This is a genomic window from Chitiniphilus eburneus, from assembly GCF_005048205.1.
GTDB classification, from domain to species: Bacteria; Pseudomonadota; Gammaproteobacteria; order Burkholderiales; family Chitinibacteraceae; genus Chitiniphilus; species Chitiniphilus eburneus.
The window spans coordinates 1-55,257 of the sequence record NZ_SUMF01000019.1; the positions used below are offsets into that span (position 1 = coordinate 1).

The window sequence follows — 55,257 nt, forward strand, 5'->3', positions numbered from 1 at the left end:
GGCAAACAGATTGCCTTGCGAATGCGGCACCAGCAGCACCTTGTCGGCCTCGGCGGTGGCGCGGCGGATATCGCGCAGGATTTCACTTTCCTCATCCAGCGTCAGTTGCGCCAAGGCGGCCTGCTCGGCCTTGGCCTGGTAATAGCGGATTGCCGCTTCGGCCACGCGCGCATCCATGCCTTCGGGGGCATTGCCGTAAAGCAGCGCCTCGGCGATTTTTTCGGGGGCGGTGTCGGGGTTTTGCTGGCTGAGCTGGTAGAAGGTCTGGGCGATGTCGGCGAAGAAGCCGTGGGTTTGGTTGTAGGCGAGGTCGGTGGGGACGGGGTGACCGAGATTTTCCTGGATAACCTGTTGCAGCATATCTTTGCTTTTTCTTGCATCCAGAATTGGCGTAGTAATTCCATTAATGTGCATCACATGCGGAACTTGATCGCACTTTGTCAGTGCTGCCCATGTGTTTGTTGTAAAAATCAAACCTGCCAGTATCCAGGAGAATTTCATGGTGATCTCCTTAATCGCACTGATAAACAACTGGAGAGCCAAAAACCATGCCACTCAATAGCTCTGAATAGCGATGGTAAGCGCTTAAACGGTCCGCAGTGTTATATTGGAGTGAGTTTTGCTTTTTAAAAAACATTAATCTCCAATCATAGTCTTCAGTGGAGTCTTTGTAGGATCGCTCAAAGCAATCGGACGCAATACCCCATTCATTCAATAAAGCCCTTGCGTGTTCACGGTCATTTCCATTGACCGTCAATATTTGTTGCTGGGCAAGCCGCGCCATCTCCATCGCGTACTTGAACCGCGCCGGGTGCTGACCCACTTCCTGCGCCAGAAAGCGCTGTACGTCATCGCGCACGCCGTCTTGGTCGGCGTCGATGCCGGCCAGCGTCTTGCGGCCGGCCGCGCCGGGATTGGGCGGGACTTTGATGCCGTTGATGGTGTCGGTGTTGCCCGGTGGGATCGGGGTGACGGCTTCGCATTGTTGGATTGGTTGCCACAGTGCTGGCACGCGGGGCGGTTGCCATTCGGTGCCTTTGTGGGCGGTATGCGCCTGGCGGGCGCGGTAGTAATCGCCTTCGAAACGAATCTGGTCGCCCAGGGCGTAGCTGTAGCCAGCTTGCCAGGGGGCGCAGCGTTGTACCGGGCCATGGTGCAGTTGCCACAGCGCGGGGGTGGACGCGGGGTTCCAGTTGGCGCCTTTTTGCGCGGTGTGCGATTGCAGTGCGCGGTAGGTCTGGCCTTGGTATTGCACGACCACGCCGATCAGGTAGCCGTCGCTTTCGCGCCATTCGGGCAGCGGTGGGGTGGCCCAGGCGGGGACCAGGGTGGCGGCGGCGAGCAATCCAGCCAGGACAGGTTTACGCATTCGATTGAAGCTCCTGCGGCGTGTAATACGCCGCATCATGAGGGGATGGATACGTAGGTCCAGTGGGGTACGCCGAGCCTGTAGTGGTCGGTCGAGTTATGTAGGGGATGTCTTGGTGGCGATGCGTTATGGCGCGACTTCGGTGGCGGCAAGTTCGGGGGTGGGTTGCCAGTCGATTTTGTAGCGGCCAGTGGTTTCGTTCTGGGTGACGATGATTTTTCCCAAGACCAAGCTGAAATACCCAAAAGCATTCCGGGAGCCGTCGTCCAGCCCGATGATTTGATCATCAAATGCCCGCCGTTGGGTGGCCTGCCCGAATAGATAATTGCGGCGGGTCCCTTGGTAGGTCAATGCGAAGTTGTTTTGCTCATTGAGGAGCACGTCGGGCTTTCCTTCCCAGGGTTGATAAACATAGTCGCCCAATATTTCGTATGTGCCCGGTTCCAGCCTGGAGCCGAGCGTTTCGGGATACATGTCGCACGTCAGCCCATAAACATAGTGATAACGGTCGTCTTGATCCCTGAATCCGGTCGCAATCCCGACTACGGTCGTTATCATGAAACCTCTCGGGATATCATCCCCCCGATAAAGCAGCGGGGAATAAACGCCACGTGGCCCTTTCAGGTAGAGCCATGCAATATTGTTGCCATAAAAATCCGGGTCACTGAATCCTTGGGGTCGATCCCAACCTGCGGCTTGCCAAAGCTGTTGATTGAAGGGTGGTCCGTAAAAATCAAAGATCAGCGGCGCTCGCGATAGCATCGAATCGGCAATGTCCGCTGGATAAGGAGTGGTATTCATCGCCACCATCGCCGCAAGCAAACCAGCAGTGGCGGCCTCCCGCCCATTCAAGCTGGGATTGAGATACACCTCCTTGAATCCATGCCCCAGGACATCCGCTTTGGTAAAGGGAATCTCGATATTGTGCGGCAGCACCTTGCGCAGGATATCCAGACTGCTGATCACCACGTCGTGGCGCGAAGTGAGATAGCTGCCGTTACCGAGCACCCGGTCGGCCGGCGAAGCAAAACCGTGGATGCGCAAGTCCTGAGGACGTAACTCACCGCTATCGGTGAGCAGGGTATACATGCGATTGGCAAACAGATTGCCTTGCGAATGCGGCACCAGCAGCACCTTATCGGCCTCGGCGGTGGCACGGCGGATATCGCGCAGGATTTCACTTTCCTCATCCAGCGTCAGTTGCGCCAGGGCAGCCTGCTCGGCCTTGGCCTGGTAATAGCGGATCGCCGCTTCGGCCACGCGGGCATCCATGCCTTCGGGCGCATTGCCGTAGAGCAGCGCCTCGGCGATTTTTTCGGGGGCGGTATCGGGGTTTTGCTGGCTGAGTTGGTAGAAGGTCTGAGCGATGTCGGCGAAGAAGCCGTGGGTTTGGTTGTAGGCGAGGTCGGTTTTGACGGGGTGGCCGAACTTCTCTGCCAACATTCTTCCCAGCATCTTCTGGCTATTGATAGCATTTTCTTTTGGTGTAGTAATTCCGTTGATATGAACTACAGCAGGAATTTGATCACACGGAGTCAACTCTGCCCACGCATTAGTTGCCAGGAAAATACTGGCAATCGCCAATTTTATTTTCATCTTTTCCCCCTCAGTCGCATTGATAACGAACTGGGGAGTGAAACATCATTCCGCCAGCCATGGCATCACTGTGCTTAATAGCTGCCATGCGATCAGGCGTATTTGCATGCAGCGCGGACACCTTTTTAGAAAAATTCAGTCGCCAATCATAATCTTCCGTAGAGTCCTTGTAGGTTTCATAAAAACAATCCAATGCAAGGCTCCATTGGTTTGTTAGCGCTCGAACCTTCTCCCTATCATTCCCACTTGCACTTAAAATCTCCAACTGCGTAATCCGCGCCATCTCCATCGCGTACTTGAACCGCGCCGGGTGCTGGCCCACTTCCTGCGCCAAAAAGCGCTGTACGTCATCGCGCACGCCGTCCTGGTCGGCGTCGATGCCGGCCAGGGTTTTGCGGCCGGCCGCGCCGGGATCGGGCGGGACTTTGATGCCGTTGATGGTGTCGGTGTTGCCCGGTGGGATCGGGGTGACGGCTTCGCATTGTTGGATTGGTTGCCACAGTGCTGGCACGCGGGGCGGCTGCCATTCGGTGCCTTTGTGGGCGGTATGCGCCTGGCGGGCGCGGTAGTAGTCGCCTTCGAAACGAATCTGGTCGCCCAGGGCGTAGCTGTAGCCAGCTTGCCAGGGGGTGCAGCGTTGTACCGGGCCGTGGTGCAGTTGCCATAGCGCGGGGGTGGACGCGGGGTTCCAGTTGGCGCCTTTTTGCGCGGTGTGCGATTGCAGTGCGCGGTAGGTCTGGCCTTGGTATTGCACGATCACGCCGATCAGGTAACCGTCGCTTTCGCGCCATTCGGGGAGCGGTGGGGTGGCCCACGCCAGGGGGGCGAGCAGGCAGGCGGTGAGCAGGGGGATGGCGGTACGGTGCATCGGTCGATCTCCAGGGTCGATGCCGAGGCATCGCGACATGTACGGTCGTGTTCCCAGTGGTGCCGCTGTCCTGTGCCGGTCAGTCGGAAGCGCCGACTATACCCGTGCTTTCTTTCGCACCCAATAAAATATTTCTTGCTTGCAAGTCATATTTCTTACGAAATGTATGTGCTGTAGGTAGGGAAGGCTGAAGGTCCTGACGGAAAAAAGCGCTGCATTCGAGTAATGCTCTCGCGGTGCGCGTGTAGAAGAAAATTGATTTGAAAGATTTTTGAAAGAAAAAAATTTGCGCTGGACGATCTCACGCGTCGGGGAAGAATGCCCGTCAGGCGGGGGCGATCAGTTGTCCGTCGCTGCCACCGGAGTGGGGTCGAGGGATCGTGCTTCGCGCCGTGCTGCTTGTTTGTCCGCCGCGCGCGTGCCGGTGCGGAAAATCGTCACCTGCCTTGCAAGCTCTGCACCGAAGAGAAAAATTTGCGCGGCATAGAAGATCCAGACCAGTACCAGCACCAGCGCGCCGGCCGCGCCGTAGGAGGAGCCCACCGCTGTGGTGCCCAGGTAGAGCGCGATCAGGCTCTTGCCGCCCATGTACAGCGCGGCGGTGATGATCGAGCTGAACCACACGTCGCGCCATGGAATGAAGCGGTCGGGCAGCAGTTTGTAGATCGCCGCGAACAGAAGCGTGACCACGGCCATTGTCACCGCCGCGTTGACGATCGCCATGATCGCCAGTTGATTGCCGAACCAGCCGGCATAGCGGCTCTGCACCAGGGTCAGCCCGGTGGAAACCAGCAGGGAAACCAGCAGTACGAAGCCGGCGCTGACCACGATGCCGAATGACAGCAACCGGGTTTTTACCAGCAGGTAAACGCTGCTGTGCTTGTGTTTGCGCGTACCCCAGATCACGTCCAGGCTGCCCTTCAGTTCGCTGAACACCGTGGTGGCGGCGAATATGCTCGTGCCCAGTGCCAGCAACGTGTGCCATGTGGGTTGGTTGTCGATCTGCGCGCTTTCGATCACCGCGCCCACGGCGGTGGCGGCGTTCGGCCCCATCAGCGCCTGGATTTCGGTCATCAGCTCCACCTGAGCCGCATCCCGGCCGTAGAAATAGCCGGCGATGGCAATGGCGATGATCAGCACCGGCCCCATCGAGAACAGCGTGTAGAACGCAATCGCCGCGCCCATGGTGGCGCCGCGATGCGCCGACCAGCACGACACCGCATTGCCGATCAGCTTGATGGCGGTACCGGCCTGGCGCCCGGCTGCGTGCCAGGGTGTTTCTGCTTGTTGCGGTGTTTCGGCCATGTCCGTGCTCCGTTCGGTTCCTGCTTGTCCATGCACGATGCGTGCCTGCCCGGTGGCAACCGGGTCGGGCGGGTGTAGTCCCTGTCCGACAACGCTTTGCGGCAGCACTGACGCCAGCTTCGGAATGCGCAGTGTGCTCATCGCGCGGGCCGGTGCGTACGCTGCTAGGCATGGTTCACGCGACCTAGAGGCGGTTCGACCGCTTCGCCCAAGGGGCAAACCCGCCCTGTCTTTCCGGTAACACAGCGAGGGGTTCCCATGTTCGATTCACACTACGATTACGCCAGCGACGCCCGGCGCGACAATGTGGTCGCAATGCCGATGCGCGGCGCTGTGCCCCGTGAGCCTTCGGAGCTCACCCGGTTCGGCATGATGTACGGCGCATCGCCGGCCATGCGTGAAGTCTTTGCCATGGTGGAGCGCGTGGCGCCCACCGAGGCGGCGGTGCTGGTGGTCGGCGAAAGCGGCTGCGGTAAGGAGCTGGTGGCGCAGACAGTGCATCAGCTCAGCGCGCGGGCCGATGCGCCGTTCGTGGCCGTCAACTGCGGCGCCTTGCCCGGTTCTCTGATCGAAGCCGAGCTGTTCGGCTACGAAAAGGGCGCGTTCACCGGCGCCAACCGCACCCATCCGGGCGTGTTCGAGCGCGCCGAGGGCGGCACGTTGTTCCTCGACGAAATCACCGAAATGCCGCTGGACATGCAGGTGCGTCTGCTGCGCGTGCTGGAAACGCGCTGCTTCACCCGCGTGGGTGGCGAGCGCGAAATGCGCTGCAATGTGCGGGTGGTGGCCGCGACCAACCGCGATCCGCATCAGGCCGTGGCGGAAGGCGCGTTGCGCGAAGACCTGCTCTATCGCCTGGCGGTGTTCCCCATTGCGCTGCCGCCGCTGCGCGAACGCGCCGCCGACGTGCTGTTGCTGGCGCGCCATTTTCTCGGCGAGCTGAACCGAGAGCACGGTACGCAGAAAAAGCTCACCGAAGCCAGCGAGGCCGCGATCCTGCGCCATGCCTGGCCCGGCAATGTCCGCGAGCTGAAGAACTGCCTGCAACGTGCCTACATCATGAGCGAGAACTGGGTGGAGGTAGACCCGGAAAACGCCATGCCCGGCATGGGCTCCCGCCCCGCCACGCGGCCCGGCATGCTTGAGTTCGAGGTCGGCACCTCGCTGCCCGACATGGAGCGCCGCATGATCATCGCCACGCTGGACAAGTTCGCCGGCAACAAACGCAAGACAGCGGAAGTGCTCGGGGTGAGCCTGAAGACGCTCTACAACCGCCTCAACGAATACGCGCGCCGCGAAGCGCGGTATGCCACCGCCTGAGGGCCGGATCATGCGCATCGATTTCGACCTCGACCCGGATCGCCTCGACGAGCTGGACGTACGCCTGAGCGCGCCTGCCGCGCGTACCGTGCGCGCCCGTCACGTGGACCCGGACAGTATCCACCGCAAGACCCAGCGGCCCGCGCGCCGCGCCGACCGCTGGCAGGCGGATGGCGCGACCCGCACCGTCAGGGGCTGGTAACGGCCTCGGGAGATCGTCATGTCCACCTGGAATCTCAGCAGCGGCATCGTCTACGACACCGACGAGCACGTCGAGGCGCCGCCCGCCCGCACCATCCCGCCCGCGGACAAGCTGGCGGCGGTTGAATCGTCGCCCGGTTCGCCGGCCACACCGGAAGGCCATAGCGGCCCCGGTGCCTGCCTCGCCGCCATGGACGAACTACAGGTCTACACGCTCACCGACACCGATAGCCAGGTGCTGGGCGAAGTGCGCAGTTTCATCGTCGATCTGCATCAGGGGCGGCTCGCCTATGTGGTGGTTGCGCTGAGCGGTGCCAAGGGCGCCGCGCAACTCACCGCCGTGCCCTGGCATGCGCTGGCGCATGCCCCGCACGAGCGTCGCTTCGTGCTCAATACCACGCAGGCCGATCCGGCCAAGGCCCCCGCGTTCGACGCTGCCGCGTGGCCGGACATGAGCAACTGCGACTGGGCGCAATCCCTGCACGATTTTTATCAGGCGCGACCGTACTGGCTGTAGCTGCGCCGTTTCGAGGCCTTGCGCCATCCATACCAAAGGAGATACCGATGAATCACCGTACCGTCACCCTGGCGCTCGCGCCGCTGCTGCTGGCTGGCCTGCTTACCGCTTGCGGCAAGAAGGAAGAGCCGGTTGCCGACAACACCAACTACGCGGCCAGCGCCCCGGCCGTGGCCGACCCGACTCCGGTCGAGGCCAGCCCGAGCATGGCCGAGAGCGCCGCCGCCGCCACCGCGTCGGCCGCCGACAGTGCCGGCAATGCAGTGAGCAATGCCGCGCTGACCGCCAAGGTGAAGGCCGCCCTCGCCGCCGATGTCAGCCTGAAGACGCTGACGGTGAATGTGGACAGCAACGGCAACCACGTGTCGCTCACCGGCGAAGTGGAAAACGAAGCGCAACGTACCCAGGCCGAGCAAGTGGCGCGCGGCGTGGAGGGCGTGAGCGAGGTGACCAACAATCTGACGCTGAAGGCGAAGGGTTGATCCGGCGCCATCGCCGCCTGCCCACCGGGAGCACACCATGACACGCAAGAGCTGGATTCTGCTGGGCCTGGGGCTTGCCGCCCTGGCCTGCTGCTGCAAGCACGATCGCCAACGTCGGCCGGCACAGCCGGAGGACAAGGATCTGCATCGTTGGGAAGGCGAGGGCGGGTCGCCGCCGGATGCCACCAGCGCGATCTGAAGCGAACGCGCCGTATCAGGTTTTTCTCTGGGAGAGTGATTCGCGGGCCTTCGGGCCCGTTTTTTTTGGGGGGGGAGACCCCGCCGCCGATGCTGCGGTGCAACAGCTTTTGGTTATATGGTATGGCACTCCTTTACTGCCTGGAAACCCGCTCTTACCGCTGGCTAGTCTCTAAATAGAAAAGTCCGATTTACCGGACACGCCAGGCCCTTCATCGTTGTGAAGAGGCCACGGCGCCCACAAGGCGCCTCCATTTGAGACCGAGATGTAAGGAGATTAGTCCCATGCCACCAGCGCACGCTGTTACGTCCTACCCGCTGCATATCCAGAGTTTTCACCCTAACCTCAGAGCCGTCGAGAAGGAATGGGATACCGAACAACTGGACGGCCCGTATCTGGATTTTGTCCTGGCTTGCCTCACCGATGCGTTCGACAAGGTGGTGTTGGCGCATGATGCGGCCTTGAAGCCCGCTTTCGTGATCGTGCGGCCCCTGGGTCTGATCTGGGATCCCCGGCACAATCCGGAGCAGGCGAAGCTGGCGGTGAAGTGCATCGCCGGTTGCGAGTGCGAGGAACACGATCTGGACATCAAGGCGCTGAGAAACCTGGTGCGCAGCAGGATGGGCCCGGTTTGCAGCATTCCCGCCTACGAACACTGAAGTAAACCCTGGGGGCGAATCGACCTTCAATGCGGTTGCGAAGGAAGATTGGCTCCCCGGGCGCAATGCCCCTTTCTCTCATGCCCGCTGTTCGCATCGATGCTTCGTCGATGCGGAAGCGGGCATGCTGCTGTCGGGCGTTGGATTGACGCGTGGGTTCGTCAGTGGGGGGCGGAGCGATGCCGGGGGCATTCGGCGCAGCGGCTGGCGCCGAGTTTATCCAGCGAGAGCGCCAGCGCGCAGGTGGAGCGGCGGCACGCAACGAAACGCACGTTCTGCTTTTGGGCGGCGTCGCGGTAGTTGCGCATCACGTTGTGGCCGAGAAAGTCGGTGAACAGGATGACCAGGTCCATGCCCTTGATGCCACTGGGCGTGCGCTGATGCGACGGATTGCGTCCGGTGACGTGGTGGCCGATACGGATGCCGTACTCGGCCAGCAGTTGCGGGATATTGCCGAGGGTATCGGCGCCGACGACGTAGGCTTGCATGCTCGCTCCTTGCCCGGCGATCGGCCGGGACGGTTGCCGCATGGCGGCTCAACCGCGGCCATCGGATGCGAGGGCCGCGTCTGAGAGCAGACTATCAGCGCTTCTATATTCCAGTTAATACTTAATTTTGTTTTTGATATGTCTTTTTGTTGGGTTTGAGGTTTGAGGTTTGAGGTTTGAGGTTTGAGGTTTGAGGTTTGAGGTTGTTGAGGTTTGAGGAGTGAGGTGTGAGGTGTGAGGGGTAATGTCAAAAGCCAAAACCATACGGTTCTGTTTTTACGCTTACACCTCACACCTCACACCTCACCCTGCGCCGTAATGGGGCGTAGTCCCCCTTACGGCGCAGGATTCGGATGCCGGCCGTGGATGGCGTCGAGCTGGCGCAGCGCTTCCTCGCCCAGCGTGACGTCGATGCTGTCGATGTTTTCCTGCAATTGCGCCAGGGTGGTGGCGCCGATCAGGTTGCTGGTGACGAAGGGGCGGCTGTTGACGTAGGAGAGCGCCAGTGTGGCGGGCGACAGGCCCAGCGACTGCGCCAGTTGTACGTATTCGCGCGTTGCGGCCTCGGCGGTGGCGCCGGAGTAGCGGACAAAGCGGTCGTACAGCGCCAGGCGGCTGCCGGCGGGGCGTGCGCCGTTCAGGTATTTGCCCGACAGCACGCCGAAGGCCAGCGGTGAGTAGGCCAGCAGGCCCACCTGTTCGCGGTGGCTGAATTCGGCTAGGCCGATCTCGAACGTGCGGTTGAGCAGGCTGTAGGGATTCTGGATCGATACGATGCGCGGCAGGCCCACACTGTCGGCTGCCTTGAGGAACCGCGACAGGCCCCAGGGCGTTTCGTTGGAAACGCCGATATGCCGCACCTTGCCCTGCTGGACGAAATCCTGGAGGACGGCCAGCGTCTCTTCGATCGGTACGCTGTCCTCATCCTCGATCCAGGGATAACCCAGCCGGCCGAAGGTGTTGGTGCTGCGGTCGGGCCAGTGCAACTGGTAGAGGTCGATGTAGTCGGTTTGCAAGCGCGCCAGGCTGTCGTGCAAGGCCTGGGTGAGATTGGCGCGATCGTGCCGCGCATTGCCGCCGCGCAGGTAGCGCGGCTGGTGTGGCTGGCGCTGCGGGCCGGCGGCCTTGGTGGCCAGCACGATATCCTGGCGCCGGCCGCTGCGCGCCAGCCAGGTTCCGATGTGGCTTTCGGTGCGGCCCTGCGTTTCGGCGGTGGGCGGCACCGGGTACATCTCGGCGGTATCGACCAGTGTCACGCCGCGCGACAGGGCGTAGTCGAGCTGTGCGTGGGCATCGGCCTCGCTGTTCTGCTCGCCCCAGGTCATGGTACCCAGGCCGATCACGCTGACTTCCAGGTCGGTGCGACCCAGTTTGCGGTATTCCATTCCATTCTCCTGGCCCGCGGGCCATTGCTGTGGTTGAGGTGGCGACCGTGGGGGCGATTGCCGGGTAAAGCGTGGACGATAAAGCCCCGCGCCGCAGGCGAAATGCCCTGAATGGCGATGAGCCGGGCCTTGGGTGGCGCGGGAACCCAGACGCATGGCCAGCGGGCGCGCGGTGTACGCCGTGGCCGAGCGGGCGCCGCGTCCAGTGGGGGCCAGGAGCGGCGCCTGACGTTACTTGCCGGCGGATTCCAGCTCGGGTAGCAGGCCGTGGCGTTTGAGCAGGGTACGCAATACGTTGCGCGTCACGCCCAGCAGTTCGGCGCTGCGCACCTGATTGTGCCGGGCATGGCGATACGCTTCGCGCACGATCAGGTCTTCCAGATCGTCGAACAGGTGCTCGCCTGGCGCGGAGAACAGGCGGCGCAGTTCGCCGGCGATCACTTCCAGTGGCGGGCCCGACGGCGCGCCGCTGGTGGCGATGCCGCCATTCAGCTTGAGGTGGCGCGGTTCGATGGTCTTGCCGCTGGAAACCAGCAGTGCAAAGTGGATGACGTTTTCCAGCTCGCGGATATTGCCGGGCCAGGGGTAATGCAGCAGCGCGTGCACGGCGGCTTCGCCCACTTGCGGCACGGTCAGGCCCAGGCGCTGCGCGTATACGCCGAGGAAGTACTCGGCCAGCGGCAGGATGTCGCCCCGGCGCGCCCGGAGCGGCGGCAGGGTCAGGCTGACCACGTTCAGGCGGTAGTACAGATCCTGGCGAAAGTGCCCGGCGCTCACCGCCTGCGCCAGATCGACGTTGGTGGCGGCCACCAGCCGCACGTCGATGGCCGTGGCCTTGCGCGCGCCGACGCGTACCACTTCGTGTTCCTGCAGGACGCGCAACAGCTTGACCTGGAGCGCCAGCGGCAGATCGCCGATCTCGTCCAGGAACAGCGTGCCGCCGTGCGCGGATTCGAACCAGCCGGCGCGGCTACCGACGGCGCCGGTATAGGCACCCGCCTCGTGGCCGAACAGTTCGGCTTCGGCCAGGTTTTCGGTGATCGCGCCGCAATTGACGGCGAGGAACGGCCCGCGCCGGCCGCTGATGCGGTGCACGTGGCGCGCCACCAGCTCCTTGCCGGTGCCGGTTTCGCCGTGGATCAGTACCGGCGCCTCGGAGGGCGCCACGCGCTCCACATCCTCCAGCACCCGGCGCGATTGCGGGTCGGCGAATACCAGCGCCTTGGCGCGGATCGAGAGCGGGCTGTTCTCGGTATCGGAAAAGGTCAGTAGCGGGGGATTCGATTCGTTCTGGGGCATGGGGGCGGCTCCGTCCTGTTACCAACGATTCGACCCGGCAATGCCGGGCCGATGGTGGGCCGACGACGTTTGGGCGAATCGTCCTTCGCGCCATGTTTGAAGGTCGATTCGTCCTGGGTGTCGCCGAAAGCCGCTCACAGCGTGGCGATCGATACCTCGGTCGATTTGACGAAGGCGATCACTTCGCTGCCCGGCTTCAGGTTCAGTTCCTTGACCGAGCGGGTGGTGATGACCGAGGTGACGATGCCCGACGGCGTGGTGACGTCCACTTCGGAGAGCACCGGGCCTTCGATGATTTCCTTGATGGTGCCGCGGAACTGGTTGCGAACGTTGATGGACTTGATGCTCATGCTTGTTCTCCTGGGGGCCGCCGGGGGCAGCGCTCGCTTCGGGCAATGGGCGCCTGAAAACGGACACTGGGCGTTTGGTTAATCTCTCTGCGATCTATCGATCTTTTTCGAAAGAACGTGATGGAATTTACGATGCGAGTGTTATTCCATCAAATACTTTTGAGAGTTGTTGATATTTCGCAAAGAAATAACACGCCGTGTCAGGGTTACCGCCAGAGGCTGTAGCCAACGCGGAACTGCGCCGAGCTGCGTTTGTTGTAATCCAGCAGCGTTTCGCCCCAGCCCTCGAAATAGCTCAGGTAGAGGTAACCCATCATGCTGGGGAAAAGGCGCGCCAGCGGGTAGGTGGCCTCGACCTTGCCGCTGGTGTAGCCGGCGGTGCCGGTGCGCAGTGTGGCGGCCAGTTCCAGCGATTGCGGGTGGCCGAAGGTGAACAGGTAGTCGCCATAACCCCGGTATTTGGCGATGTCCTGGTTGTAGTCGCCCTTGTTGGCGTAGTAGTAGACCTTGGGTGAGAAGGTCCAGTGCCAGTCGGCCGGGTCGCCCAGGTAGAAGGTGGGCTTCACGAACAGCATGTCCACCGCGCGCGAATCCAGTTCGTCCTCGCCATTCGATTCATGCTCGTAGCCCGCCGCGAATGCCACGCGCTTGAGCCAGCCGGCCGAGAGGCCGGTGTCCGGCAGGTAGTAGTAGAGGCTGGGGCGGTAGAGCGAGTCGTGTATGGGGTAGGAATCGGCGGCGATGTCCATCAGCGCCGATTGCGTATAGCCAATGTAAAGGTTGTCGGTCAGCGCGCGCGAGGTGGGGGTGTCTGGCTCGAACACGCGGAACTTGAAGCTGAACTGGAACTGGGTGTACTCGTTGCCGTTCACGCCGGCTGCAATGTAGATCGGTTCGTTGAACGAAAACCGCGACAGCGCGGCGGGGTTTTCCTCGGGCGCCTGGGTGGCGGCCACCGGTTGATCCAGCACGGCGGTGGTGGCGGTGCTGACTTCGGTCACCGGCGGCACCGGCTCGGGGTTGGCGTCGGTGCGGCGCGCCACGGTGACCAGCATCGGCGCGACATCCAGATCCAGCAGTTCGAGCCGCACCTGCCCGCGTACGGTGGGGGGGATCGCGGCCGAATAGCGTGCCTTGCGCGGCTGGCCCTGGATGGTGGGTGGGTCGGGCAGGCGTTGCAGGGTGACGGCCACTGGCGGTTGCGGGTAGGCGGTCAGGCTGGCGCGTAGTTCGGTGGGCGGCTCGCCCGGCTGGCCGTCGTCGAACACCAGCAGGGTGATGTCCAGTGCGTCGGTCACGTCGACCTGCCGGGGCAGCGGCGCCACGGCGATCGAGGCATGGGCGGCGTGGGCGCCGAACAGCAGTGCGAGCAGCAGAGTGATGCGCAAGGCGCGGAGAGGGTGTTTGGGGTCGTTCATCGGTTGCTCGCAGGAGGGCGCGCCCGTCGGGCGCTGTCTCTTGCTAGCAAAGCACGCCGTTTGTCCGATGAGGCTGTGAAAAGTGGTCAGCGCGACGCGGGAACGCTTCGGGTCGCGCCTGGGCTGTGCCGCTCAGTAGGCGATGGTACGAACACCGTGCCGCGCCTTGTCGAGCCCGGCGCGGATGAGCGTGGGCGCGGCTTCCAGCGAAGCGACCGATTCACCGTCGCGGGTGCGCGGCGAGCGCGGGCGTGGCTGGTGCAGCCGGCCGCGCCGCGCGCTTTGCAGTACCTGGCGCAGGAAGCGAATGCCCTGCGGCCAGGTGCCGTGGCCGGAATCCACGTTGATATGGCCCGCGCCGGCCAGCGTGACCTGCCGCGCGCCCCACGCCTCGGCAAAGGCGGTGGCGCGGTCGAGGTGGCAGGTGGGGTCGTCGTCGCTGGCGATCAGCAGCGTGGGGAACGGCAGCGGTCGTTGCGGTAGCGGTACGAAGCCGGTGAACTGGTGCGGAACCGTGGGGCGTCGCACGTCGGCCGGCGCCACCAGCAGGGCGCCGGCGATGCGCCCGCCGCGTCCGTGCAGCGCGCACCAGTGGGCAACGGTGATGCAACCCAGGCTGTGCGCCACCAGGATCACTGGCGCATCGCTGTCGCCCAGTTGGGCATCCAGCGCGCGTACCCATGGGCCGGCCACCGGGTGTTCCCAGTCGGCCTGTTCGACGCGTTCGATGCCGGGGTAGCGCGCCTGCCAGACGCTCTGCCAATGCTCGGGGCCGGAGCTGCGCCAGCCGGGCAGCATGATGATGCGGCCGCCTGCGGCCAGCCATTGTTGGATGGGGTCGTTCATACGCGGTATCCGGGTTCGCCCAACAGGTAGCCTTGCAGGCCATCGACGCCAGCTTCCAGTGCCAGTTCGCGCTGGGCGGGCGTTTCCACGCCTTTGGCCAGCACCAGTGCGCCGGTGTCGCGCAGCAGTGTGGCCAGTTGCTTGTAACCACGGCGTGCCGTGGCATCGCTGCTGGCGAGCTTGAGCAACTGGCGGTCCAGCTTCACGTAGTCCGGCGCCACGGCCCACAGCCGGTCGAAGTTGGCGTGTGCATGGCCGAAATCGTCCAGCGCGATGCGATAGCCCCGCGCTCGGAAGTTGCCCACCGCGCGTTGCAGTGCTTGCGGATCGGCGGCGACGGCATCGCTTTCCAGCAGTTCCAGCACCACGTCATGCGGGCGGAAACCCTGGCTGTCGAGAATGCGTTCGAAGTAGACGCCATGCGCATCCACCGCCGGCAGCAGTTCCGGGTGTACGTTCAGGAACAGCGAGCGCTGGGGGCGGGCGTAGGCGGCAAAGTTGATGAGGTGCAAGGTGCGGCACAGCCGGTCGAACGCCACCAGCAGATCGCTGGCACGTGCGGCGGCAAAGGCCGAAGGAGGTGCCAGCGGCTTGCGGCGCAGACTGGCGCGCAACAGCGCCTCCTCGCCCAGCACGGTGATGCCATCCGGCGCGTAGATCGGCTGGAACGCCGAAGCCAGCCGCATGCCCAGCGCCTCGGTCACCGCACCCTGGATCGGGTCGATGCCAAACTCGGCGCGCGGCCAGTCCCGCCGGATTTCGGCCGGGACTGGATAGGCTGGGATCTTGAACGTGTCGTTCATGGGGTTCCGGAAACGCGGGCGGTAATAGGATTGAGGATCGGTTTTCGGCCGGCCGCGACGATGCCCAGTGTTTGCAAAACCACCCCAGGCACCCAGCAACCAGCCACAAGCATTGGCAAAACACCCCCGAGCAAAGCGAGGCCCCTCGCGGCGGCGAGGGCGGGGGGAGTGGAATCGATCAAGAAGAACCGGTGCCTTTGCACACCCCGGGCGACCAGCCCCCGGCTTCGCCGGGGACATGCTGCAACTGGCATGCACCACCGGTTCGCCAGGAAGCACCCAGCAACCAGCCACAAGCATTGGCAAAACACCCCCGAGCAAAGCGAGGCCCCCTCGCGGCGGCGAGGGCGGGGGGAGTGGAATCGATCAGGAAGAACCGGTGCCTTTGGCGCACCTCGGGCGACCAGCCCCCGGCTTTGCCGGGGGCGTGCTGCAATTGGCATATAAGCTGTAGTTCGCCAGAAAGGACTTACCGGTTCACCGGTTCGGTTGGGCGGTCAGCCGCAAGTACGGCCGCACCGCGTTGTAGCCGCGTGGGAAGCGCTCGGCGATCTCGGCTTCGTCGGTGAGCGAGGGCACGATCACCACGTCGTCGCCATCACGCCAGTTGGCGGGCGTGGCCACCTTGTAGCGGTCGGTCAGTTGCAGCGAATCGATCACGCGCAGGATTTCGTCGAAGTTGCGCCCGGTGGACGCCGGATAGGTCAGCGTCAGGCGAATCTTCTTCAACGGATCGATCACGAACACGGTGCGCACGGTGAGGTTGGCCAGCGAATCGGGATGGATCATGTCGTACAGCGTTGCCACCTTGCGGTCGGCGTCGGCCAGGATGGGAAAGTCCACCTTGGCGTTCTGCGTTTCGTTGATGTCGGCGATCCAGCGGTGATGCGATTCCACCGGGTCGACGCTTACCGCCAGTACCTTGGTGTTGCGCTGGGCGAACTGCTCGCCCAGCTTGGCGGTGTAGCCCAGTTCGGTGGTGCACACCGGCGTGAAGTCGGCCGGGTGCGAGAACAGCACTACCCAGTGCTCGCCCGCCCATTCGTGGAAGCGGATTTCGCCTTGCGACGATTGCTGGGTGAAATCGGGGGCGATGTCGCCGAGACGCAGACTCATGATCGGATTCCTTGAATAAAGGGGGGCGGATTCGGAATGCCCGCCAGCTGGGCTGGCGGGGCGTGATGCGCGCTGGGTTACTTGGCGTTCGCGGCCTGGATCTGGTCGAACACGCCGCCGTCGGCGAAGTGGGTCTTCTGTGCCTTGGCCCAGCCGCCGAATTCTTCGTCGATGTCGAACAGCTTCACGTTGGGGAACTGCTTGGCGTATTTGGCGTAGACGCCCTTGTCGATCGGGCGGTAGTAATTGCGCGCGGCAATTTCCTGGCCTTCGGGCGAATACAGGTACTTGAGGTATTCCTCGGCCACCTTGCGGGTGCCCTTCTTGTCGACGACCTTGTCCACCACGGCAACCGGCGGCTCGGCCTTGATCGACAGGCTGGGTGCGACGATTTCGTATTTGTCGGCGCCGAATTCGCGGATCGACAGCACCGCTTCGTTTTCCCACGCCAGCAGTACGTCGCCCTGGCCGCGCTCGGTGAAGGTCACCGTGGAACCGCGCGCACCGCTGTCGAGGATCGGCACGTTCTTGAACAGGCGTTGCAGGAAGTCGCGCGCCTTGTCATCGTTGCCATATTGTTTCTTGGCCCAGCCCCAGGCGGCCAGGTAGTTCCAGCGGGCGCCGCCGGAGGTCTTGGGGTTCGGTGTGATGACCTTCACGTCGCTGCGCACCAGATCGCCCCAATCCTTGATGTTCTTGGGGTTGCCCTTACGCACCAGGAAGACGATGGTGGAGGTGTACGGAGAGGAGTTGTCGGGGTAGGCCTTTTGCCAGTTGGGCTTGAGCAACTTGCCCTTCTCGGCGATTTCGTCGATGTCGTAGGCCAGGGCCAGCGTCACTATGTCGGCTTGCAGGCCGTCGAGCACGGAGCGGCCCTGCTTGCCCGAGCCGCCATGCGACTGGCGGATGGTCACATCGTCGCCGGTCTTTTTCTTCCAGTAGGCGCTGAAGGCTTTGTTGTAGTCCTGGTACAGCTCACGGGTGGGGTCGTACGAAACGTTCAGCAACTCGATCGAAGCGGCAAAGCTGCCGGCGGATACGAAGGCAAGCGCGACGGCTGCGATCAACTGGCGATAAGACATGGTTGGCTCCCTGGCTCTTTGGAATAAGGACAGGGGCAGTGTGGCAAAACTTCTTTATTCCATGAAATATCGTTTCATTTGGATATTAGTCATTTTTGATATAAACGACCAAATCGCACGACACGCGAACATGACAAGCCAGACGAAGCCGATCCGGGTCAGCCACCCCGTCGGACTCTTCCGTTTCGCCCAGGCCATGGCGGGCCAGCACATTGCGCTCCATCCGGGTGAGCGGCGGCGGTTCGATACCGTTGGGAAACTGCACGCGAACCACGCACGCGCCGCATGTACCCTGGCCGCAACGCCATGCCAGCAAGGGTGGGCCGACCTGGGCATGGCGCAGTGCATCGACCAGCCGGGCACCGTCCGGAATGGCATCGTAGATTGTTACTTCTGCCTTGGTGACAACTTTGAGTTTGTGCATGCTGGGAAAGTCAACATTCGAAAGGTCATGAACCGGCATTCAGCCATTGGCCACCCATCGATATGATCAAAAAGATACCTGTCTCCACTTTACGCCCCGGGATGTATGTCCATGACCTGAACGCAGGCTGGCTTGCGCATCCCTTCCTTTTTTCCAGCTTCAAGGTACACAAACAGGAGGAGATCGAGCGCATCGTCACCGCGGGGATTCGCGAGCTGTATATCGACACCGAGCGCGGCCTGGACGTGGCGGATGCGCCGACGCGCGAGGCGGTGGAGGCGCGGCTGACGCAGGAACTCGAAGCGGTGATGCGCCAGCCGCCCGCCAAGCTGGCCCGGGTGGAGGTATCGGCCGAACTGTCGCGCGCCCAGCAGATCAAGCGGCAGGCGCACAGCGTGGTGCGTTCGATCATGTCCGACGTGCGCCTCGGCAAGGCGGTGGAGCTGGCGCAGGCGGAAACCGTGGTCGAGACCATCACCGAATCCGTGCTGCGCAACAATGGCGCGCTGATCGGGCTGATGGGCATCAAGAACAAGGACGACTACACCTTCCTGCATTCGGTCAGCGTCTGTGCCTTGATGGTGGCCTTCGCCCAGGCGCGTGGCTGCGCCGACGAAACGGTGCGCATCGCCGGGCTGGGCGCCTTGCTGCACGATACCGGCAAGATGCTGGTGCCCGACGCGGTGCTGAACAAGCCGGGGCGCTACACCGAGGAGGAGTTCGCGGTGATGAAGAAGCATCCCGAGGATGGCTGGCGCTTGCTGAAGGAGATTCCGGATATCGACGAGATCGCGCTGGATATCGTGCTGCATCATCACGAGCGCCTGGACGGCACCGGCTATCCGCATGGCCTGGCCGGTGACCAGATCGCCCCGCTGACGCAGATGAGCGCCATCGTCGATGTCTACGACGCGATCACCGCCGACCGGGTGTACCACCAGGGCGTGACCGCGCCGGAGGGGCTGCGCAAGCTGTGGGAATGGAGCAACCACCACTTCCAGCCGGAGCTGGTGCAGTCGTTCATCCGCATGGTGGGCATCTATCCGGTGGGCTCGCTGGTGCGGCTGGAATCCGGAAGGCTGGCGGTGGTGATGCAGCAACACGACAGCCACCTGATGACGCCCCAGGTGAAAGTGGTCTTTTCCACGCGCTCCAATGCCTATGTGCCACCGGAAGAGGTGGATCTTTCGCTGGGGGTGGGGCACGGGGGGGCGGATCGCATCATCGGCCATGAAGACGCCCGCAAGTGGCGCATCGATACCACGCGCTATCTACAGGCGTGAAACACCGCGTATGAAGCGGGCCGGACGGGCGGATATCGCAGGCCGCCACCCGAAATGCACAACGCCGCACAAGGCGGCGTCGTGGGTGGGGCCGACGCGGATCAGGCCGCGACGCGGGGCTGGCTGAAGTCGGTGTTCAAGGTGGTGTACACCGCGCGCAACCGGCTTTCGAGTTCCGCCGCCTGGTGTTCCAGTTGGCGATCCATGTCTTCCAGTTCCACGATGCGGCTTTCCAGCGTGTCGGTCGCCTTGTGGATGCGCTTGATGCTCTCCAGGCGGCGGCGCAACTGCAACTGGTGTTCGCGCACTTGGGTTTCCATCGGCGCCATCACGGCCTTGAGCCAGTTGTCCACGTCGCGGTTGGCCACTTCGAACACATACACCACGCGGCTGGCGACTGTTTCGAAGAACTTGGCGGTCAGCCGGCCCTGGCTGGTGGTCAGCAGGTTGCTGATGGTGTTGAAGTGCTCACGGAAGGATTTTTCCAGGCGCGCCAGTTCCTTGTGGTACTTCAACGTGGAGAACGGCGGCGGTGTGACCTGCCCCAGGCCGTGTTCCTCGCTGAACTTGCGATACATTGCGGCCATCATCGCCTGGATTTCCGCCACCTGTTCGGCGGACTTGCTGATGTTGCCGTTCACGTCCTTGAAGAAGCGATCCATGATCGCGCGCAGGCCGCCTTCGCCGAAGGAGAACAGTGAGCGTTCCATTTCGCCGCGAATGCGCGCGATCTCGGCCTTCAGGGCATCCATGCCCAGCAGCGTGAGCAACTGGTTGGTCTGCTGGCTGAACACGCTGCGCAGTGCCTGGAAGCGCACCAGCCCCTGCTCGAAGTGGCGTTTGTCCGACTGCACCTTTTCCATCATCTGCGCGACCACGTCGTGGTTCTTGCCGCGCAGCGTGGTCAGTTCACCGAGCTGTTCGCCCAGGCCGTCGCGCCGCACCGACAGGATGGCGCGGGTGGAGCCGACGATATCTTCGACCTCGGTAATGGTGCTGTCGCGCACGATATCCTGCTTGGCCGGCAGCAGCTCCTGCGACAGTGCGGTTTCCAGGCGGGTGAGCTGCGAGCGCACCAGTAGATCGTCGTCGTCGTGCACCTTCGCCACCAGCGCCTTCTGCGCCGATACCGGGTAGACCTGCGAGGTGGGTACGCCCAGCAGATGCGCGGTGGTATCCACCTGGCGATTGATTTCGCCGGCGATTTCGTCGGTGGTCTTCAGGTCATCCCACAGGCCGTCGATCTTGTTGAGCACCACCAGCCGGCCGCGCGTACCGCCCTGCACCCGGCCAATATGGTTGCGCCACACGTCGATGTCGCTCTTGGTGACGCCGGTGTCGGCGGCCAGGATGAACAGGATGGCGTGGGCGTTGGGCAGCAGGTTGAGCGTCAGTTCCGGCTCGGTACCGATGGCGTTCAGCCCCGGGGTGTCGAGGATGACGAGACCTTGCTCCAGCAACGGGTGCGGGAAGTTGATCAACGCGTGGCGCCAGGCCGGAATCTCGACCATGCCATCGGCGCCGATGGTCATTTTCTGATCCGGGTCTTCATCGTTGAACAGCCCGTACTCGCGGGCTTCGTCGATGGGTACGCGCTTGGTGTAGCCCACCTGGCGGAACGCGGCGAGCAGGGCTTCGGCGTTGGCCAGTTCCAGCGGGATGGTGGTCCATTCCTCGGGATAGCGGCGGTACTCGCTGGTGGTGACGTTCTGCTTGCGGGTTTCGATCGGCAGCAACTGGATCGATGCGGGCTGCTGCGGATCGTAGAACAGTTCGGTCGGGCACATCGTGGTGCGCCCGGCGGACGACGGCAGCACGCGCTGGCCGTAGTGTGCGAAGAAGATGGCGTTGATCAGCTCGGATTTGCCGCGCGAGAACTCGGCGACGAAGGCGATGTTGAGTTTGTCGTCCTTGAGCTTGTCCAGCAGGATCTGCACGCGGTGCTGGGTCTGGGCGTCGTCCAGATCCTGCTCGTTCAGCCAGCGTGCAAGTTGCGATACCGACTGCGAGAGCTGGCCGCGCCATGCGCTGTAGGCCTGGAAGTCGCCGACCAGGCGGTCACTGCCGGACGGGTCGTTCACCGCCAGCGAGTCGAGGTGCAGATAATCCATCATGGACAGCTCCCTGAATGCGGGCGCGCTGGGCGGCCCGTCGATATCGTTATGTCGTTGTCGTACAACTGTGTCAATGCTGGCACGCCGGGCAATGGAACGTGGCCCGCTGGCCCTGGCGCATTTGCTGGATCGGCGTTCCACACACCCGGCAGGGCTCTCCTGTCCGACCATAAGCAAAGCACTGAAGCAGAAAGTATCCGGAGCGGCCGTCGCTGTCGACGAAATCCCGAAGGGTGGTGCCACCGGCATTGATTGCATCGGTCAATGTTTCGCGAATCGCGACGACCAGCCGGGCAACTTCCTCCCCGCTCAGCCCGGCCGCTGCGCGAGCCGGATCGATGCGCGCGCGAAACAATGATTCCGAAGCATAAATATTACCCACTCCCACCACGACATGGTTGTCCATGATCACTTGTTTGATCGCGGCCTGCCGACGGGCGAGCGCTTGAGCGAGATGGTCGGTATTGAAGCTTTCGGAAAGCGGTTCCGGCCCCAGTTCGGCCAGCAGAGGATGTGCTTCCGGCGCGCCGACATGCCATAGCATCGCGCCGAAACGGCGGGGGTCGCGAAACCTCAGGCGGCGGCCGTTGTCCAGCACGATATCCACGTGGTCGTGCTTCTCGGGCGGGAACGGTTCGGTCAGTACGCGCAGTGTGCCGCTCATGCCCAGGTGCACGATCAGCGTGCCGTGTTCGAAGCGGAACAGCAGGTATTTGGCGCGCCGGCTCAGCCCCAGCAGGCGGTGGCCGACGATGACGTCGGGTAGCTCGGCGGGGATCGGCCAGCGCAGGCGGCGTTCGCGCACGATCATCTGCGCAACATGGGCGCCCTCCAGGTGCGGCGATATACCGCGGCGCGTGGTTTCGACTTCGGGCAGTTCAGGCATGACGGAACGGACTCTCTCGCGTTTGGACGGCCGGACGGGAATTCACTTAATATGGCTGCGGCCTGTTTGGCCGGGCCGCCGCGCTGCGATGCGCGCCACAGCGCAAGGCATGAACAGGTGGCCGGTTTCTGTTCGGTCGCATACCGTTGAAATCGGGCCCGGAACGCCTATTTAAAACTCCACATAGACTGCCCTTTGCCCGGGAGCGTTTGTCCAGCCTTTACAGGCGGATCATCCCTGGGTTGCGGCAGCATCGATACCCGAAGGCATCGCGCGCGTGCGCGTTGTTTTCCAACCCGCGGATTGTGCCATGCCCACCACCCCTCGCGTGCGCCTGCCAGCGCTTCTTGTCCTGGTTCTGTCCCTTGCCCTCGGTGCTTGTGCCACCGGCCGGCCGCTCGCTTCTGCCGAGCCGGTGGCCGATGCCGCCAGCGAACCGGATGCCATCGACGCCAGCGCCGCCGCCGCACGCCGTGCGGAAGAAGCTCGTTATCCCAAGCAGGAGCTGAGCGAGGACATGCTGTTGCGCTTTCTGGTGGGCGACATCGCCTTGCAGCGCGGCAATACCGGCCTGGCCTCGCAGGCTTGGGTCGAACTGGCACAGCAGAGCGCTGATCCCCGTGTGGCCCGTCGCGCGACCGAGGTGGCCATCGCCGCTGGCCAGCTCAACCAGGCGCTGGACGCTGCTTCGCGCTGGGTGGCCGAATCGCCGCAGTCACCCGAGGCCCATCAGGTGATGGTCAGCCTGCTGATCCGCGCCAACCGGCTGGAAGAAGCGCGTCCGCACCTGGAGGCGCTGTTTGCTGCGCAACCAAAGGAAATCGCGCCCTTCCTGCTCCAGATTCACCGCCTGTGGGACAAACAGACCGACCGCAAGGCGGCGCTGAAGCTGACCCAGGAACTGACCGCGCCCTACCCGGACATGCCGGAGGCGCATTTTTCGCTTGCCGTGGCCTACGCCAATACCGAGCGCCCGAGCGATGCGCTGGCGGAGCTGGACAAGGTGGATGCGCTGCGTCCGGGCTGGGAGGCCTCGCTGCTCTACCGCGCCCAGTTGCTGGAAGATCAACCGGCGGCGGTGCGCATCGCCCAACTGGAACAGGCCGCCAAGGTGCTGCCCAAATCCGCCGGGATACAGAACGCGCTGGCCCGGCTGTATGCCGAGAACAAGCGTTATCCCGAAGCCGCCGCCGCCTACCAGAAGGTGCTGGAACTCAAGCCGGACGATCTGGAGGCATTGGTCGGCTCCGGGCTGGTGGCGCTGGAATCGGGCGATCTGGACACGGCCAACGCCCGCCTGAGCGCGGCCGAGGCGCGCGCCCAGGCGCATAGCGGCAGCCTGCGTTTCTACCTGGGCCAGATCGCCGAGCAACAACAGCGCTTTGCCGATGCCGCCACCTGGTACGAACGTACCGACGGCGAACTCAAGTCCGCCGCGCAACTTCGCCTGGTGCGGGTGTACGCCAAGCTCGACCGGGTGGACGATGCCCAGGCGCTGGTGGCCGCGCTGCCGGCCGATACGCCGGAAAAGCAGGTGGAAAAGGCGCAGATCGAAGCGCAACTTTGGCGCGAAATGCGTAATTATCCGCGCGCGTACACCACGCTGTCCGAGGCGCTGAAGCGGCACCCCGACAACACCGATCTGCTCTACGATCGTTCGCTGGTGTCCGATCTCAACGGTAACCTGCCGGCCGCCGAGGCCGATCTGCGCCGCTACCTGGAACTGAAACCCGATAGCGCCACCGGGCTGAATGCGCTGGGCTATACGCTGGTCAACCGTACCGACCGCGTGGATGAAGCCGCCGGATATATCGAACGCGCGATTGCGCTGGAGCCGGATAACGCCGTCATCCTGGACAGCCTGGGCTGGCTGCGTTTCAAGCAGGGGCGGCTGAACGAGGCGCAGGAGGCGCTCGCTCGCGCCCACAAGCTGATGGACGACCCCGAAATCGCGGCGCATCTGGCGGAAGCGCTGTGGCAACTGGGCCGCAAGGGCGAGGCGCGCGAAATCTATCGCGCCGCGCTGGCCAAGACGCCGGATAACGAGGTGTTGCAGGAAACCGGCAAGCGGCTGGGGATACAGCCGTGAGGCGATGGCTGGGGCGTGGCGCGGCCATGGGCGCCGCGCTGTGGCTGGCTGCCTGTGCGTCGGTGGCGCCACCCGATGGCGCGCCCGTCCATAGTGACTTTGCCGCGGATGGGCGCCTGGTCGCGCGTGGCGAGGTCGATGGCCGGCACGTCAACGAGAATGCCAACTTCCGGTGGCGGCGCAGCGGCGAAACGGTGACCGTCGAGCTGGGCAGCCCGCTGGGCGAAACACGGGCCCGGTTGATCGCAACGCCGCAGGAAGCCTCGATCCGGATGTCCGATGGTCGCGAAGCGCACGCGGACGACGCGGATCAATTGCTGACGGAGCTGACCGGGCTGACGCTGCCAGTCGCCCAGTTGCGCTGGTGGATCGAAGGGCGTGAAGCCCCCTCGCTGCCGGTGAAGGAGTTGTCCGCCGAGCCGGCCGCCAGCCGCAGCATCGAGCAGGCCGGCTGGCAGGTGTCGTTCTACGATGCCGCGCCGTTTCCCAAGCGGCTGGTGCTCAAGCGCGAGGCACTGGAAGTTCGTGTCGCGGTATCCACCTGGCCATGAGCAATTCGCGCCTTCCGGCCTGGCAGGCCTTTCCCGCGCCGGCCAAGCTCAATCTTTTCCTGCATATCGTCGGCCGGCGTACCGATGGCTACCACCTGCTGCAATCGGTGTTCCAGTTGATCGATATTGCCGACACCATCGAATTGCGCGTGCGGGCCGACGGTGAAGTGGTCCTGCACAACCCCATCCCGGGGGTGCCGGCGGACAGCGACCTGACCGTACGCGCGGCGCGATTGTTGCAAGCCGAAGCCGGCTGCGGCCTGGGTGTGGACATCCGGGTGGAGAAGCGCCTGCCCATGGGCGGCGGCCTGGGCGGCGGCAGTTCGGATGCCGCCACGGTGCTGCTGGCGCTGAACCGGCTGTGGCATCTGGATCTGGCGCGCACGCGATTGATGGAGATCGGCCTGAAGCTGGGGGCGGATGTGCCGTTCTTCGTGTTTGGCCGCAATGCCTTTGTCGAAGGCATCGGCGAGATCATGACGCCGGTGACGACGCCGGAAGGCTGGTTCGTGGTGCTGCACCCGGGTGTGCACGTGCCGACGCCGGCCATTTTCGGTGCCGCCGATCTGGTGCGCGATACGCCGCTCATCTCGCCCGATGGCATCGATTACGCCGCCACGCATAATGATATGGAGCCGGTGGCGTGCAGGCTGTTTCCCGAAGTGGCCGCCGCGCGGGACTGGCTGGCGCAGTTCGCGCCGGCGCGCATGACCGGTTCCGGCGCCTGTGTTTTTGCATTTACCGCTTCACAAACCGAAAGTGCCTGTGTATTATCTCGGCTTCCTGACGCGACGGCCGGATTCCAGGCCGCAACAATCGCTCAGCACCCGTTATACGGATTTGCAAGCGATTAGCGAGCAGGTTCGTTAGGGGAGTCGCCAAGTTGGTTAAGGCATCGGATTTTGATTCCGACATTCGAGGGTTCGAATCCTTCCTCCCCTGCCAGATCGAAGACAGAAAAGCGTGTACACCCGTTACACGCTTTTCGTTTTTTCAGGGTTCGGAAATGGCTTACGACAGCCTCATGGTGTTCACTGGCAATGCTAATCCCAAGCTTGCCGACAGTGTCGTCAATCATCTCGACATCTCGCTGGGCCGTGCCACGGTCGGGCGGTTTTCCGATGGTGAAGTGACGGTCGAGTTGCTGGAAAATGTGCGTGGCCGCGATGTATTCGTGTTGCAGTCCACCTGTGTTCCCACCAACGACAACATCATGGAAGTGATGCTGATGGTCGATGCGCTCAAGCGCGCATCCGCCGGCCGGATCACCGCCGCCATTCCCTATTTCGGTTATGCCCGGCAGGATCGGCGCCCGCGTTCGGCGCGCGTGCCGATTTCGGCCAAGGTGATCGCCAACATGTTGCAGGTGGCCGGCGTCGATCGCGTGTTGACCGTCGATGTCCACGCCGACCAGATCCAGGGCTTCTTCGACATCCCGGTGGATAACATCTATTCCACGCCGGTACTGCTGTCGGATATCCGTGCCCAACAGCACGAAGACCTGATGGTCGTCAGCCCGGACGTCGGCGGCGTGCTGCGCGCCCGCGCCATGGCCAAGCAACTGAACGTGGACATGGCCATCATCGACAAGCGTCGCCCCAAGGCCAATGTAGCCGAGGTGATGCACATCATCGGCGATGTGTCCGGCCGCACCTGTGTGATCATCGATGACATGATCGATACGGCCAATACGCTGTGCAAGGCTGCGGCCGCGCTCAAGCAGCATGGCGCCAAGCGCGTCCTGGCCTATGCCACGCATCCGGTGTTCTCCGGCGCGGCCGTCGAGCGTATCCTGCAATCGGATCTGGACGAAGTGGTGGTGACCGATACCATTCCGCTGTCGGAGGCCGCCCAGGTGTCCGACCGGATTCGCGTGGTGTCGATTGCCGGCCTGCTGGCCGAAACGATGCGGCGCATCAACAACGAGGAATCGGTTTCCTCACTGTTCGTCGATTAAGAATTTACGGCGTGGCCCACGGGCCACGCTTTTGCCATTTGGGGGAATCATCCTCCAAATCATGTGCCATCTGGTCGCGGTTGGCGCGTGTTCATTCAGACTGGAATCAATATCATGACTTACGAAATTTCTGCTCAAGCGCGCGAATTGCAGGGCACTGGTGCGAGCCGCCGCCTGCGCAAAGCGGGCCAGCTGCCGGGTATCGTCTACGGCGGCAACAAGGATCCCAAGGCCATCGCCCTGGATCACAACAGCATGTACTACCAGTTGCAGGACGAAGCGTTCCACACCGCGCTGGTCAAGCTGACCGTGGGCGGCGAAACCGAACAGGTACTGGTGCGCAATGTGCAATACCACCCGTTCCGCCAACTGGTGCTGCACGTGGATTTCCAGCGCGTCGATGATTCCACCAAGGTGGAACTGAAGGTGCCGCTGCACTTCGTGAACGGCGATACCTCCGTCGGCGTGAAGCTGCAAGGCGGTTCGATCAGCCACATCCTGAACGAAGTGCTGGTACGTTGCGTTGCCACCAAGCTGCCGGACTTCATCGAAGTCGACCTGGGCCACCTGGACGCCACTCACGGCTCCGTGCACTTGTCCGATCTGAAGCTGCCGGAAGGTGTTGAGCTGATGTCCCTGGTTCGCGGTGCGAACCTGGCCGTGGCCAACCTGAACGGTGCCAAGGCTGTCGCCGAGTAATCGGGATCGCCAATAAAAAAGCCGACGCTTGCGTCGGCTTTTTTATTGCTGGAAACGACCGGATCAACCGGCCAGGATGGCTGTGACGGCGCGTTGTCCACTATCGGCTGCGCCACGGTGGCCCGAACGGCGCAGGGCGGTCAGCCATTCCTCGATCAGTGCTTCCAGCTCCGGGCCTTCGCTCAGCGCGGCGAAACGCTCGGTCAGGCGCGACTCCCACCCTTCACCCAGGTACTCGCGCGCTATCTGGAGTACCGCCCGCTTGACCAGGTGCATGCGCTCCAGCGTCGGCAGCTTGTCGTACATGCCGTGTACCACCGGGGTATCGACGGTGCGTGCGGCCCCTGCGGGGGCGATCAGCTTCAGTTGTTCCAGCAGGCGGACCACTTCCACCGCGCCCGGCATCAGCGCGGTGAGATCGTCGAAGCTGCGTCGACCATCGACCATGATCAGTAACTGTCGCGCCTTGGGCGGTACCTGACCGCTGCGCGAGACCAGTTCCTGCTGGCCCAGTTCTGTTTTGTGATAGATCGTGGCCATGTTGTTCCTCCTTTTCCCGATACGACAGGAATGCCCTTGTACTGTATGAGGAATGGGACGAGCTTCCCAGCTTTTTCTTACGAAAAAAGGCGTTTCACCTGCATGCTCGCCGATAAACGGTAGATTCGGGTGGCATGAGAGCTATTGCTGCGATGCGATCTTAAAGGTTTCCGTAAGAGTGTAGTCCGGAAAGGAACATGTTGACCCCGATGAACGCGAAGGTGGTGACCAGTAGTCCGACCACCGACCACCACGACAGCACCTCGCCACGCCAGCCCTTCACCAGCCGCACATGCAGCCAGGCGGCATAGTTCAGCCAGACGATCAGCGCCCAGGTTTCCTTCGGGTCCCAGCTCCAGTAGCCGCCCCAGGCTTCCGCTGCCCACAGCGCGCCCAGAATGGTGGCGATGGTGAAGAACAGGAAGCCGACGGCGATGGCCTTGTAGGCCACTTCATCCAGCGTGGCGGGGCGGGGCAGATAACTGGCCAGGGCGCCGCGGTTGAGCGCCAGCAGGATCATGCCGCCGGCGGACCAGACGAACAGCGTCACCAGCCCTACGCCCGAGCCCAGGTCCGGAAACCATTCCGCAGCCTTGAGGAAGAACAGCGTACCAGCGGCCACCAGCAGTGCCGCCACGGGATAGAGGGCCAGCTTGCGCGAGCGGGATGCCGGAATCGTCGCAGGCACTGCCAGCAGCCATGCCACGCCCAGCATCGCGGCCAGGGCAAAGGCCCCGTAGCCGACGAAGTTGGCGGGGACGTGAATCTTCATCCACCACGATTGCAATGCCGGGATCAGCGGCTGGATTTCGTGCGCCTGCCGGTCGAGGCTGTACCACAGGATGAAGCCGACGGCGGCGCTGATCACCAGCAGCACGAACGCACCCATGGTGCGTGCCTGGAACCGTGCTTCGTAATAGAGATACATCAGCGCCGTGATCAGGCAGAACAGCACGAAGACTTCATACAGGTTCGAGACGGGGATATGGCCCACATCCGCGCCGACCAGGTAGCTCTCGTACCAGCGCACCAGCTTGGACACGAGCGCGGCGCCCGCCGCCGCCCAGGTCAGCCCGGATGCGATCGACAGCGCGGTGCCCGAGCGCCGCAGCAGGCCCAGCCAGTACAGTGCGGTGGCCAGGAAGAACAGCACGCACATCCACATTACGGCCGACTGGCTCGATAGCAGGTAGCGCAGCCCGAACACGGTGGCGCCACGTTCGAGATCGCCCTGATACAGTGCGATGCCGCCCAGCGCCACCAGCCCGCAGGCCGGCAGGAACCAGCGCATCGCCGGCCAGAACCAGCCGAACCAGATCAGCCCGGCGATCGATGCCAGCAGGATGCCCTGCTCGTAGACATCCATGAACTCGCGATAGCGCGACAGTGCAAACAGCCCCGTCGCCGCGATCAGCGTGGCGAATATGAAGTCGAACGGGGTTTTCCGGCTAAGTGCGTGCATCGGGGGAGTCCTCGGTGGTGCCGCCATGGGGCAGCAGCAGCGTGCGGTAGCGATCGAACGCCTGGTCCAGCTCGCTGTCGTGTCGGTTGGCCGCCATGGCCAGCAGGGTGCGGCCATTGGCGCTGCGCAGCCAGATTCGTTCTTCGCGCAGATAGAACATGCAATAGATGCCGATTACCAGCAGCAGGCAGCCCAGGTAGACGATGGTCTGGCCGGGCGCGCGCGCGAGCTGGAAGCCGCTGGCCTGTACCTCCTCGAAGCCGGTGGGCTGAAGGTAAACCGGCGCGCCATATTCGAACATCGCGCTGGCGGCCACCAGGCTGTCCATCAGGAAGCGATAGTGCTCGGCATCCATGGTGATGGCAGGCTGCCCTGCGCGTTCCTGCGCCACTTCAAGCGCATCGATGGCCGCGCCTTGCAGAATCTTCAGGTAGGTCTGCGCCACGGTGGCGCGCTGCGCCTCCGGCACCTTGGCCTGGAGGAAGCGATCGAGCGCCGGAAAACCTCCGTTGCCGAACTGGGTCAGCACGCTTTCCGTGACTTCCTGGAACTGCTCGCGCTTGGTGGCCGAGAAGCCGCCGCTCTGGAACGCCTTCTGCGTGGTGCGGCGCGCGATCTCGGGGTACAGGCTGGCGTCGAGCAGCGTGGCGCGCAGGTGCATGAAGGTGACCGGCGTGACCGCGTCGTCCAGCGGGATGCGCACATAGGCAAAGGGTGCCGACACCTCGCGGCGCATGCCGGACAGCAGGTAGAGCGCATTGTCGGCGGAGAAGGGCGCCAGATAGTTGAGGTATTCCACTGCTTGCCCGGCGGCGTCGCGCAGCTTGAACTGCACCGACGGCCCCAGGTTACGCAGATTGTGGTCGGCCTTGACCGACTGCGCATCCGCCAGCGCCTGCTCGAAACGGTTGACGGCGACGGTGGAGGTCTCGGCTTCGGTGCGCCCCATGTTCTCGATATTGAATACGCGCAGATCGCCCAGCTCCAGCGTGTATTCGTTGCCGCCCGCCGTGAGCGCCTGGCTGGCCTGCGAGCGCGCCTGCAACGGCTGTGGCTGCGCCGCCCCGCCCAGGTCCCACCGGGCGAACGTCAACGGCGAACCGCCGTCGCCGAAGCTGGACTGGTAAATGGCGATACCGTCGTACACCAGCGGTTTGTTGACTTCGACCGTGGCGCTTTTCAATACCGCGCCACTGTTGCGGTCCAGCACATCCACCTCCGAGGCGAAACGCTTGGGCTGGCCAGTGCTGTAATGCTCGACATGGAACTGCTTCAGACGCAGCGCGAAGGGCAGGTCCTGCACGAAGTAGCCTTGGCCGGCATTCAGGAAGATCACGTCAGCGGTGCCGCCTTCCGGGATGGTGACGTTGCCGCGAAAGGCCGGATTATCGGTGCCGAGCCGACTTTGCGGCGGAACCTGGCTTTGCGGCACATCGCGCAGCTCCGGGGTCTTGCTGCCCGTCAGTTCGCGTAACTTGAGTGGCAGGTTGCCGTCGAGCAGGCCGCCGATACAGATCACCACGATGGCCGCGTGGGCAAAGAAATACCCCAGGCGCTGGCCGATGCCTTTCTTGGCGGCGTACAGGCGGACCCCATCGGCCTCGCGAACGCGAAAGCGGAACCCGGCCCGGGTCAGCCCGGCTTCCACGGCATCGCGCGCGGGTTCGCCATCCATTTCGACGTGGTGCGACATCAGGCGCAGCGAATTGTGGCTGGCGTGTTCGCGGAAGCTGCGGATATCGCGCAGCATCCCGGGCAGGTGGCGCCAGATGCAGAGCGACACTGACAGCACCAGGAACACCAGGATCAGCAGAAACCACGCGGCGTGATACACATCGAACAGGCCCAGCGGCTCGAAGAAACTGAACCAGAAGTCACCGAACTCGATGCGATAATTGACGTAAGGTTCGTTCTGCTTGAGAACGGTGCCGATCACCGAGGCGATGGCCAGCACGGAAAGCAGGCCGATGGCGAAGCGCATGGACGACAGCAGGTCGAACAATGCGCGGCCAAAGGAAAGGTGTCGGAGGCGTTTCTCGGTCATACCAATTGAAGAACCTGTCTATGGTCTTTTCGTGGCGGCGGTTGGCGCTGCCAGGCGTTGCCGCCTCTTGGTGCGGGGATGGCCGGATTGGTTCCGGCCCGCGTGGAAACGGTGGCCGGGCGACACTGCGACACCGGGATATCCAAGGACAACGGCCGGCATAAGCCGGCCGCTGTTCTGCCATCGACCCCGCATGGGGCGGCGCTCAGTTCAGCGCCTGGATGTACTCGGCGACAGCCTTGATTTCCTGGTCGGACAACCGCGCGGCCACCTGGGTCATCACCGAGTTGTTGCCGCGCTCGCCAGAGCGGAACGCCTTGAGCTGGGCTTCGGTATACGCCGCGTGCTGGCCGGACATACGCGGATATTGCGCGGGAATGCCGGCGCCGTTGGGGCTGTGGCAGGCCATACAGGCGGGCACGGCCTTGGCGGCGATGCCACCGCGATACACTTTCTTGCCGGCGTCGATCAATGCCTTGTCCGACGCGCCCTTGGCCTTCGGCGCCTGCGACGAATAATAGGCGGCCACGTTCTGCATGTCGGCGGCCGACAACGGCGACGCCATGCCCAGCATCACCGGGTTCTTGCGGATCTGGGTCTTGAATTCGTTCAATTGCTTGACGATGTATTCCGGATGCTGGGCCGCGAGGTTGGGGTTGGCGGAGGCAACGCTGTTGCCGTCCACGCCGTGACAGGCCGCACAGACCTGATCGACGATCTGTTTACCCTTGGCAGGGTCGCCCTTGCCGGCCGCGAAGGCGGTCGGGTTCATCATCACCAGCGCTGCAAGCGTTGCGACCAAAGGCGCACTGCGCATATTTTTGCTCCCTCTTGCGATGCTTTATTCAGGCCCGGCTGAAAGCGGGCCAGTGATCAAATCCTGTTATTCTATACGAAGACTTTTTACCCCACCACACACCCATGTCCCTGTTCCGCGGCCTTACGTTTTTGACCACCGTCAATGATCTTCGCTCTTTACCGCAAGAAGGTCTGGAGGTTGCTTTCGCCGGACGTTCCAATGCCGGAAAGTCCAGTGCCATCAATACGTTGGCAGATCACACCCGCCTGGCGTTCGTCTCCAAGACGCCGGGGCGCACCCAGCACATCAATTATTTCGATTTCGGCAACGAACGCCGCCTGGTCGATCTGCCCGGCTACGGTTACGCCGAAGTGCCCGCATCGGTACGCGCGCACTGGGAGAAGTTGCTGGGACAGTATCTTGTCAGTCGCGCCAACCTGATCGGGCTGGTCCTGATCATGGATTCGCGCCGCCCGCTCACCGAGCTGGACCGGCGCATGCTCGACTGGTTTCGCACCACCGGCAAGCCGGTGCACTGCCTGCTCACCAAGTCGGACAAGCTCAGCCGCCAGGAACAGACCAAGATCCTGCGCGCGGTGGAGAAGGAGTTCGAAGACGATTCGCTGATCACCGTGCAGCTTTTTTCAAGTTTGAAGAAGCAGGGCATGGAGATTACCGAGCAGATTGTTGGCGGCTGGTTTTCAGCCGCCGAATACGAATCGACAGGCGGTGAATAGCTCGGCTTGAACTTTCTTAAGCGATTCCTATCTTAAGAGTCAGGTGCGCCCCTGCACCTCCCGCTTTTCCTCCCTGAGCGGGTGCCTCGGCAGCGTGCCGGGGCTGTTATACCCCGGTCATTCTCCCCTTGGACCGGGGTTTCTTTTTTTGGTGATTACCGTTGGTGATCTGTGCGGCCCGGCACCGGACCATACGGAAAGAAAAAAAGCGCCATGTCGATGGCGCTTTTTTTCTTTCTGGTCAGGGTACGGCGAGGTACGCGTTCAGAACCCCAGGCGCTGGCACACGGTGCTGACCGCGCCGGCGGCGTTCAGCGTATAGAAGTGCAGGCCCGGGGCTCCCCCCGCCAGCAACTTGTCCGAAAGTTCGGTCACCACATCCAGGCCATAGGCGCGGATCGCGGCGCTATCGTCGCCGAACGAAGCCAGCCGCAAGCGCAGCCAGCGAGGGATTTCGGCGCCGCACATTTCCGAAAAGCGCGAGAGCTGGGTGAAATTCTGGATCGGCATGATGCCGGGATAGATCGGGATCGTCACCCCACGGCCACGCACTTCGTCGACGAAGCGGAAATACGCATCGGCGTTGAAGAAGTACTGCGTGATTGCCGCATTAGCGCCGGCATTCACCTTGGTCACGAAGTTGCGCAGATCGGCCTCGGCCGACGGCGCCTGCGGATGGTATTCCGGATAAGCCGCGGCCTCGATGTGGAACCAGTTGCCGTGCTCGGCGCGGATGAACGAGATCAGCTCGCTGGCATAGCGGAATTCGCCCACGTCCACCATGCCGGATGGGATATCGCCACGCAACGCGACCAGCCGGCGAATGCCGTTGGCGCGGTAATCGGTCAGCAATGCGGCCACGGCTTCGCGCGTGGAGCCGATGCACGACAGGTGCGGTGCGGCGGCGAAGCCTTCCTGCTGGATTTCCAGCACGGCGCTACGGGTGCCGTCCTGCGTGGTGCCGCCTGCGCCAAAGGTCACCGAGAAGAATTCGGGTTTGAACTGCGCTAGCTGGCGGCGGGTGTTGCGCAGTTTTTCTACGCCTTCGGGCGTCTTGGGCGGAAAGAATTCGAAGCTGATGGGCGGGCGGGTCATGATGTCGGGCTGGCAAAAACGAGGCCCGATCTTACCATTGCACCCGCCACCCCTGCTCTCGAGCGTTTCATCGTGCGATGAGCCCCGATCACTTCGTCGCTGGCGTCAGCCCAGCCAGCCCGCCAGCAGCGGCGCCACCAGCACCAGCGTGATACCGGCCAGTGTCATCGTCAGGCTGGCGACCACGCCTTCCTCTTCCCCCAGTTCGCGTGCCTTGGCGGTGCCCGCGCCGTGGCTGGCGGCGCCCAGCATCGCACCGCGCGCCATGCGCGATCGCATCGGCAACACGCGCAACACCAGCTCGCCGGTCATCATGCCGAACACGCCGGTGACCACTACGAACAGCGAGGTCAGCTCCCGCGAGCCACCGAAGGCGTCGGTTGCGGTAACGGCAAAAGGCGTTGAAACCGAGCGCGGCAGCAGGCTGTGCGCCAGCTCCGGCGGCAGGTGGAACGCGCGGGCGAGCAGCCAGGACGACCCCACGCCCAGCACCACGCCGGCAACGACTCCGGCGGCGATGGTGACCGGATTGCGCCGGATCACCGCGCGCTGATCGTGGATCGGGATCGCGAATGCCACCGTGGTCGGGCCGAGCATCCACATCAGCCAGCGCGCATCGGCCATGTAGACCGGGTAGGGGATGCCGGTCGCGAGCACGATCCCCACCAACACCACCGGCGCGAACAGCAGCGGGGCGAACCAGATTGCGCGGTGCCGCGCATACAGCCATCTAGCGCAGGCATAGACCGCCACGGTCAGCAGCAGGCAGGCGGCGGCAAGCCATTGATTCATGCCGATGTCGTTCATGCCAGCGACTCCCGGCGACGGCGGGCGATACCCCGGATACGGCGGCGATGTTCCCAGCGGAACACGCGATCCACCACCAGTGCGGTGCCGGCCATCACGCAGAGCGTGCCCAGCCCGATCACCGCCAGCAGCTTCAGCCCTTCGCTGCGAAACAGTGCCTGGAACTGCACCACCGCCACCACGGGCGGGATGAAGAACAGCAGCATCTCCGCCATCAGCCACTCCGCACCGCGCCGCAGCCGGTTGGCATCGAGCCAGCCCAGCAGCAGCAACGCCAGCAATGCCGCCAGCGCCAGCACCCCGCCGGGCACCGGCGAACCGACCGCGCGCGCCAAGGCGTCCGCGCCCAACCAGAACGCGGCCAGCAGGCAGACCTGAAACAGAGTGGGAACGAAACGGATGGCGCGGGACATGGTGGTGGCTCTCTCGGAACAACCCACAGTGTATGGCGCGCCATTCATAACAAAGATGAATTATCGTGATGAAATCCATGCTGTTCTGGAATTGAATATGGAACTAAAAACCTTGCGTGCTTTGGTCGAAGTGGCTCGTACCGGTAGCTTCACCCTGGCCGCCGAACGCCTGTTCGTTACCCAGCCGACCGTGAGCAAGCTGGTGCGGCAACTGGAGGAGGAACTTGGCCAGACGCTGTTACGCCGCGCCGGTCGCCATGCCAGCCCCACCGACGCGGGCCGGCTGGTGCTGGCGCACGGCGAAACGCTGTTGGCGCAGGCGGCACAGATGGTGGCCGAGCTGTCGGAACTGGACGGGCTGGTGCGGGGCGAGCTACGCATCGGCATTCCGCCGCTGGGCGGACGGGTGTTCGTTACCATGCTGGGCGAGTTCCGCCGACGCCATCCGGGCATCGAACTCAAGCTGTTCGAAGATGGCGCCAAGGCCATCGAGGCGGCATTGCTGGCGGGCGAGCTGGAGCTGGGAGGGCTGTTGCAGCCCATCGACCATGCGCGCTTCGACTGCGCGCCGCTGGCGGCGGATCAACTGGTGCTGGTGGCACCGGCGTGGTCGGCCTGGGGCCAGCGCGACACGGTACGGCTGGCCGAACTGGCGGACGAGCCATTCATCCTGTTCGCGCCGGGCTTCGCACTCAACGACCGGATCTTCGACGCCTGCCGCAGTCTGGGCTTCACTCCCGACGTGGTGGGGCGCAGCGGCCAGCTCGGGCTGATCCTGGCGATGGTGCGCGGCGGCATCGGCGTAGCGTTGCTGCCACGCAGCGAAGTGGCGCTCGCTGGCCGCGATGGCCTGGCCGTTTGCGAGTTGGGCGACATCGTCATCCCATGGGAAATCGTTCTCGGCTGGCCGCGAGAAGGCTACCTCAGCCACGCCGCACGGGCTTGGCTGGCGATGATGGGGGAGGGGTGAGCGCGAGGCGGGAGTGAAACCCCAGGTCCTGAGCCAAAGAGGGCACAGAGAAAACCACGAGGCGAGTTAGGGTCTGAGGGCCGAACAATGTCACGGCCCCGCCAGCATTCCCAACTACCAAAAGGTTGTCCTCAGTGAAACCTCTGTGTTCTGTACCCCCTGTGGTTCAAGGTTCAGGGTTGGACTTCACCCCGCGGCCAGCACAATCGCGCGGCAGTCGGCCGGGGTGATGTCGCCGTGTTCGCCCAGTTTCAGCCGCTGATGGCGGATCAGCTGCGCTTCGACGCCGGCGGCTGCCGCTGCCACATCGTCGATGCCGTAGCCCGACAACCGCGTGGGCAGGCCGGCCGATTCGAAAAAGCGGCGCGTTGCTTCGATGGCCGCATTCGCCACCTCGTCGTCGTCGCCGTTCAGTTGCCACACGCGGCGGCCGTATTGCGCCAGCTTGGCGCGCTTGGCGTCGAACTTGTAGCGCAGCAGGCTGGGCAGGGCGATGGCCAGCGTCTGCGCGTGATCCAGGCCGTATAGCACGGTCAGCTCGTGGCCGATGGCGTGCGAGGCCCAATCCAGCGGCTGGCCCAGCGGCACCAGCCCGAACATCGCCTGGTTGGCGGCCCACATCAGGTTGGCCTGCGCGTCGTAGTCCCCCTGGTTCTGGCGCAGCAGCGGCGCCACTTCCACCAACGTGGACAGGATGCCCTCGGCCAGCCGGTCCTGCACCCGCGCTTCGGCCGGGTAGGTCAGGTACTGCTCGGTGGTGTGGACGAATGCATCCACCAGCCCATTGCCCAGTTGTCGTGCCGGCAACGAATCGATCACCGTCGGGTCCAGCACGCTGAAGCGTGGGTAGACGGCGGCGTTCTTGAATGACAGCTTGTCCTGGGTTTCACGGCGGGTGATCACGCCGGTGAAGTTGGCTTCCGAGCCTGTGGCCGGCAGCGTCAGCACACAGCCGATGGGCAGCGCGGCGTGCAGGGGCGTCTTGTTGCCGACGATCAGCCACGGATCGACGGCAGGGTCCAGTGCCAGCGCGGCGGCAATGAACTTGCTGCCATCCAGTACCGAGCCACCGCCCACACCCAGCACCCAGTCCACGCCATTTTCCTTGCCCAGCGCCACTGCGCGCATCAGCGTGTCGAACTCCGGGTTGGCCTCGATGCCCGCGAACTCCACCACGGTGCGTTGGCCCAGAGCCGCCATCACCTGCGCGTGGACGCCGTTGCGCTTGATGCTGCCGCCGCCATACACCAGCAGTACCCGGGCGTCCTTGCCGATCTCGCTGTCGAGCTGGGCGATCTGGCCCCGGCCGAAGTGCAGACGGGTGGGGTTATGGAAACTGAAGTTCTTCATGGAACGAATCCTCACGGCAATGCGATGTGACGTGCCGCCGGCCTTTGTCAGCCACCGGTGGCGCCAGAATTTTCGCCTAGTCTATTGGCTTTTTTTCTGAACTGCTCGCGACACGGTAAAAATTGCCATTTGTCGGGAAAGATCGAAAGAAAAATTGCTTTCGACTTTTCATTCTATTTTCGTTTTTCCCGGTTTCGATCCAATGCGTTTTGCCTTTTTCATTTGTAGTTTTATTTCATTTTCATTGGAGCGAGCTAAGTGATTTCCCTTGTTTAAGTCTGTTGTTTTAAAAAATATTCATATAAAACAAAGCATTGGTTTGCATTGAACTAAACAAATTCATTGGTAGTTTTACAAGATTTTCATTGCGCCGCACGTTGTCGATCGCTGAAAAACTCGCAAGAAACCTGGTTTTGAAGTCGAAAGTTACATCGTTGACCTTCTTTTGTTTCGGCCCCTACAGTGGCGTCACCACTTTACGCCACAGCCTGTCCGAATTGATCCGGCTTGCTTGTGGTTGACTAATTGATCGGGTGCCGCCATGGATCGCGTTCAGCAAAGACGTAATCGAATCGTGCAATGCCTGCGGGATCAGGAAAGCTGCAATGTGGGCGATCTGGCCAAGGCGCTGGATGTCTCTACAGTCACGATACGCGGCGACCTCGACTTCCTGGAGCAAAGCGGCTGTATCAGCCGCTCCTACGGCAAGGCCGTGCTCAGTTCGCACTTCGCTTTCGAACTGGAGTTCCGCGAGAAGGAAAAGGTTCGTAGCGAAGCCAAGCAGTTGATCGGCCGTGCTGCCGCGCAACTGGTGAACGATGGCGACGCACTGATCATCGATTCCGGCTCCACCGTCGGCTTCGTGCCTCGCTATGTCGATGCGCACAAACGCTGCACGCTGATGACCAACGCGCTCAACCTCGCCAACGAGCTGGTGGGCGATGTGCGCTTTGAACTGATGATGACCGGCGGCACGATGCGTGCCGATTCGTACTCGCTGTGCGGCCCCATCGCCGAACAGGCGGTGCGCCTGCATCACTTCGACACGCTGTTCATCGGCGCGGACGGCATCGACCTCAAGGCCGGCGTCACCACCACCAACGAACAGGATGCGCAGCTCAACCGGGCGATGCTCGAAGTCGCCGACAAGGTGGTGCTGCTGGCCGATTCCACCAAGTTCGGCCGCCGCGGCTTCTGCGTGATCTGTTCCCTGCCCCAGGTGCACACCCTCATCACCGACCGGGGCATTTCCGACGAATACCGACGAGCGCTGACGCTATCCGGCGTCAACGTCATCGTGGCCGACGAATAAACCAAGGAGTCCTCGTCATGAGCCTGTTGCTCGACATCATCCGTCATCACAAAGCCGGCCATGCCTCCGGCATCTATTCCGTGTGTTCGGCGCACCCGCTGGTGCTGGAGGCCGCCATGCGCCAGGGTCTAGAGGACGACAGCCCGGTGCTGATCGAAGCCACGTCCAACCAAGTGAACCAGTTTGGCGGCTACACCGGCATGCGTCCGGCGGATTTCCGCGACTTCGTGCTCGATCTGGCGCAAAAGATCGGCTTCGATCCCGAGCGCCTGATCCTGGGCGGCGACCACCTGGGTCCCAATGTCTGGAAAAAGGCGCCCGCCGCCGAAGCGATGAAGCTGGCCGGTGACATGGTGCGCGAATACGTACAGGCCGGGTTCCGCAAGATCCACCTGGATTGCTCGATGTCGTGCGCAGGTGACCCGGTGCCATTGTCCGATGCCGTGGTTGCCGAGCGCGCCGCGCAGTTGTGCGGTATCTGCGAAGCCACCTGGCGCGAGGTCGGCGGCGACGCGCCGGTCTATGTAATCGGCACCGAAGTGCCGGTGCCGGGCGGCGCCAACGAAGAGTTGGGCGAACTGGAGGTTACCTCGCCGCAGGCCGCGGGCCAGACCTTGCAGGTGCATCGCGACGTATTCGCCGCCGCCGGGCTGGCGGATGCCTTCGAGCGCGCCATCGCCATGGTGGTGCAGCCGGGGGTCGAGTTCGACCATCACAAGGTGGTGGCATACCAGCCGGCCAAGGCCGCCGCACTCAGCGCATTCATCGTCGGCGAGCCGCTGGTGTACGAAGCGCATTCCACCGACTACCAGAGCGAAACCGCGCTGACCGAACTGGTGCGCGACCACTTCGCCATCCTCAAGGTGGGCCCGGGCCTGACCTTCGCCATGCGCGAAGCGCTGTATGCGCTGGACCAGATCGAGCGCGAGACCATCGGCGAATTCGGCGCCTCGCACCTCAAGGACACCATTACCCAGGTGATGCAGGAAGAACCCGACTACTGGCTGCCGTACTACAGCCAGCCCGGACACCAGCAATACCTGGATCGCAACTACAGCTTTTCCGACCGCATCCGCTACTACTGGCCGCACCCCAAGGTGGTGGCCGCGCAGCAGACGCTGTTCGCCAACTTGGCGCGCCAGCCGCTGCTGATGACCCTGGTCAGCCAGTACCTGCCCGAACAGGCGCGCAAGGTGGCCGAAGCCCGGCTGCCCGCCAGCGCGGAAGCGCTGGTGATCGACAAGGTGATGGAAGTGACGCGCAGCTATGCCCGTGCCTGCGGCATGGCGCGGATCGAAGCCGCCAGGGAACGGAGGGTCGCATGATGCGCTACCTCGACCGCACCGCCGACTGGCTGGCCGAACACGGCGCCACCCACACCGCGCGCGAAATTGCCCAGCAGCCCCGCCTGTGGCGGGAGCTGATCGCCCAACTGGGCGCGCAGGAGCCGGACTGGCGGCCCTGGCTGAACAAAGTGCTGAAGACGCCCAACCTGCGCATCGTGCTGAGCGGCGCCGGTACCTCCGCCTTCGCCGGTCGCACGTTGGCGCCATTGCTGCGCGAACGCACCGGGCGCCGCATCGAAGCCATCGCCACCACCGATATCGTCGCCGACCCGCTGGCCTGGCTGGACCCGCGCCTGCCGACGCTGCTGGTGTCGTTCGCCCGATCCGGCAACAGCCCGGAAAGCGTGGCGGCGGTGGAACTGGCCGACCAGTTGCTGCCTGACTGCCATCACCTGGTGCTGACCTGCAACCCGGATGGCGCGCTGGCGCAGCGGGCGCGTACCGGAGAACGCACCTACGCGGTGCTGATGCCCGATGGCGCCAACGACCAGAGCTTCGCCATGACCTCCAGCTTCAGTTGCATGTATCTCGCGGCGCTGACGTTGCTGGGTGGCCACGCGCTGAGCGATGTGCGCAACCACGTGGAGGAGGTTGCCAGGCTGTGCGAGGCGCGGCTGCGCCAATGGCCGCGCCTGGCGCGTGACCTGGCCGATCGTGGCCTGCGCCGCGTGGTCTACCTGGGCAGCAGCGGCCTGGCCGGGCTGGCGGAGGAAGCGGCGCTCAAGCTGCTGGAACTGAGCGCCGGCCGCATCGCCACGCGCTTCGATTCACCGCTGGGCGTGCGCCACGGCCCCAAGTTCATGATCGATTGCGACACCTGCGTGGTGATGTTCATGTCGTCGCAGCCCTATGTGCGCCGCTACGACGACGACTTCCACACCGAGCTGTGCCGCGATGACATTGCCCGCCGGGTGATCGCGCTGGGGCCGGACGGGGACGAAACCCTGGCGGTGCCGCTGCCCGACGCCGAAGACGCCTGGCTGGCGCTGCCATACCTGCTGTTCGCCCAGTTATTCGCCTTCGAATGCTCGCTGGCGCAGGGCCTCACCCCTGACAACCCGTGCCCGACCGGCGAAGTGAATCGCGTGGTGCAGGGCGTGACCATCCACCCCTGGCGTGGGCCGAAGGCCTGCGTGAATGGATAAAGGCTTGCCCCGGCCGCGCCTTGCCGGAGCGAGTTTCTTGTTGCCTGTTACAGCCGCTACAGCCCACCACGCGCTGAGCGAGGGAGAACGTCATGCCGAACATTCTTTTGACCCGCATCGACAACCGCCTGGTGCATGGCCAGGTGGGCGTCACCTGGACCGGCAGTCTGGGCGCCAACCTGATCCTGGTCGCCAACGACGACGTCGCGGGCGACCCGGTGCAGCAGAACCTGATGGACATGGTGGTGGCCGAGGGCGTGCAGACGCGCTACTTCAGCCTCGCCAAGACCATCGACGTGATCCACAAGGCCGCTGACCGCCAACGCATCCTGATCGTCTGCAAGACGCCGCAGGACGTGCTGGCGCTGGTGCGGGGCGGCGTACCGATCAAGTTTGTCAACGTCGGCAACATGCACTTCGCCGAAGGCAAACGCCAGATCCACAAAACGGTGTCGGTGGACGACGCCGATGTGGCGACGTTCCGCGAGTTGGCCTCGCTGGGCGTCACTTGCGAGATTCGCCGTGTTCCCGACGAGGCCGGCGAACTCGTTTCCAAGCTGATCTGACCTGGGAGGGGTAACAAAAATGTTAGTCGACGCGCTATTTATCGCGCTGCTGGCGGGTTTGGCGGGGGTGGACCTGTTCGATGGGTTGACCCACTTCCACCGCCCGGTGGTGCTCGGCCCGCTGGTGGGGCTGATTCTGGGAGACGTATACACCGGCCTGCTGGTCGGCGGCACGCTGGAACTGGTGTGGATGGGCATGGTGCCCCTGGCGGGCGCGCAGCCCCCCAACGTGGTGATTGGCAGCGTGATCGGCACCGCGTTCGCCATCTTGACCAAAGCCGATCCCAAGGTGGCGGTGGGGGTGGCGGTGCCGTTCTCCATCGCCGTGCAAGGCTGCATCACCATCCTGTTCACGGTGTTCTCACCGATGATGCACAGGTGCGACAAGATGGTGAAACAGGGCAACTGGCGCGGCGTCGAACTTGTCAACTACCTGGGCATGGGCATCCTGTTCTGCTTCTACTTCATCGTCGCCTTCCTGCCGATCTATTTCGGTGCCGACGCAGCGGGCGCCATGGTCAAGGCTGCGCCGCAATGGGTGCTGGATGGCCTGTCGGTCGCCGGCGGCATGATGCCCGCCATCGGCTTCGCCCTGCTGATGAAGATCATGCTCAACAAGAACTACGTCGCCTATTTCATCTTGGGTTTCGTCGCCGTCACCTACCTCAAGCTGCCGATCCTGGCGATCGCGCTGGGCGCACTGGCGATCGCGATGATCGACTTTTTCAACGGTAACCGCGCGCAACCGCAGCCGGCCGCCACCCGCGATGCGGAGGTGCAAGATGGCATTTAACGACTCCGATGCGGCCCTGGCCGCCAAGGCCGAGCAACGCATGGCACAGGCGCTGGCCACCAGCACCGTCGAGCGTGACGACTACGTGGATACCCAGCCGGGCGAACCGCTCACCAACCGCGACATCAACCGCATGGCGGTGCGCTCACTGGCGTTGCAGGCCTCGTTCAATTACGAACGGATGCAGGCCGGGGGCTGGCTGTACACGCTGATTCCGGCGCTGCGCAAAATCCACAAGAATCCGGAAGACCTGTCGAATTCGATGAAGATGCACCTCGAATTCATCAACGTGCACCCGTTCGACGTCACCTTCCTCTCCGGCCTGGTACTGGCGATGGAGCAGAACAAGGAGAAGATATCCACCATCCGCGCGGTGAAAGTGGCGCTGATGGGGCCGCTGGGCGGTATCGGCGACGCCATGTTCTGGCTGACCTGGTTGCCGATCTGTGCGGGCATCGGTGCTTCGCTGGCGCTGGAAGGCAGCCTGTTTGGCCCGATCGTGTTCCTGCTGCTGTTCAACGCCCTACACTTCGGCCTGCGCTTCGGCCTGGCGCATTACGGCTATCGTGCGGGGCTGGGCGCGATCAGCGCGCTCAAGAGCAGCACCAAGAAAATCTCGCACGCCGCATCCATCGTCGGCATGACCGTGATTGGCGCGCTGGTGGCGTCCTACGTGCGGCTGAGCACCCCGCTGGAAATCCACGCCGGCCAGGCCACGATCGCCTTGCAGGAAGGCGTGCTCGACAAACTGATGCCCAACCTGCTGCCCCTGGCGTTCACGCTGATCGTCTACGGCCTGATGAAGAAAGGCTACTCACCGGTAAAGCTGATCGGCCTGACCGTGTTGATCGGCCTGGTGGGCAAGTTCTTCGGGCTGCTGTGATCGCTCCAAACCCCGCACCTTGAACCACAGAGGACGCAGAGAGCACGGAGAACCCCATAAGCATCGGATCGGCGTTCCACACGTTGCTTGCCGGCTTTCTCCGTGCTCTCTCTGCGTCCTCTGTGGTTCAAGGATTGGGTTTCCCGGATTCGAATGAATGCGGCGCAAGGTCGCCGCAACGGAGTACAACATGATTTCCCTGATTCTCACCGGCCATGGCCGCATTGCCAGTGGCATTCACGAAGCCATCGTCCAGGTATTCGGCCCGCAGAATGCACTGCATGTGGTCGATTTTCCCGAGGGCGTGACCACGGCGGAACTGGAACGGGAACTGAGCGAAGCGCTCGAACAGTGCGATGGCGATGTGGTGTTCTTCACCGATCTGCTGGGCGGTTCGCCGTTCCGGCTGGCCTCCACCTTGGCCACCGAGCGTAGCGGCACCGAGGTGATCGCCGGGATGAACCTGGCGATGTTCGCCGAGATGCTGTTCGAGCGTGACAGCGTGGCCGACGCCGCCGAATTCCGCGCGCGCGCCGCCGAGGCCGGCCGTGCCGGCGTCACCAGTCTGGCCGAGCGGATGGCGCGCAGCCGTCAGCGGGCGGAAGCCACCGACGGCCTTTGAGCACCCGTGCTCATATGGCTGGCAAATTGCCGGCAATCAACCGAGTCGGCCTCGCCCCGCGCGGGGGCCGCGCATCATAGGGAAGGAGTACGGACCATGACGGTCGAACTATCGGCCTCTGCCAACGGCAGGGGACAACGCCTCCGGGCCGCGCGGGTATTGACCACGCAAGGCTGGCTGGAAGGCGGCGTGGTGCATCTCGATGCCGTGGGGCGTATTGCCGCGGTGACGGGGGGCGCGTTCGACCGCGACCTGGGCGAACACTGGCTGCTGCCCGCGCTGGTGGACAGCCACGTACACGGCGCTGTCGGCTGCGACGTGATGGATGCTACCCACGAAGCGCTGGACAGGATGTCCGCCCACTTCGCGCAATACGGCGTCGGTGCCTTCGCCCCGACCACCGTCACCGCGCCGGTGCCCGCCATCGAGGCCGCCATCGCCCAGGTGCGCGACAGCCGGCGCCACGGCGTGAGTGGCGCCGAGATCGTCGGCACTTACCTGGAGGGCCCGTACTTCACCGCCAAATGCTGCGGCGCCCACCCGGTGCCGCTGATGCGCCCCATCGACCTGGACGAAATCGCGCGCTGGCACGCGCTGGCCGACGGCACGCTCAACACCGTTGCCCTGGCCGCCGAGCTGCCTGGTGCCGATGCCGCCATCGCCTGGCTGCGTGCCCACGGTGTGCGGGTACTGATCGGGCATTCCGACGCCAGCTACGACGAAACCGTGGCCGCCATGCTGGCCGGTGCGCGCGGCGTGGTGCACTGCTACAACGGCATGCGCGGGTTGCATCATCGCGACCCTGGCGTGGTCGGCGCCGGCTTTACCCGGCCCGAAGCCGATGTCGAACTGATCGCCGATGGCCATCACGTCCACCACGCCGCCGCACAGATTGCACTGACCTGTGCTGGCGAGGAACGCCTGATCCTGATCACCGACGCCATGCGCGCCACTGGCATGCCCGATGGCCCCTACCGCCTGGGCGAACTGACAGTGCAGATGCACGCCGGCGTGGTCCGCACCGAGGCCGGCGGCCTGGCCGGCAGTACCCTGCACCTGATCGACGCGGTGAAACACGCCATGCGCTGGTTCGGCCTGCCCCTGGAACGTGCCTGGCCCCTCGCCAGCCGCAACCCCGCCCGCGCCCTGCGCCGGCCGGACCTGGGCGGCATCGCGCCAGGGCAGACAGCCAGCCTGGTGGCGGTGACGCCGGACCTGACAGTGAAAGGGACCTGGGTAAAGGGAAGGGTGGTGTTCGAGGCTTAGGGCAAACGATATCGCCCAACCCGGTTGCGCGTAGCTTGCCGGCCTCGAGGGCGGGCAAAACCTCGGGCTTCGGTGACTGCGATCCTATTTAGCAGAATTCGTGCGAGTCGCTCGACAATAAAGAAATGGCTATGAAAAAAGCTCCGGAAGGAGCTTTTTTCATTACCACCGACACCAATTTTTCATTTATTTGGCACAGTTTTCACTTTTCATGCCACCCGACAACAACATTAAACATCGATATTCCGCGCCACCAGCGCATTCTGCTCGATGAAGTGCCGGCGCGGTTCCACTTGGTCGCCCATCAGCGTGGTGAAGATTTCGTCGGCGGTCACGGCGTCGTCGATGGTGACCTTCAGCAGGCGACGCACGCTGGCGTCCATGGTGGTTTCCCAGAGCTGCTCGGCGTTCATCTCGCCCAGGCCTTTGTAGCGCTGGATGGTGATGTTGCGGCGCACTTCGTTCAACAACCAGTTCAGCGCCTGGCTGAAGGTGGTGACCGGCATGATGTTGTCGCCACGGCGAACCTTGGCGTCGGGGCCGAGCAGGCCGGAGAGCATGTCGGCGGTCTTGCGCAGTTGCAGGTAGTCGCCGCTGCGCAGGAAGTCGTCGTCGATGTACTGCACCGCAACCACGCCGTGCTGACGGCGTTCGATCTTCATCGCGCAGCGCTCGCCATGCTCGTCGCTCGTGATTTCGAAGCGATAGATCGGGTTGCTGATGATCTGCTCCAGCATGTCGGCACTGGCCTTGGCCTCTTCCGGCGTATCCAGGCTGAGCGGACCGCTGGCCAGGATGGCGTTGAGGATGGCGGGGTCGAGAAAGCGGCTTTCGCGTTCCATCACCGCTTCGACGATGAAGTACTGGCGTGCCAGCGCTTCCAGTGCGTCGCCAGCAATGCCGGGGCGGCCTTCGCCGGGCAGCAGTTCGGCGTTGTTCAGGGCAGCGCGCAGCAGGTATTGCTTCATCTCCTGATCGTCTTTCAGGTAGGTCTCGCTCTTGCCGTGCTTGATCTTGTACAGCGGTGGCTGGGCGATGTAGATGTAGCCGCGCTCCACCAGTTCGGGCAACTGGCGGTAGAAGAAGGTCAGCAGCAGGGTGCGGATGTGACTGCCGTCCACGTCCGCGTCGGTCATGATGATGATGCGGTGGTAGCGCAGCTTGTCGATGTTGAAGTCGTCTTTGCCGATGCCACAGCCCAGCGCGGTGATCAGGGTGGTGATCTGTTCGCTGCTGATCAGTTTGTCGAAGCGTGCGCGCTCCACGTTCAGCACCTTGCCGCGCAGCGGCAGGATGGCCTGGAACTTGCGTTCGCGGCCTTGCTTGGCGGTGCCGCCGGCGGAGTCGCCCTCCACCAGGTAAAGTTCGGACAGCGCGGGGTCTTTTTCCTGGCAGTCAGCCAGTTTGCCGGGCAGACCCAGGCCGTCCAGCACGCCTTTGCGGCGGGTGATTTCACGCGCTTTGCGCGCGGCTTCGCGCGCGCGGGCGGCTTCGACGATCTTGCCGCAGATGATCTTGGCGTCGGTGGGGTTTTCCAGCATGAACTCGGCCAGCGCGGCGCTGATCACTTCGTTCACCACCGGGCCGATTTCGCTGGAGACCAATTTGTCCTTGGTCTGGCTGCTGAATTTGGGATCGGGCAGCTTTACGCTCAACACGCAGGTCAGGCCTTCGCGCATGTCGTCGCCGCTGGTTTCCACCTTGGCTTTCTTGGCGAACTCGCCTTGTTCGATGTACTGGTTCAGCGTGCGGGTCATCACCTGGCGCAAGGCGGTCAGGTGGCTGCCGCCATCACGCTGGGGGATGTTGTTGGTGAAGCACTGTACCGATTCCTGATAGGAGTCGTTCCACTGCATCGCCACTTCGGCGGTCATGCCGTCCTTCTCGCCGATGGCGTAGAAGATATGCGGATGCAGCACGCTCTTGCTGCGGTTCATGTATTCGACAAAGCCGCGCACGCCGCCGGAATAGGAGAAGTTCTCTTCCTTGCCGGTCACGCGGTCGATCAGTTCGATGCTGACGCCGTTGTTGAGGAACGACAGCTCGCGGATGCGCTTGGCCAGGATTTCGAAGTGGAACTCCACGTGGCCGAAGGTTTCGATGCTGGCGAGAAAATGCACTTCGGTACCGCGCTTTTCGGTGGGACCCACCACTTTCAGCGGCTCGACTCGCTCGCCTTGGCGGAACTCCATTTCATGCACTTTGCCGTCGCGGCGGATGGTCAGGCGCAGCCAGTCGGACAGCGCGTTCACCACCGAGACGCCCACGCCGTGCAGGCCGCCCGATACCTTGTAGCTGTTCTGGTCGAACTTGCCGCCAGCGTGCAGTTCGGTCATGACGATTTCGGCGGCGGAGCGCTTGAACTCGTCATCTTCCTTGATCGCGGTGGGAATGCCACGGCCGTTGTCTTCCACGCTTACCGACTGGTCGGGGTGGATGATCACGCGGATCTTGTCGCAATGGCCGGCCAGCGCTTCGTCGATGGCGTTGTCCAGCACTTCGAACACCATGTGGTGCAGGCCGGTGCCGTCCTGCGTATCGCCGATATACATGCCGGGGCGCTTGCGCACCGCTTCCAGGCCTTTGAGGATGCGGATGCTGTCGGCGCCGTATTCCTTGCTGGGTTCTGCGGGTTGCGGAATGTGATCGTGGTTTTCGCTCATGGGTACTTTTTTCAGCCTGCATGAAAGACAAAAGGCCGGGGATCGGCCCCGACCTTGCGGCGCGTGGGGCTCGCCTAGATACGCATCGGCATGACGATGTACTTGAAGTGCTCGTTGTCGGCGATGGTCACCAGTACCGACGAGTTGACGTCACCGAAGGTGAAGTTCAACTGTTCGACCGACAGGTTGGTCAGCACGTCCAGCAAGTACTGGATGTTGAAGCCGATATCCAGCGGCGCACCGGTGTAGTCCACTTCCACTTCTTCCTGCGCTTCTTCCTGTTCGTTGTTGTTGCACAGGATCTTGAGCACGCCATCGGTCAGCACCAGGCGCACGCCGCGGAATTTTTCGTTGGAAAGGATGGCTGCACGTTGCAGCGCGGCCAGCAGCAGCGGGCGCTCGATGGTGAGCAGCTTGTCGTTGTTCTGCGGGATGACGCGGTTGTAGTCGGGGAACTTGCCGTCCACCACCTTGGAGTGGATCACCACGTTGCCGAAGCTGAACTTCACCTGGTTGCCGGCGATGTCGATGGTGACTTCGTCATCCACTTCCTGGAGCAGTTTGTACAGTTCCAGGATGGTCTTGCGCGGCAGGATCACTTCGTTCTTGTCGAAGCTGGTTTCCAGTTCGGCCGACGCGTACGCCAGGCGGTGGCCATCGGTGGCCACCAGCTTGAGGTGGTTGCCTTCGGTGACAAGGAACAGGCCGTTCAGGTAGTAACGGATGTCCTGGTGCGCCATGGCGTACTGCACGCGGCCGAGCAGTGCCTTGAGCTGGCCCTGTGGCATGCGCACGGTGGCGCGCAGGTTGGTGTCCACCGACAGCGTGGGGAAGTCGGCCGAGGGCAGCGTTTGCAGCACGAAGCGGCTCTTGCCGGCTTTCACCGTCAGGCGCGATTCGTTTTCTTCGAACGTCACCACCGATTTGTCGGGGATGGCGCGCAGGATATCGGAGAGCTTCTTGGCGGAGACGGTCAGCGCGAAGTCGTTGCCGGAAAACCCCTCGACCTGGGTGCTGGCGATCTGGATTTCCAGGTCGGTGCCGGTAAAGGCCAGCATGTCCCCGGTTTTCTGGATCAGGACGTTCGACAGGATGGGCAGCGTGTGCCGACGTTCAACGATGCCGGTCACAGTTGCCAGCGGTTTCAGAAGCGCATCGCGTTCGGCTTGCAAGAGTTGCATCGTGATGAATCCGCAAAGAAGTTAAACAGAGGGATGTTACCCGATTCGGGCCATGCTTTCGACTCGCACTCCGGCGCTGCCGGGGGCGATCCCGCGCGGCGGGTCAGCTACGCAGCATTTGCAGCAGCACGCCGTACTGGTGGGCTAGTTCGGTATCGTTCTGTCGCAGGTCTTCGATGGTGCGACAGGCGTGCAGGACGGTGGTGTGATCGCGTCCGCCGAAGGCTTCGCCCACGGCGGGCAGGCTCATCTGGGTGAGTTCCTTGGTCAGCGCCATGGCGATCTGGCGCGGACGGGCGATGTCGCGGGTGCGCTTCTTGGAGTGCATGTCCGCAACCTTGATCTTGTAGTAGTCGGCCACCGTCTTCTGGATATTCTCGACCGAGATCTGCCGGTTGCCGGCAGCCAGGATGTCGCGCAGCGCTTCCTTGGCGGCTTCCAGCGTCAGCGGCTGGTTGGTGAAGCGGGCGTAGGCCAGCACGCGCTTGAGCGCACCTTCCAGTTCGCGCACGTTGGAGCGGATGTTCTTGGCAACGAAGAACGCCACGGTGGAATCGAGCTTGAAGTTCTCGCGCTCTGCCTTTTTCATCAGGATCGCCACGCGCATTTCCAGTTCGGGTGGCTCGATTGCCACCGTCAGCCCCCAGGAGAAACGACTGGTCAGACGTTCCTGCAAACCATCGATTTCCTTGGGGTAGCGATCCGAGGTGATGATGATTTGCTTGTGCGCTTCGACCAGGGCATTGAAGGCGTAAAAGAATTCTTCCTGTGTCTTGTCCTTGCCGACAAAGAACTGGATGTCGTCGATCAGCAGCAGGTCCAGCGAATGGTAGTAACGCTTGAATTCGTCGAACGCCTTGTGCTGGTAGGCCTTGACCACGTCCGCAACATATTTTTCGGCGTGGATGTAGCGGATCTTGGTCTGCGGCTTGCGCTGGTGCACCAGGTTGCCGATCGCCTGGATCAAGTGGGTCTTGCCCAGGCCGACGCCGCCGTAGACGAACAGTGGGTTGTAGCTGACGCCGGGGTTCTCGGCCACCTGTTCGGCGGCGGCGCGCGCCAGTTGGTTGGCCTTGCCGGTAACCAGTGTTTCGAACGTGAAATTGGGGTTGAGGCGCGTGGTTTCGTGGTTGGCCGCGGCGGCGGCCAGCGCCGGCCGGGCCGCTGCTGCGGCGCTCGGGGCGAAGCTCTGGATCGTCTGGATGGCGGGGCGCGCGGCCGGGGTGGCTGGCGCGGCAGGTTGCGGTGCTGGCGGGGCCTTGCGCGCGGCGCTGCCTACTTTCAGTTCGATGCTCGGGGCTTCACCGTCGAAGAAGGTGCTGGCGGCTTCTTCGATCAGGCCCATGTAACGATCACGGATGAATTGCAGGAAAATCTGGTTGGGGACGATCAGGCTCAGCGCGTCGCCGTTGGCCTCGGCGACCAGGGGCCGGATCCAGATGCGGAACTGGTCCGCGCCCAGACGCTCTTCGAGCGTTGCCAGGCAGTGCGACCAACAGTTTTCCAGTACGGACATGGCTTGGGTTTCTTCGGCGGTGCCACCCCGACAGGGAATAAAAGGCCGGCCATCGGCAGGCTGCGCTGCGGGATGGGGGCGGATTGTCGGCGGGGTGTGGTGGGGGTAAGAGGGGGATTCTAATCGCTCGGGACAAAGTTATCCACAAGCACGGCCGGTCGTTGCGCTTGCGCACTGGTTGACATTGACTTCTTTTGATTGTGTAATTAACGGTTTACTTAGTCCGGCCAGGAATACAGAACATGAAGCGTACTTTTCAACCCTCCGTTATCCGTCGCAAGCGCACCCATGGCTTTCGCGCCCGCATGAAGACCCGTGGCGGCCGCGCCGTGCTGAACGCACGTCGCAGCAAGGGCCGCGCCCGCCTCGGCGTTTAACCGCTTTAGCGCGCCGTGGCCGGCGCTGGCCGCTATCGGTACACGCGGGCGATGCGCCTGTTGAAAACGGATGAGTACTCATCCGTTTTTAATTTGCGCTGTTCCGTCGGTAACGACTTCTTCCAGGTACTGGGCCGTCCCAACGGGATGGACGGTGCCCGGCTGGGCGTCGTCGTCGGGCGGCGTACCGACCGTCGGGCCGTCGGGCGCAACTACATCAAGCGCACCGTGCGCGAGCTGTTTCGACACGAGGCCGTCCAGTTGGCCGGCATCGACCTCGTGGTCCGCCCGCGCCGCGCTTTCGGCCGCGCCGAAGGCGCCGCCGCGCGCGCGGCGCTGGCGCAGTTGTTCCGGCGCATCCGGGGACGCTTTCCCCTACCGGGCGGCGCCGATGTGTAGCCGCTGTATGGCCGGCTCCCTATCCGGCCAGCCAGGCCTTGGCGCCCGCAGCGCGATGGCGTTGCTGAAACTTTATCAGTGCACCATCAGTCCGCTGCTGGGCCCTCGCTGCCGTTTCACCCCCAGCTGTTCGCAGTACGCCGTCGAAGCGTTCGCCAAATATGGCGTGCGTAAAGGCGGGTGGCTTACAATCCGCCGTCTTTGTCGCTGCCACCCTTGGGGTGGGAGTGGCCCGGACCCCGTTCCCTGATCGTTCCCGAGCCCACGATGGATTCCAAGCGACTTATCCTGTTCATCGCGCTGTCCTTCGGCATTCTCTTCTTCTGGCAGAAGTGGATGTCGCAGCGCTTCCCGCAGCCGGCCAATGCGCCCACTGCTTCCGCTCCCGCCGGTTCCGACCTGCCTTCCGCCGCGCCACGCGCTGCGGGTGCTGGCGCTGCCGCCTCGAGTGCCGCCCCCGATACCGGCCGCCTGCAATCGGGCGAACGCATCCACGTGAAGACCGACCTGTACGACGCGCAGATCGACAGCGTCGGTGGCGACCTGCGTCGCGTTGCGCTGCTCAAGCACGGCATGCCGGGCGAGCCGAACAAACCGTTCGTGATGCTCACCGACGGTAAGGATCATGTGTATGTGGCGCAGACCGGCCTGCTGGGCGAAGGGCTGCCCACGCACAAGGCGGTGTTTACGGCCGAACAGCGCGAATACGCGCTGGCTCCTGGCCAAAATGCGCTGAGCGTGCGTCTGACCGCCGCCGGCCCGGCTGGCGTGCAGATCGCCAAGGTGTACACCTTCCATCGCGGCCAGTACCTGGTCGATGTGAAGTACGAGATCGTCAACGGCGGTAGCAAACCGCTGACCGCCTCGGCCTACTATCGTCTGCTGCGCGACGGCCAGACCGACAACCCCGGTTTCTTCGGCGCGCATACCTTCACCGGCCCGGCAATCTATACCGAGGCCGGCAAGTTCCAGAAGGCCGATTTCGCCAAGCTGGACAAGGGCACGGCCGAATACGTCAAGGCGGCCAAGGATGGCTGGGTCGCGATGATCCAGCATTACTTCGCCAGCGCCTGGGTGGCCTCGCCCAAGGGGCAGCCCTCGCTCTGCGGCCCGCGTGATTGCCGCTATGAAATGAAGCGTTTGTCCGACGGTCTGTATTCGGCCGGCGTGATTGTCGATCTGCCCACCATTGCCGCTGGCGGCAAGTTCGACGCCAGCATGCCGCTGTTCGTCGGCCCGCAGGAAACCCGCATCCTGGATCAGGTGGCCCCTGGCTTCGATCTGATCAAGGACTACGGCATCTTCACGATCTTCTCCAAGCCGTTGTTCTGGGTGCTGGACCAGATCCACAAGGTAGTCGGCAACTGGGGCTGGGCCATCATCCTGCTCACCGTGCTGATCAAAGCCGTGTTCTACCCGCTGGCCGCCACGTCGTACCGTTCCATGGCCCGCATGCGCAAGCTGGCGCCGCGCATGGAGCAGCTCAAGGAGCGGCACGGCGACGACAAGGTGAAGTTCCAGCAGGCCGTGATGGAGATGTACAAGACCGAGAAGGTCAACCCGCTCGGCGGCTGCCTGCCGATGCTGGTGCAGATTCCCATCTTCATTGCGCTGTACTGGGCGCTGATCGCCGCGGTGGAGTTGCGCCAGGCGCCGTGGATGTTCTGGATCCACGATCTGTCGGTGAAAGACCCGTACTTCGTGCTGCCGATCCTGATGGCGGTCTCGATGTACATCCAGACCAGCCTGTCGCCGCCGCCGCCCGATCCGATGCAGGCCAAGATGATGAAGATCATGCCGCTGGCCTTCAGCGTGTTCTTCCTGTTCTTCCCGGCTGGCCTCGTGCTGTACTACGTCGTGAACAACGTGCTGTCGATCCTGCAACAGTGGTGGATCACGCGCGGCATCGACAACGAGGACAAACAGGCCAAGACGGACAAGCCCAAGAAGCCCGCGCCGCCGAAGAAGCCAGCCTGACCGGCAGCCGAAGCCCACTTCGGTTCGTAGAGACGCCACCGCTTGCGGTGGCGTTTTTCATCGTGGGAAGAAACCGTGGCGATTTGCCGTCAGCGGCCGCGCCACCGCTCGTGTACGCGATGTTGCAGTGCGGCACCGCGCTTGTGTTAGGCTGTCGCCCCGTTGTCCGCGCCCGCAACCTCCTTCGCGCTCCATCGCGCCCCCCGTACGGCAGCTTTTGTCGGGGTTTGAGTGGGTTTGCCGTGGCGTGCTGTTCCATCCTGATCGATGTTGTTGCTCATGCCGTCTGTTGCTCCTCCCATTGTCGCCATCGCTACCGCCCCGGGTCGTGGGGGGGTTGGTGTCATCCGCATTTCCGGCAGCCGCCTGGAAACCATCGTCGAAGGCCTGATCGGCAGGCCGCTCACGTCGCGGCATGCCCATTTCGCCCGTTTTCGCGCGGCGGATACCTCGGCCATCGATGAAGGGCTGGCCATCTTCTTTCCCGGTCCGAATTCGTTTACCGGCGAGGATGTGCTGGAAATCCAGGGCCATGGCGGGCCGGTGGTGCTGGGCATGTTGCTGCGCCGCTGCATCGAACTGGGTGCGCGCCATGCCGAGCCCGGCGAGTTCAGCAAGCGCGCCTTCCTCAACGGCAAGCTCGACCTGGCGCAGGCCGAGGCCGTCGCTGACCTGATCGATGCTCAGTCCGAAGCCGCCGCGCGATCCGCGCTCAAATCGCTGGACGGCGCGTTCTCGCTGGAGGTGCGTGCACTGGTCGATGCGCTGATCCATCTGCGCATGCTGGTCGAAGCCACGCTCGATTTCCCCGAGGAAGACATCGATTTCCTGAATGCCGCCGACGCACGCGGCCAACTGGGTGACCTCCAGGGCCAGTTGGCGCGCGTGCTGGCAACCGCCCGACAGGGCAAGCTGCTGCGCGAAGGCATGCATGTCGTCCTGATCGGTCAGCCCAATGTTGGCAAATCCAGCCTGATGAATGCCCTGGCGGGCGAGGAGGTGGCCATCGTCACCGAGATCGCCGGTACCACGCGCGACACGGTGCGCGAGCTGATCCAGCTTGATGGGGTGCCGGTGCACATCATCGATACCGCTGGGTTGCGCGCGACCGACGATGTGGTGGAGCGCATCGGCATCGAACGTACCTGGGGCGCCATCGCCAAGGCAGACCTGGCCTTGCTGCTGGTGGACAGCCGCGAAGGCGTCACCCAGCACGACCTGGACATCCTGGGCCGTCTGCCACGCGAGCTGCAGGTGCTGCGCGTGTTCAACAAGGTGGACCTGACCGGCGACGTGCCGGGCGATGTCGCACGCGACGTGGTGCATGTCTCGGCCAAGACCGGCGAAGGGCTGGATGCGTTGCGCCAGCGCCTGCTGCACCAGGTCGGCTGGTTCGGCGACCTCGATGGCGTATTCATCGCCCGTGAACGCCACCTGGATGCGATCCGCCGTGCCAGCGCCCATCTGGACCAGGCGCTGACGGCCTATGAGCAGGTGGAATTGTTCGCCGAGGAATTGCGGCTGGCGCAGAACGTGCTCAGCGAAATCACCGGTGAGTTCACGTCGGACGATCTGCTGGGTGTGATTTTCAGCAAGTTCTGCATCGGCAAATGATGCGCACAGCGCCCGATGAAAAACGCCGCGAACGCGGCGTTTTTTATTGCCCTGCCAGCCTTAAAACGTCGGTA

The 55,257-nt window shown here is 63.4% G+C and carries 56 protein-coding genes and 1 tRNA gene (1 of these 57 only partly in view); 28 read left to right on the plus strand and 29 right to left on the minus strand.

What is annotated here, in order from left to right:
• The 5 genes from FAZ21_RS14230 to FAZ21_RS14250 all read right to left on the minus strand — a co-directional run.
• A partial coding sequence (locus tag FAZ21_RS14230) for a hypothetical protein (protein ID WP_136774111.1) occupies positions 1 to 501 on the minus strand: 501 nt, incomplete at its 3' end.
• A gap of 10 nt (positions 502 to 511) precedes the next feature.
• On the minus strand, positions 512 to 1,369 hold the full coding sequence (locus tag FAZ21_RS14235) for a carbohydrate-binding protein (RefSeq protein ID WP_136774112.1): 858 nt from the start codon (positions 1,367 to 1,369) through the stop codon (positions 512 to 514).
• Positions 1,370 to 1,495: 126 nt separating this feature from the next.
• Complete coding sequence (locus tag FAZ21_RS14240) at positions 1,496 to 2,965, minus strand: hypothetical protein (protein WP_136774113.1); 1,470 nt, start codon at positions 2,963 to 2,965, stop codon at positions 1,496 to 1,498.
• Between the two features lie 10 nt (positions 2,966 to 2,975).
• A complete protein-coding gene (locus FAZ21_RS14245) occupies positions 2,976 to 3,833 on the minus strand; it encodes a carbohydrate-binding protein (protein ID WP_136774114.1) in 858 nt (285 codons plus the stop codon).
• Positions 3,834 to 4,172: 339 nt separating this feature from the next.
• Positions 4,173 to 5,138 (minus strand): YihY/virulence factor BrkB family protein, encoded by a 966-nt coding sequence (locus FAZ21_RS14250; RefSeq protein ID WP_169307410.1) that lies wholly within the window; start codon positions 5,136 to 5,138, stop codon positions 4,173 to 4,175.
• A 258-nt stretch (positions 5,139 to 5,396) separates the two neighbouring features.
• On the opposite strand from FAZ21_RS14250, the gene FAZ21_RS14255 reads away from it, so the two are divergent.
• From FAZ21_RS14255 to FAZ21_RS14275, 6 genes are all read left to right on the plus strand, one after another.
• On the plus strand, positions 5,397 to 6,458 hold the full coding sequence (locus FAZ21_RS14255; RefSeq protein WP_136774116.1) for a sigma-54 interaction domain-containing protein: 1,062 nt from the start codon (positions 5,397 to 5,399) through the stop codon (positions 6,456 to 6,458).
• Positions 6,445 to 6,660, plus strand: coding sequence for a hypothetical protein (locus tag FAZ21_RS14260; RefSeq protein WP_136774117.1), 216 nt, complete (start codon positions 6,445 to 6,447; stop codon positions 6,658 to 6,660). The genes FAZ21_RS14255 and FAZ21_RS14260 overlap by 14 nt, the downstream gene beginning before the upstream one ends.
• Positions 6,661 to 6,678: 18 nt before the next feature.
• Positions 6,679 to 7,176, plus strand: coding sequence for a PRC-barrel domain-containing protein (locus tag FAZ21_RS14265; RefSeq protein WP_136774118.1), 498 nt, complete (start codon positions 6,679 to 6,681; stop codon positions 7,174 to 7,176).
• Positions 7,177 to 7,223: 47 nt separating this feature from the next.
• The gene (locus FAZ21_RS14270) at positions 7,224 to 7,658 is read left to right on the plus strand and encodes a BON domain-containing protein (protein ID WP_136774119.1); all 435 of its coding nucleotides are present in this window, start codon (positions 7,224 to 7,226) and stop codon (positions 7,656 to 7,658) included.
• Between the two features lie 37 nt (positions 7,659 to 7,695).
• A complete protein-coding gene (locus FAZ21_RS20335) occupies positions 7,696 to 7,857 on the plus strand; it encodes a hypothetical protein (protein ID WP_169307411.1) in 162 nt (53 codons plus the stop codon).
• A 284-nt stretch (positions 7,858 to 8,141) separates the two neighbouring features.
• Positions 8,142 to 8,516 carry a hypothetical protein gene (locus FAZ21_RS14275; protein ID WP_136774120.1) on the plus strand — a complete coding sequence of 125 codons (375 nt, stop codon included), beginning with the start codon at positions 8,142 to 8,144 and terminating at the stop codon, positions 8,514 to 8,516.
• Between the two features lie 161 nt (positions 8,517 to 8,677).
• Here the strand turns inward: FAZ21_RS14275 and FAZ21_RS14280 are convergent, their stop codons facing one another.
• From FAZ21_RS14280 to FAZ21_RS14325, 10 genes are all read right to left on the minus strand, one after another.
• Positions 8,678 to 9,004 (minus strand): DUF2325 domain-containing protein, encoded by a 327-nt coding sequence (locus FAZ21_RS14280; protein WP_136774121.1) that lies wholly within the window; start codon positions 9,002 to 9,004, stop codon positions 8,678 to 8,680.
• A gap of 335 nt (positions 9,005 to 9,339) precedes the next feature.
• Positions 9,340 to 10,389: an NADP(H)-dependent aldo-keto reductase gene (locus FAZ21_RS14285; RefSeq protein ID WP_136774122.1), complete on the minus strand. Its 1,050-nt coding sequence runs from the start codon at positions 10,387 to 10,389 to the stop codon at positions 9,340 to 9,342.
• Positions 10,390 to 10,620: 231 nt separating this feature from the next.
• Complete coding sequence (locus FAZ21_RS14290) at positions 10,621 to 11,688, minus strand: sigma-54 interaction domain-containing protein (protein WP_136774123.1); 1,068 nt, start codon at positions 11,686 to 11,688, stop codon at positions 10,621 to 10,623.
• A gap of 134 nt (positions 11,689 to 11,822) precedes the next feature.
• A complete protein-coding gene (locus FAZ21_RS14295) occupies positions 11,823 to 12,038 on the minus strand; it encodes a TOBE domain-containing protein (RefSeq protein ID WP_136774124.1) in 216 nt (71 codons plus the stop codon).
• 206 nt (positions 12,039 to 12,244) lie between these two features.
• Positions 12,245 to 13,456, minus strand: a complete 1,212-nt coding sequence (locus FAZ21_RS14300; protein WP_136774125.1) for a phospholipase A — start codon at positions 13,454 to 13,456, stop codon at positions 12,245 to 12,247.
• A 132-nt stretch (positions 13,457 to 13,588) separates the two neighbouring features.
• The gene (locus FAZ21_RS14305) at positions 13,589 to 14,302 is read right to left on the minus strand and encodes an RBBP9/YdeN family alpha/beta hydrolase (RefSeq protein WP_246038666.1); all 714 of its coding nucleotides are present in this window, start codon (positions 14,300 to 14,302) and stop codon (positions 13,589 to 13,591) included.
• Entirely contained in the window at positions 14,299 to 15,105 is an 807-nt protein-coding gene (locus FAZ21_RS14310) for an EAL domain-containing protein (protein ID WP_169307412.1), read from the minus strand. Before FAZ21_RS14310 ends, FAZ21_RS14305 begins: the two co-directional genes overlap by 4 nt.
• Before the next feature lie 477 nt (positions 15,106 to 15,582).
• Positions 15,583 to 16,221 carry a peroxiredoxin gene (locus FAZ21_RS14315; protein ID WP_136774127.1) on the minus strand — a complete coding sequence of 213 codons (639 nt, stop codon included), beginning with the start codon at positions 16,219 to 16,221 and terminating at the stop codon, positions 15,583 to 15,585.
• 77 nt (positions 16,222 to 16,298) lie between these two features.
• Positions 16,299 to 17,303, minus strand: a complete 1,005-nt coding sequence (locus FAZ21_RS14320) for a sulfate ABC transporter substrate-binding protein (RefSeq protein WP_136774128.1) — start codon at positions 17,301 to 17,303, stop codon at positions 16,299 to 16,301.
• A gap of 85 nt (positions 17,304 to 17,388) precedes the next feature.
• Positions 17,389 to 17,766, minus strand: coding sequence for a 2Fe-2S iron-sulfur cluster-binding protein (locus tag FAZ21_RS14325; protein WP_136774129.1), 378 nt, complete (start codon positions 17,764 to 17,766; stop codon positions 17,389 to 17,391).
• Positions 17,767 to 17,789: 23 nt separating this feature from the next.
• Between FAZ21_RS14325 and FAZ21_RS14330 the strand changes: the two genes are divergently transcribed.
• Positions 17,790 to 19,010 (plus strand): HD-GYP domain-containing protein, encoded by a 1,221-nt coding sequence (locus FAZ21_RS14330; protein WP_136774130.1) that lies wholly within the window; start codon positions 17,790 to 17,792, stop codon positions 19,008 to 19,010.
• 101 nt (positions 19,011 to 19,111) lie between these two features.
• Here the strand turns inward: FAZ21_RS14330 and FAZ21_RS14335 are convergent, their stop codons facing one another.
• Positions 19,112 to 21,124: a dynamin family protein gene (locus tag FAZ21_RS14335; RefSeq protein WP_136774131.1), complete on the minus strand. Its 2,013-nt coding sequence runs from the start codon at positions 21,122 to 21,124 to the stop codon at positions 19,112 to 19,114.
• 70 nt (positions 21,125 to 21,194) lie between these two features.
• The gene (gene mutM / locus FAZ21_RS14340; RefSeq protein ID WP_136774132.1) at positions 21,195 to 22,010 is read right to left on the minus strand and encodes a bifunctional DNA-formamidopyrimidine glycosylase/DNA-(apurinic or apyrimidinic site) lyase; all 816 of its coding nucleotides are present in this window, start codon (positions 22,008 to 22,010) and stop codon (positions 21,195 to 21,197) included.
• 310 nt (positions 22,011 to 22,320) lie between these two features.
• Between mutM and FAZ21_RS14345 the strand changes: the two genes are divergently transcribed.
• The 6 genes from FAZ21_RS14345 (at position 22,321) to FAZ21_RS14370 (ending at position 27,306) form a co-directional block, all read left to right on the plus strand.
• A complete protein-coding gene (locus FAZ21_RS14345) occupies positions 22,321 to 24,099 on the plus strand; it encodes a tetratricopeptide repeat protein (RefSeq protein ID WP_136774133.1) in 1,779 nt (592 codons plus the stop codon).
• The gene (locus FAZ21_RS14350) at positions 24,096 to 24,650 is read left to right on the plus strand and encodes an outer membrane lipoprotein LolB (RefSeq protein WP_136774134.1); all 555 of its coding nucleotides are present in this window, start codon (positions 24,096 to 24,098) and stop codon (positions 24,648 to 24,650) included. Before FAZ21_RS14345 ends, FAZ21_RS14350 begins: the two co-directional genes overlap by 4 nt.
• Positions 24,647 to 25,504 (plus strand): 4-(cytidine 5'-diphospho)-2-C-methyl-D-erythritol kinase, encoded by an 858-nt coding sequence (gene ispE, locus FAZ21_RS14355; protein WP_136774135.1) that lies wholly within the window; start codon positions 24,647 to 24,649, stop codon positions 25,502 to 25,504. The genes FAZ21_RS14350 and ispE overlap by 4 nt, the downstream gene beginning before the upstream one ends.
• Positions 25,505 to 25,518: 14 nt before the next feature.
• Positions 25,519 to 25,595: transfer RNA gene (locus FAZ21_RS14360), tRNA-Gln, on the plus strand.
• Between the two features lie 61 nt (positions 25,596 to 25,656).
• Entirely contained in the window at positions 25,657 to 26,607 is a 951-nt protein-coding gene (locus tag FAZ21_RS14365; RefSeq protein WP_136774136.1) for a ribose-phosphate pyrophosphokinase, read from the plus strand.
• A 114-nt stretch (positions 26,608 to 26,721) separates the two neighbouring features.
• On the plus strand, positions 26,722 to 27,306 hold the full coding sequence (locus FAZ21_RS14370; RefSeq protein WP_136774137.1) for a 50S ribosomal protein L25/general stress protein Ctc: 585 nt from the start codon (positions 26,722 to 26,724) through the stop codon (positions 27,304 to 27,306).
• A gap of 63 nt (positions 27,307 to 27,369) precedes the next feature.
• Here the strand turns inward: FAZ21_RS14370 and FAZ21_RS14375 are convergent, their stop codons facing one another.
• From FAZ21_RS14375 to FAZ21_RS14390, 4 genes are all read right to left on the minus strand, one after another.
• Entirely contained in the window at positions 27,370 to 27,846 is a 477-nt protein-coding gene (locus FAZ21_RS14375) for a hypothetical protein (RefSeq protein ID WP_136774138.1), read from the minus strand.
• 160 nt (positions 27,847 to 28,006) lie between these two features.
• Positions 28,007 to 29,335 (minus strand): c-type cytochrome biogenesis protein CcsB, encoded by a 1,329-nt coding sequence (ccsB, locus tag FAZ21_RS14380; RefSeq protein WP_169307413.1) that lies wholly within the window; start codon positions 29,333 to 29,335, stop codon positions 28,007 to 28,009.
• Entirely contained in the window at positions 29,295 to 31,352 is a 2,058-nt protein-coding gene (locus FAZ21_RS14385; protein WP_136774140.1) for a cytochrome c biogenesis protein ResB, read from the minus strand. Before FAZ21_RS14385 ends, ccsB begins: the two co-directional genes overlap by 41 nt.
• Positions 31,353 to 31,557: 205 nt before the next feature.
• A complete protein-coding gene (locus tag FAZ21_RS14390; RefSeq protein ID WP_136774141.1) occupies positions 31,558 to 32,169 on the minus strand; it encodes a c-type cytochrome in 612 nt (203 codons plus the stop codon).
• 104 nt (positions 32,170 to 32,273) lie between these two features.
• Between FAZ21_RS14390 and yihA the strand changes: the two genes are divergently transcribed.
• A complete protein-coding gene (gene yihA / locus FAZ21_RS14395) occupies positions 32,274 to 32,888 on the plus strand; it encodes a ribosome biogenesis GTP-binding protein YihA/YsxC (protein WP_136774142.1) in 615 nt (204 codons plus the stop codon).
• Between the two features lie 264 nt (positions 32,889 to 33,152).
• Here the strand turns inward: yihA and metF are convergent, their stop codons facing one another.
• The 3 genes from metF to FAZ21_RS14410 form a co-directional block, all read right to left on the minus strand.
• A complete protein-coding gene (gene metF, locus FAZ21_RS14400; RefSeq protein WP_136774143.1) occupies positions 33,153 to 33,983 on the minus strand; it encodes a methylenetetrahydrofolate reductase [NAD(P)H] in 831 nt (276 codons plus the stop codon).
• 105 nt (positions 33,984 to 34,088) lie between these two features.
• Positions 34,089 to 34,790, minus strand: coding sequence for an LrgB family protein (locus FAZ21_RS14405; RefSeq protein WP_136774144.1), 702 nt, complete (start codon positions 34,788 to 34,790; stop codon positions 34,089 to 34,091).
• Entirely contained in the window at positions 34,787 to 35,203 is a 417-nt protein-coding gene (locus tag FAZ21_RS14410; protein WP_136774145.1) for a CidA/LrgA family protein, read from the minus strand. Before FAZ21_RS14410 ends, FAZ21_RS14405 begins: the two co-directional genes overlap by 4 nt.
• A gap of 97 nt (positions 35,204 to 35,300) precedes the next feature.
• Between FAZ21_RS14410 and FAZ21_RS14415 the strand changes: the two genes are divergently transcribed.
• Positions 35,301 to 36,173: a LysR family transcriptional regulator gene (locus tag FAZ21_RS14415; protein WP_211243471.1), complete on the plus strand. Its 873-nt coding sequence runs from the start codon at positions 35,301 to 35,303 to the stop codon at positions 36,171 to 36,173.
• 186 nt (positions 36,174 to 36,359) lie between these two features.
• On the opposite strand, the gene FAZ21_RS14420 is transcribed toward FAZ21_RS14415, so the two are convergent.
• Positions 36,360 to 37,523, minus strand: coding sequence for an iron-containing alcohol dehydrogenase (locus FAZ21_RS14420; RefSeq protein ID WP_136774146.1), 1,164 nt, complete (start codon positions 37,521 to 37,523; stop codon positions 36,360 to 36,362).
• 541 nt (positions 37,524 to 38,064) lie between these two features.
• On the opposite strand from FAZ21_RS14420, the gene agaR reads away from it, so the two are divergent.
• From agaR to nagA, 8 genes are all read left to right on the plus strand, one after another.
• Positions 38,065 to 38,835 carry a transcriptional repressor AgaR gene (agaR, locus tag FAZ21_RS14425; protein ID WP_136774147.1) on the plus strand — a complete coding sequence of 257 codons (771 nt, stop codon included), beginning with the start codon at positions 38,065 to 38,067 and terminating at the stop codon, positions 38,833 to 38,835.
• A gap of 17 nt (positions 38,836 to 38,852) precedes the next feature.
• Complete coding sequence (locus FAZ21_RS14430) at positions 38,853 to 40,160, plus strand: D-tagatose-bisphosphate aldolase, class II, non-catalytic subunit (RefSeq protein ID WP_136774148.1); 1,308 nt, start codon at positions 38,853 to 38,855, stop codon at positions 40,158 to 40,160.
• Positions 40,157 to 41,326 carry an SIS domain-containing protein gene (locus tag FAZ21_RS14435; RefSeq protein ID WP_246038667.1) on the plus strand — a complete coding sequence of 390 codons (1,170 nt, stop codon included), beginning with the start codon at positions 40,157 to 40,159 and terminating at the stop codon, positions 41,324 to 41,326. The genes FAZ21_RS14430 and FAZ21_RS14435 overlap by 4 nt, the downstream gene beginning before the upstream one ends.
• 92 nt (positions 41,327 to 41,418) lie before the next feature.
• Complete coding sequence (agaV, locus tag FAZ21_RS14440) at positions 41,419 to 41,892, plus strand: PTS N-acetylgalactosamine transporter subunit IIB (RefSeq protein ID WP_136774149.1); 474 nt, start codon at positions 41,419 to 41,421, stop codon at positions 41,890 to 41,892.
• Between the two features lie 19 nt (positions 41,893 to 41,911).
• Positions 41,912 to 42,685, plus strand: a complete 774-nt coding sequence (agaW, locus tag FAZ21_RS14445) for a PTS N-acetylgalactosamine transporter subunit IIC (RefSeq protein WP_136774150.1) — start codon at positions 41,912 to 41,914, stop codon at positions 42,683 to 42,685.
• Positions 42,675 to 43,568 (plus strand): PTS system mannose/fructose/sorbose family transporter subunit IID, encoded by an 894-nt coding sequence (locus FAZ21_RS14450; RefSeq protein ID WP_136774151.1) that lies wholly within the window; start codon positions 42,675 to 42,677, stop codon positions 43,566 to 43,568. Before agaW ends, FAZ21_RS14450 begins: the two co-directional genes overlap by 11 nt.
• 190 nt (positions 43,569 to 43,758) lie before the next feature.
• Positions 43,759 to 44,190, plus strand: a complete 432-nt coding sequence (gene agaF, locus FAZ21_RS14455; protein ID WP_136774152.1) for a PTS galactosamine/N-acetylgalactosamine transporter subunit IIA — start codon at positions 43,759 to 43,761, stop codon at positions 44,188 to 44,190.
• Between the two features lie 96 nt (positions 44,191 to 44,286).
• Positions 44,287 to 45,456, plus strand: a complete 1,170-nt coding sequence (nagA, locus tag FAZ21_RS14460; RefSeq protein ID WP_136774153.1) for an N-acetylglucosamine-6-phosphate deacetylase — start codon at positions 44,287 to 44,289, stop codon at positions 45,454 to 45,456.
• A 230-nt stretch (positions 45,457 to 45,686) separates the two neighbouring features.
• Here the strand turns inward: nagA and gyrB are convergent, their stop codons facing one another.
• From gyrB to dnaA, 3 genes are all read right to left on the minus strand, one after another.
• Positions 45,687 to 48,119 (minus strand): DNA topoisomerase (ATP-hydrolyzing) subunit B, encoded by a 2,433-nt coding sequence (gyrB, locus tag FAZ21_RS14465; protein ID WP_136774154.1) that lies wholly within the window; start codon positions 48,117 to 48,119, stop codon positions 45,687 to 45,689.
• A 74-nt stretch (positions 48,120 to 48,193) separates the two neighbouring features.
• Entirely contained in the window at positions 48,194 to 49,300 is a 1,107-nt protein-coding gene (gene dnaN, locus FAZ21_RS14470) for a DNA polymerase III subunit beta (protein WP_136774155.1), read from the minus strand.
• 103 nt (positions 49,301 to 49,403) lie between these two features.
• Complete coding sequence (gene dnaA / locus FAZ21_RS14475; protein WP_136774156.1) at positions 49,404 to 50,816, minus strand: chromosomal replication initiator protein DnaA; 1,413 nt, start codon at positions 50,814 to 50,816, stop codon at positions 49,404 to 49,406.
• 242 nt (positions 50,817 to 51,058) lie between these two features.
• On the opposite strand from dnaA, the gene rpmH reads away from it, so the two are divergent.
• The 5 genes from rpmH to mnmE all read left to right on the plus strand — a co-directional run bounded on the left by rpmH (position 51,059) and on the right by mnmE (position 55,183).
• Entirely contained in the window at positions 51,059 to 51,193 is a 135-nt protein-coding gene (gene rpmH, locus FAZ21_RS14480; protein WP_136774157.1) for a 50S ribosomal protein L34, read from the plus strand.
• A 51-nt stretch (positions 51,194 to 51,244) separates the two neighbouring features.
• Entirely contained in the window at positions 51,245 to 51,592 is a 348-nt protein-coding gene (rnpA, locus tag FAZ21_RS14485; RefSeq protein WP_136774158.1) for a ribonuclease P protein component, read from the plus strand.
• A 55-nt stretch (positions 51,593 to 51,647) separates the two neighbouring features.
• A complete protein-coding gene (gene yidD, locus FAZ21_RS14490; protein ID WP_136774159.1) occupies positions 51,648 to 51,842 on the plus strand; it encodes a membrane protein insertion efficiency factor YidD in 195 nt (64 codons plus the stop codon).
• A gap of 17 nt (positions 51,843 to 51,859) precedes the next feature.
• Positions 51,860 to 53,569: a membrane protein insertase YidC gene (gene yidC / locus FAZ21_RS14495; RefSeq protein WP_136774160.1), complete on the plus strand. Its 1,710-nt coding sequence runs from the start codon at positions 51,860 to 51,862 to the stop codon at positions 53,567 to 53,569.
• 279 nt (positions 53,570 to 53,848) lie between these two features.
• The gene (gene mnmE / locus FAZ21_RS14500) at positions 53,849 to 55,183 is read left to right on the plus strand and encodes a tRNA uridine-5-carboxymethylaminomethyl(34) synthesis GTPase MnmE (protein WP_136774161.1); all 1,335 of its coding nucleotides are present in this window, start codon (positions 53,849 to 53,851) and stop codon (positions 55,181 to 55,183) included.
• Between the two features lie 60 nt (positions 55,184 to 55,243).
• On the opposite strand, the gene FAZ21_RS14505 is transcribed toward mnmE, so the two are convergent.
• Positions 55,244 to 55,257: the final stretch of a hypothetical protein gene (locus tag FAZ21_RS14505; RefSeq protein ID WP_136774162.1), read on the minus strand. Its footprint extends 349 nt past the window's final position; 14 of the gene's 363 nt are visible here — the last part of the coding sequence; the start codon falls outside the window, past its right edge; the stop codon is at positions 55,244 to 55,246.

Coding starts and splice junctions, on each gene's coding strand:
- dnaN (WP_136774155.1), bottom strand. CDS start 49,300: ATGCAACTCTTGCAAGCCGAACGCGATGCGCTTCTGAAACCGCTGGCA.
- FAZ21_RS14305 (WP_246038666.1), bottom strand. CDS start 14,302: ATGAACGACCCCATCCAACAATGGCTGGCCGCAGGCGGCCGCATCATC.
- FAZ21_RS14375 (WP_136774138.1), bottom strand. CDS start 27,846: ATGGCCACGATCTATCACAAAACAGAACTGGGCCAGCAGGAACTGGTC.
- FAZ21_RS14280 (WP_136774121.1), bottom strand. CDS start 9,004: ATGCAAGCCTACGTCGTCGGCGCCGATACCCTCGGCAATATCCCGCAA.
- nagA (WP_136774153.1), top strand. CDS start 44,287: ATGACGGTCGAACTATCGGCCTCTGCCAACGGCAGGGGACAACGCCTC.
- FAZ21_RS14245 (WP_136774114.1), bottom strand. CDS start 3,833: ATGCACCGTACCGCCATCCCCCTGCTCACCGCCTGCCTGCTCGCCCCC.
- FAZ21_RS14365 (WP_136774136.1), top strand. CDS start 25,657: ATGGCTTACGACAGCCTCATGGTGTTCACTGGCAATGCTAATCCCAAG.
- ispE (WP_136774135.1), top strand. CDS start 24,647: ATGAGCAATTCGCGCCTTCCGGCCTGGCAGGCCTTTCCCGCGCCGGCC.
- FAZ21_RS14290 (WP_136774123.1), bottom strand. CDS start 11,688: ATGCCCCAGAACGAATCGAATCCCCCGCTACTGACCTTTTCCGATACC.
- dnaA (WP_136774156.1), bottom strand. CDS start 50,816: ATGTCCGTACTGGAAAACTGTTGGTCGCACTGCCTGGCAACGCTCGAA.
- FAZ21_RS14385 (WP_136774140.1), bottom strand. CDS start 31,352: ATGACCGAGAAACGCCTCCGACACCTTTCCTTTGGCCGCGCATTGTTC.
- FAZ21_RS14275 (WP_136774120.1), top strand. CDS start 8,142: ATGCCACCAGCGCACGCTGTTACGTCCTACCCGCTGCATATCCAGAGT.
- FAZ21_RS20335 (WP_169307411.1), top strand. CDS start 7,696: ATGACACGCAAGAGCTGGATTCTGCTGGGCCTGGGGCTTGCCGCCCTG.
- FAZ21_RS14265 (WP_136774118.1), top strand. CDS start 6,679: ATGTCCACCTGGAATCTCAGCAGCGGCATCGTCTACGACACCGACGAG.
- mutM (WP_136774132.1), bottom strand. CDS start 22,010: ATGCCTGAACTGCCCGAAGTCGAAACCACGCGCCGCGGTATATCGCCG.
- FAZ21_RS14240 (WP_136774113.1), bottom strand. CDS start 2,965: ATGAAAATAAAATTGGCGATTGCCAGTATTTTCCTGGCAACTAATGCG.
- agaR (WP_136774147.1), top strand. CDS start 38,065: ATGGATCGCGTTCAGCAAAGACGTAATCGAATCGTGCAATGCCTGCGG.
- metF (WP_136774143.1), bottom strand. CDS start 33,983: ATGACCCGCCCGCCCATCAGCTTCGAATTCTTTCCGCCCAAGACGCCC.
- mnmE (WP_136774161.1), top strand. CDS start 53,849: ATGCCGTCTGTTGCTCCTCCCATTGTCGCCATCGCTACCGCCCCGGGT.
- FAZ21_RS14295 (WP_136774124.1), bottom strand. CDS start 12,038: ATGAGCATCAAGTCCATCAACGTTCGCAACCAGTTCCGCGGCACCATC.
- FAZ21_RS14435 (WP_246038667.1), top strand. CDS start 40,157: ATGATGCGCTACCTCGACCGCACCGCCGACTGGCTGGCCGAACACGGC.
- FAZ21_RS14390 (WP_136774141.1), bottom strand. CDS start 32,169: ATGCGCAGTGCGCCTTTGGTCGCAACGCTTGCAGCGCTGGTGATGATG.
- FAZ21_RS14285 (WP_136774122.1), bottom strand. CDS start 10,389: ATGGAATACCGCAAACTGGGTCGCACCGACCTGGAAGTCAGCGTGATC.
- yihA (WP_136774142.1), top strand. CDS start 32,274: ATGTCCCTGTTCCGCGGCCTTACGTTTTTGACCACCGTCAATGATCTT.
- FAZ21_RS14250 (WP_169307410.1), bottom strand. CDS start 5,138: ATGGCCGAAACACCGCAACAAGCAGAAACACCCTGGCACGCAGCCGGG.
- FAZ21_RS14320 (WP_136774128.1), bottom strand. CDS start 17,303: ATGTCTTATCGCCAGTTGATCGCAGCCGTCGCGCTTGCCTTCGTATCC.
- FAZ21_RS14310 (WP_169307412.1), bottom strand. CDS start 15,105: ATGAACGACACGTTCAAGATCCCAGCCTATCCAGTCCCGGCCGAAATC.
- yidD (WP_136774159.1), top strand. CDS start 51,648: ATGGCGTTGCTGAAACTTTATCAGTGCACCATCAGTCCGCTGCTGGGC.
- FAZ21_RS14415 (WP_211243471.1), top strand. CDS start 35,301: ATGGAACTAAAAACCTTGCGTGCTTTGGTCGAAGTGGCTCGTACCGGT.
- yidC (WP_136774160.1), top strand. CDS start 51,860: ATGGATTCCAAGCGACTTATCCTGTTCATCGCGCTGTCCTTCGGCATT.
- FAZ21_RS14260 (WP_136774117.1), top strand. CDS start 6,445: ATGCCACCGCCTGAGGGCCGGATCATGCGCATCGATTTCGACCTCGAC.
- FAZ21_RS14430 (WP_136774148.1), top strand. CDS start 38,853: ATGAGCCTGTTGCTCGACATCATCCGTCATCACAAAGCCGGCCATGCC.
- ccsB (WP_169307413.1), bottom strand. CDS start 29,335: ATGGCGGCACCACCGAGGACTCCCCCGATGCACGCACTTAGCCGGAAA.
- FAZ21_RS14270 (WP_136774119.1), top strand. CDS start 7,224: ATGAATCACCGTACCGTCACCCTGGCGCTCGCGCCGCTGCTGCTGGCT.
- rnpA (WP_136774158.1), top strand. CDS start 51,245: ATGCGCCTGTTGAAAACGGATGAGTACTCATCCGTTTTTAATTTGCGC.
- FAZ21_RS14235 (WP_136774112.1), bottom strand. CDS start 1,369: ATGCGTAAACCTGTCCTGGCTGGATTGCTCGCCGCCGCCACCCTGGTC.
- FAZ21_RS14325 (WP_136774129.1), bottom strand. CDS start 17,766: ATGCCGGTTCATGACCTTTCGAATGTTGACTTTCCCAGCATGCACAAA.
- FAZ21_RS14370 (WP_136774137.1), top strand. CDS start 26,722: ATGACTTACGAAATTTCTGCTCAAGCGCGCGAATTGCAGGGCACTGGT.
- FAZ21_RS14330 (WP_136774130.1), top strand. CDS start 17,790: ATGATCAAAAAGATACCTGTCTCCACTTTACGCCCCGGGATGTATGTC.
- FAZ21_RS14315 (WP_136774127.1), bottom strand. CDS start 16,221: ATGAGTCTGCGTCTCGGCGACATCGCCCCCGATTTCACCCAGCAATCG.
- rpmH (WP_136774157.1), top strand. CDS start 51,059: ATGAAGCGTACTTTTCAACCCTCCGTTATCCGTCGCAAGCGCACCCAT.
- FAZ21_RS14255 (WP_136774116.1), top strand. CDS start 5,397: ATGTTCGATTCACACTACGATTACGCCAGCGACGCCCGGCGCGACAAT.
- agaF (WP_136774152.1), top strand. CDS start 43,759: ATGATTTCCCTGATTCTCACCGGCCATGGCCGCATTGCCAGTGGCATT.
- agaV (WP_136774149.1), top strand. CDS start 41,419: ATGCCGAACATTCTTTTGACCCGCATCGACAACCGCCTGGTGCATGGC.
- FAZ21_RS14420 (WP_136774146.1), bottom strand. CDS start 37,523: ATGAAGAACTTCAGTTTCCATAACCCCACCCGTCTGCACTTCGGCCGG.
- FAZ21_RS14335 (WP_136774131.1), bottom strand. CDS start 21,124: ATGATGGATTATCTGCACCTCGACTCGCTGGCGGTGAACGACCCGTCC.
- FAZ21_RS14345 (WP_136774133.1), top strand. CDS start 22,321: ATGCCCACCACCCCTCGCGTGCGCCTGCCAGCGCTTCTTGTCCTGGTT.
- agaW (WP_136774150.1), top strand. CDS start 41,912: ATGTTAGTCGACGCGCTATTTATCGCGCTGCTGGCGGGTTTGGCGGGG.
- gyrB (WP_136774154.1), bottom strand. CDS start 48,119: ATGAGCGAAAACCACGATCACATTCCGCAACCCGCAGAACCCAGCAAG.
- FAZ21_RS14410 (WP_136774145.1), bottom strand. CDS start 35,203: ATGTCCCGCGCCATCCGTTTCGTTCCCACTCTGTTTCAGGTCTGCCTG.
- FAZ21_RS14450 (WP_136774151.1), top strand. CDS start 42,675: ATGGCATTTAACGACTCCGATGCGGCCCTGGCCGCCAAGGCCGAGCAA.
- FAZ21_RS14300 (WP_136774125.1), bottom strand. CDS start 13,456: ATGAACGACCCCAAACACCCTCTCCGCGCCTTGCGCATCACTCTGCTG.
- FAZ21_RS14405 (WP_136774144.1), bottom strand. CDS start 34,790: ATGAACGACATCGGCATGAATCAATGGCTTGCCGCCGCCTGCCTGCTG.